Raw genomic sequence first — 55,683 nt, forward strand, 5'->3', positions numbered from 1 at the left:
CGGTCACGGCGGCGGCGGCGCCGAGACGGCGCGTGCGGGTGGCACGATGCTTCATGAAAGTCAGAACCTCATGGGGTCGAGAACAAGGGGGACAAGGGCCGCGGGCTCCCCCGCGACCTCTTCTACCGTGCGGCAGAAGTCTGGACGTCGCAATCACGCGACGGTCAGGCTCCGGTCAGGAAGGCTGCCAGCAGCGCGCTGACCAGCAGCGTCGCGCCCAGACGTGAGAAGCGTCACGCCGGGACGCACGTGGCCGGTGTGGTTGCTGGGCTTCCGGACCGCCCGGTGACGACGCGGACTAGCATCGTCGGACGGCCCCGATCTCGATCGATCAGCAGGAGACAGCGATGGCACAGGTACTGCTCTACCACCACATCCAGGGCCTGACCCCCGGTGTCCAGGCCTTCGCCGACGAGCTGCGGGCGGACGGGCATACCGTACACACGCCCGACCTCTTCGAGGGGCACACGTTCGGCAGCATCGAGGAGGGCTTCGCCTTCGCCCGGGAGACCGGCTTCGACGTCCTCCGCGAGCGCGGCGTGGCCGTCGCGAGCGAGCTGGAGGGAGGGCTGGTGTATGCCGGTCTGTCCTTCGGCGTCACCATCGCCCAGGCGCTCGCGCAGACGGAGCCCTCGGCGCAGGGCGCGCTGCTGCTCCACTCCTGCCTGCCGCTCTCGGAGTTCGGGTCGGCGTGGCCGGAGGGTGTCCCGGTGCAGATCCACGGCATGGAGGGCGACGAGTTCTTCGACGAGGACCTCCCCGCGGCCCGCGAGCTGGCCGAGTCCACGCCGGCCGCCGAGCTCTTCGTCTACCCGGGCGACCAGCACCTCTTCACGGACAGCTCGCTGCCGGCCTACGACGCCGAGGCCACCGCGCTGCTCCTGGACCGGGTGAGGGAGTTCCTCGCCGCCCGCTGAGGACTACCTGCTGACGAGCGGCAGGTGCCGCCACGTGCCCTCCGAGACCACCGTGGTCTCGCCGTCGACCACCGCGATGGCGCTCTGGTCGTCCAGGGCATACGCCTCGACGCCGAGCGGTGCCGCCCAGCGGTCCGCCCCCTCCATCGGGTTCATCCCGACGTGGGGGTAGATCGAGAAGTCGACGACCCCGAGCGTCTCGTCGCTCCAGCCCTCGGGGCGCCAGCTGACAAAGGGCTCGCCGATGCGCGGCGTCATGACCATGCTGCCGGCGCTGAGCCCGACCCACACGGTGTCCGTCAGGCCCGGCAGCAGGTCGGCGAGACCGGACTCGCGCATCCAGTGCGCCAGGTAGGTCGCGTCCCCGCCGTCGACCAGCAGGGCGTCGGCCTGCTCCACCCAGGGCACCCAGCGCTCCCGGTCCATGCTCGGCAGCGCGGTGAGCTCGAGGACACCGATGGAGGCCCACCCCAGGTCGCACATCGGGGCCGGGGACTCACCGGCGAGGAAGCGCCAGGCGTTTCCGGGGTCGCACATCTGGTGGCCGTAGGTCGCGGTCGGGATCGCCAGCGCGCTCGACTCCGCGACCGGCTTGCCCAGCATCTCGACCAGCGCGGCCTCGATGCTGGCGTTGGTCACCCCGCCCGAGGTGAGCAGCAGCTTCATCGGCGTCCTCCTGTCCACGTCGAGCACATGGTATGCCTCCGCGTCCGCCCTGGAGCGCACCTCGTCCCGGCGCCACGCCCGCCGAGAACGGCTGCAGCGTTCACGTGAACGCTGGGGCCGGTCCAGAGCGGCGTGTCGACGGCACGGCTGCCGATGCTCAGGTGTGCTCGCGCAGGTAGCGCCCGAAGTGCGGCACCGTGAAGGCGATCCGGCCCCGCTCGCCGGAGTAGATGAGGCCCTTCTTGAGCAGCGCGTCGCGCGCCGGCGACAGGGACTGCGGCTTGCGGCCCAGGTGCGTCGCGATGTCGGAGGTCGCGACCGACTCGATCTCGTCGACCTCCTCGCCCGTCTCCGCGCGCTCGGCGGCGAGGTCGGCCATGGCCCGGAGGTACTCCCGCTCCCCCGGCGTGGCCCGCTCGTAGCGGCTCCCGAAGAAGCCGACGGCGAGCTCGGCCTCCGCCTCGGGCCCGGCGACCCGCACGTCCTCGGGGCTGATCGGCGACTCCGGCGCGAGGTCCCAGACCTCCTTGCCGTAGGCCTGGAGGAAGTAGGGGTAGCCGCCGGTCGCGGCATACATCGCTTCCAGCGCGTCCGGCGACCAGGCGGCGTCCTCGTCCTCCGCCGGTAGCTGCAGCGCCCGCTCCGCCTGCTCCCGGGAGAGCCGGTCGATCCGGGTGTAGCGGAAGAGGCGCTCGGAGTAGGACTTGCTCGCCGAGAGCACCGCCGGCAGGTGCGGCAGCCCGGCGCCGACGACGATGACCGGCAGCGCCGACTGGCTCAGCTCGTGGCAGGCCGCGCAGATCGCCGAGACGTCGTCGGGCTGCAGGTCCTGCATCTCGTCGATGAAGACCGCGACCCCCTTGCCGACGTCGGCCGCGAGGCCGCCCACGTCGGAGAGGAGCTCGACCAGGTCGATCTCGATGTCGCCGGAGTCGGCCCGCCCCGTGACCGCCGCGACCTCGATGCCCGGGTTCCACCGGTCGCGCAGCTTGGCGCCGGGCTGGTCCTTCTGTGCGAAGGCCTTGATGACGCCGAGCACGTGGTCGACCTCGTCACCCTGCGGGTGCCCCAGCTCGCGCACCGCGACGTGCAGCGCGGCGGCCATGGGTCGACGCATCCCTTGCTCGGGCCGCGCCTCGTACTTCCCCGTCCCCCAGCGGCTGCGCACCGCCGTGCCCCGCAGCGCGTTGAGCAGCACCGTCTTGCCGACCCCGCGCAGGCCGGTGAGCACCATCGAGCGCTCCGGCCGTCCGCGAGCGATGCGCTCCAGCACGACCCGGAAGCGCTCCAGCTGCTCGTCGCGGCCGGCGAGCTCGGGCGGGCGCTGGCCGGCGCCGGGGGCGTACGGGTTTCTGATCGGATCCACGATGGCACCGTATGCGCTTCTCTAGCGGATCCGGCAGAGACACGCAGACGGGGGCATCGGGCAGGACCCCGCACCGACCCGGACACGACGAGGGGCCGGGGAGCGCGATGCGCTCCCCGGCCCCTCGGTGCGGATGGCTCAGATGCGGTCCGACTCGCCGGTGGCGGCGGCCAGGTTGTTGTGCTGCATCTTGATGTCTTCCTTGGCCTCGTTCATCGCCTCGACCAGCTTCGGCGTCAGCGTCGGCTTGAAGGTCTGCCAGGCGTCGCGGAACTTCTCCGCGTTGGTGCCGGTCCACACCGTGCTCTGGACCGACTTGTCGACGTCGCCGGAGACCTTCTCGATCTCCTGGGCGGACGTGTCGAGCGTCTTGTGCAGGTCTCGCAGGGTCGCGAGTTCACCACCAACGGCCATGATTTTTCTCCCCTTCGTCCGGGTTCGTGTGACTGGTCACGATCGCCCCCCATGATCACCCTCGGGTGTGCGATCTGACGTCACACTAGGCAGAGCGACGACGTGGTGTCCACCCTCAGGGCGTCCACTTCCAGCCAAACGGCCAGATCGGCACCTACCTGCCAGCGGCCGCTCACCCCTCCCAGATCACCTGGACCCGCTCGGGCTGACCGGCCACGAGCAGGTAGCCCCCGCCCGGGGGCAGCGACTGCCCGAAGGCGGAGCGGTTGAGGCGCGCCCCGAACAGGTCGGCGTCGGCGCTGGACTGCGGGTTGAGCAGGATGCCGTTGCCGGACTTCTTGAGCACCGCCGAGGGACCCCGGTAGTGGCTCTGCATGTCGCCGGCCGTGCCGGCCCCGACGAGCATCTTGCCCGAGTCCCGCATCTTCTCCATGGCCGCGACCAGGGCCTCGGCCAGCCACCCGTCGGAGCCCACGAGCTCGGTGTCGTCGACGAGGATCACCAGGGGCTCCTCCCCCTCGACGAGCGCGGTCAGCTGCTCGGTCACCTCGTCCTTGTCGCTGGTGAGGTCCCAAGGACCATGCACACCGGTGGCACCCTCGAGGTCCCGCAGCGGGCTCTTGCGCGGGGTGACGACCGCCACCTGCCAGCTGCGGCGCAGCGCCTCGGCGGCGATCTGCCGCAGCACGCTGGAGCGGCCGCTGCGCCTCGGGCCGGTCACGAGCACCGCGGGGCCGTGGTCGACGGCGTCCAGGTGCCGCAGCCCCAGGGTGTCGCCGCCGACGGCCACCGCGAGCGAGGTCTCGGGGACGGTGATGCCCTGCGACTCCTCCTGGGTCCGCAGCTCGGCCGCCTGCTCGGCGGTGAACCGCACCGGCAGGACGTCGACGTGGAACGGTCGGCGCGAGCGCGGCAGCTCGGCATACCGCTGCGTCGCCGCCTTGCCGAGCTCCTGCAGCGCCCGCACCTGCGCCGTGCCGGCGGGGTCGTCCGCGAGCAGCGCGAACTGGACCTCGCGCAGCCCCTCGGCCCGGAAGCCGCGCCCCTCGACCATGGTCTCGGGGACCTTCTTGGTCTGCATGCCGATGTTGGAGAAGTCGCTCTTGTCGGTCATGCGCAGCATGATCTTGTCGTCCAGCAGGGTGCCCATGCGCCCCGAGACCAGGGTGCGGTCGCCGGTCACGACCATCCGCACCCCGACGGCGGCGCCCTCCTGCAGGATCTGCTGGAAGGCGGTGACGAGCTTGCCGCCGTCCAGGGCGTCGTAGGCCTGGAAGAAGCCCTCCCACCGGTCGAAGAGGATGAGGACGTAGGGCAGCCGCTCCCCCGGCGCGGCCCCGGCCCGCTGCTCGGCGACGTCGGCGAAGCCGGCCTGCGCGAGCTGCTGCTGCCGGTCGCTGATGAGCGCCCGCAGCCGGGTGACCAGGCGGTCCATGCGGTCGGTCTGGTCACGGGCGACGACCGCACCGACGTGCGGGAGCGCCATGAGCGGGAGCAGCGCGTTGTTGCCGCAGTCGACGCCGAAGATGTGGACGTCCTCCGGCGAGAGGTCACGCGCCACGGCGCCCGCGACGGCCCGCAGCGCGGTGGAGCGCCCGGTGCGCGCCGCGCCGACGATCGCCAGGTGGGCACCGGTGTCCAGGTCGTATGCCGCCACGTCGCGCCGCTGCTCGGCCGGGAGGTCCACCAGCCCCAGCGGCAGCCGGAGGCGGTCGACGTCCGGCGTCGCCGAGGGGAACTGCTCGAGCACCTGCTCCAGGGTGACGACGTCACCGAGGGCGGGCAGCCACGGGCTCGGCGGGGCACTGATCCCGGACTCGCTGCTGGCCTGCTGGCACGCCTCCACGAGCGCGGCCAGGTCGGTGGGGATGGTGACGTCCTCCTCGGCCACCTCCGGGCGCGGCGGGGCCACGCCGAGCTCGGCGAAGGGCATACCCCGCAGCTCGATGTCGGCCGCCCTGCCCTCGGGGCGGGGCCGACCCCCCACCCGGGAGGACTGGAACGGGATGAGGCTGGAGTGCCCGAGCCGGGCGTAGCCACGCCCGGGGGTGGCCTTGGAGATCTGGGCCGCCTCCCGCGCCTCGATGACGTCCTGGCTGTCGTTGGTGTCGGTGACGCGCAGCGCGATCCGCAGGTTGGTGTTGGACTTGATCTCGGCGCTCACCACGCCGGCGGGCCGCTGCGTCGCGAGGATGAGGTGCACGCCCAGCGACCGCCCCCGGCGGGCGATGTCGACCAGCCCGGTGACGAAGTCCGGCAGCTCGGCCACGAGCGCCGCGAACTCGTCGATGACGATGAGCAGCCGCGGCATGGGCTCGTCCTCCGGCCCCTTGGTCGCGAGGTAGTCCTCGATGTCCTTGGCGTCGGCGCCGGCGAGCTGGTGCTCGCGGCGGCGCAGCTCGGCACCCAGCGACTCCAGGGCGCGCCCCGTGAGGTGACCGTCCAGGTCGGTGACCATGCCGACCGTGTGCGGCAACCGGTTGCAGTCCTTGAAGGCGGCACCGCCCTTGTAGTCCACGAGGACGAAGGTCATCTCGTCCGGCCGGTTGTGCACCGCCAGGGAGGCGATGATCGTCTGCAGCAGCTCGGACTTGCCCGAGCCGGTGGTGCCCGCGACCAGCCCGTGCGGGCCGTCCTTGACCATGTCGATGGCGAAAGCGCCCTCGGTGCCCTCGCCGATGACCGCCTGCGTGGTGCGCCCGACCGAGACCCAGCGCTCCTGCACCGCCGGGCTCGTCGGGGGGTCCAGTCGCAGCACGTCGAGCAGCCGGCTGGAGGTCGGGATCGTCGCCGCGGCGTCCTCGGCGGAGACATCCCGCACCGGGGCGACGGCGCGCGCGACCCGCTCGGCCCAGGCCGCGCTGACCAGGTCGGGCCGGACCCCCTCGGTCACCCACTTCTCGCTCACCGTGACCCGCATGAGCGGCTCGTCCGCCTGCACCACGGCGTGGCACTCCTCGGGCAGCAGCCGCTCGTCCTCATCGAGGCAGAGGAAGGTGATGCCCACCGACGGGCCCCGCTGCAGCAGGGGGACCATGCCGGGGAGCAGCCGGAGCCGGCGGGAGCCGTCCAGGACGACGAGCAGCGGGGGGAAGGTCACGCCCTTGCTGGCGAAGGAGCCCTGGTCGGTCATGTCGATGCGCCGCTCGAGCTCGGTGACGAGCTCGCCGATCCGCCGCGCCGTGGTCTGCTCGTCCACCCCCACCTGGGCCAGCTCCGGGTCGCCCTCGTCGGAGCGCAGGTGGGGCAGCCAGCGGGCCCAGTGCCAGTCGGCCTCGCCCTCGGACGAGGTGAGCAGCGTCATGTCCAGGTCGACCGGCGAGTGCAGCACCGCGAGCTGGGCGAGGACCCACCGGCCCACGTCCCGGCGCCGGGGCCCGGCCAGCCCCGTGACCCCGGCCTCCAGCAGGCTCACGGTCACCGGGACGTCCGGCGCGGTCCAGGCGAGGTCGCCCTCGTGCTCCTCGCGGGCGTTGGACTTCACCGTCACCGAGGACACCTGGTCGGCCGTGCCGAACCGGGCGAGCAGCCAGTCCGGGTCGCTGCGTCGCCGCTCCCAGAGCCGGCGTCGCGGACCGATCGCCGTCATGAGGATCTCACCGGGGTCGGCGAAGTCCCGTCGACGGGCGGAGCGCTCGTCGGCCAGGCCCGCCAGCGCGCTCTGCTGGACCTTGCGCGTCCGCGTCGTGAACTCCGCGAAGTCGCTGCGGTAGCGCTTGCGCTCCTGGGTGCGGCCGGTGACCCAGTTGGACAGCGCCATGAGCGGGGTGAGGGCGATGAAGATGAGGGTGTAGAGCCGGCCGGTGATGAGGTACATCGCCAGTCCGGCGACGGCGGGCAGGAAGATGAAGGCCCACGGGATCTGCTGGCCGAGGGGCCGCTTCGGCTCGTGGGGCAGGGTGAACTCGGTCTGCCGCGGCGCCGGCAGGAGCCGCGGGGGGCGGTTGTAGTCCAGCGTGGAGCCCTGCGGGCTGAGCGAGAGCGAGGCGTCCGGCGCCGAGGGGATCGTCAGCTCGAGCAGGCACGGACCGACGACGAGGGCCTGACCGGGCTCCCACACCTGACCGGGCTCGACCTCCTCGCGGTCCACGTGGAGCAGCGGGGTGGGGGCGTCCGAGCTGATCACCCGGGTGCCGGGCGGCAGCTCGCTGTAGGTGCTCTCGCCCGCCTCCCGCTGCTGGATCTCGGCGTCGGCGTCCAGCACGATCGGCCCGGGCAGCGGGCGACGGCGCCAGATCGGCTGCTGCAGCACGCCGGTCAGCTCCGGCTCCGGGTCGAGCTGCACCGAGCCGTCCGGCAGCACGCGCAGCGTGAGGCAGACCTCGGGCAGGCCGACGGGCGGCAGCGCGACGGAGGCGTGCGGCGAGGTCCCCACGACGTGGTCCCCGGTGCTGAGCCGGGCCACCGTCCCCGCGCCCGGGCCCGAGGAGATGCGGACCTCGACGCTGCCCAGGGGCTCGGCCAGCAGGTCACCGACCGGCTGTCCCACCCCGACGACGGAGCCGTGCCGGACGGGGCTGTCGGCCAGCGGCATACCCGGGTCCAGGCGCCGGTCACCGACGTAGAGCGGGGGTGCCTGCGCGGGATCCGCGGGCTCGACCTCGAGCTGCCCGGCCCCGGCCTCCCCCTCGGGCCGGACCACCCGCAGCTGGGGTGCGGCGGTCTCGCCCCCGCTGCCGGCGGCGGCCCCGACCGCGGCCAGCGGGGCGGTGCGCTGCTGCGCGGCGAGCCGACGGCCGAGGGCCACGGCCAGGTCGCCGACCGTGGCGTCGTCCTCGGTGTCGACGACCAGGTCGTGCGGGGTGGCGCTGCCGCCCGCCCGCGCGACCTCCCCGGCCGCGATCGCCGTGATCAGCAGCCGCACGTGCTCACCCCAGCTCGCGCAGGTCCGGGCTCAGGTGCGAAGCGAGGGCGGCCGTCTCCGGCTCCAGCGGCTCCTCGCCGAGGACCGTGCGCATCTCGCCGACGAGGCGGGCGGCCTGGTCCGGGTCCGAGCCGCCGAGCAGGCGCAGCAGGTCGCGCCACAGCGACTGGGCCCGCGGGACCAGGGTCAGGCCGTCGCGCAGCACCCGCTGGGCGGCCGCGGCGTCGCCGGCCGAGGCGAGCGCCCCGGCGCAGTGGCGGGCCACGGCGGTGACGACGACGCGGGCGTCCCGGGCGGCCTGGTGGAAGGCCAGCCAGCTGTAGCGCGTGCTCGGGGTCGCCGAGAAGGCCTCGCCGCGGGCCTGCGCGAGCACGCCGGCCAGCCGCTGCGGCTCCTGCCCGCGCCGTCCCGCGAGGGAGGCGAGCTCCAGCCAGTCGACGTGCACCTCGGGTCCGAGCCGCCAGCGGCCGCCGGCGTCCCGGTCGAGCAGCGGCTCGCCGTCGCTCCCGGTGCCCAGCCACTGCGTGGCCGAGGCCAGCGTCGCCTCGACGACGTCGTCCTCGACGCCGCGCGGCCACAGCGAGATCCGGAGCACCGCGTCGTGGACGCCCTCCGGGTGCAGGGCCACCAGGGTCACCAGCTCGGTGAGCAGCTCCTCGCGGGCCGGGTTGACCTCACCCGGCGCGTGGACGACGACCGGACCGAGCAGACCCACATGCGCCAGCGCCTCCTGGCGCTCGGGCATGGACGTGGCGGCCTCGACGTGGGCCCGGCCCTCGCGGGGCAGGGTCGAGACGGCGTCGACCGGTCCGAGCGCGGCGGCCCGGGAGGCGGCCTGGGCGCCGTCCTCGGCGCTCTGCCGCACCCAGCCGGCCACCCGGTCGAGGTCGCCGTGGCGCAGCCGGCGCGCCGTGCCGTTCATGCCGAGCACCCCCAGGTCGAGCTGACCGGAGGCGTCGACGGCGAAGCGCCAGCGGGCGGCCACGGTCTGGCCCACGCACAGCACGGAGACGCCGGTGCGGCCGGAGGAGAGCAGCTCGGTGAGCTGGTGGGCCTCCTGGGGGCCGGGCGTGCCGGACAGCACGACGAGGTGCGGCCGCAGGTCGCTGCCCGCGCCGGCCGAGCGACCGGCGAGGACGCCGTCGACCCCCAGCCCGCGCAGCAGGGAGCGGTGCGCGTCGGTGTCGCGACGGCCGAGCGCGATGGCCTCCTCGATGGAGCGCACCTGCTCGATCCGGCCCGGGGCGAGGTCGGCGAGCGCCGACGTCGCGCTGTCGGCGAAGCCGACGAGGGTGACCCGGGCACCGTCGGACCAGGGGTGGGTCACGAGGTCGACCACCGTGGACAGCGCCACCTCGCGGGCCACCTCCGGATCGCCGCCGATGCTCACCAGACCGGGCGCGTACTCGAGGTCGACGAGCAGGTCGAAGCCGTGCGAGGACGCGACGTTGACCAGGGCCGGCCACGGCGCCGGGCCGTCGACGGGGTAGCCGTCGAGGTCCGCCGACCGCAGCACCCACACGCCGCCCTCCTCGGTCACCTGCCAGGGTGCCGGCGGGGCCGGGTGGTCCGCGCCCTGCCCGGCGAGGTGGACGATGACCTGGTCGTCGCCGACGTAGACGGCGGCGGCGTCCGGCAGCGCCAGACCCTGCTGCCGTCGGCCCGCGGCGAGCAGCCGCAGCCCGCGGTCGAGCAGGTCGGCCCGGCCACCGTTGGCGGCCAGCCGCAGCGCCTGCTCCGGCGCCGCCGGGTCGCCGTAGGGGCCACGCCGGCTCGACAGGGCCAGCGCGAGACCGGCCAGCACCATGCCGCCGCCCAGGGCCAGGTCGCCGAGGGGGACCCGCTCCGCCTCGGGGGCCTCGGTCACTCCCTCGGCAGCCGCGCCGGCGGCTCCGTCCACGCCCGAGGTCTGCAGGTCCGCGGCGCCCGCGACCGCCCCGGCGGCACCGGACCCGGCCGCCGACGCGGCCTCCCCGGCCGTGTCACCGGTGCGCTGCGCGACGTCGTCGAGCTGGGCCTGCGCCTGAGCGGCGCTGGCCGTCGGGGTCTGGGTCGCCGGCACGTGCGCCCGCACCGAGGTGATGTCCCGGCCGGACGCGTCCGCCGGCATGACCAGCTGCCAGCCGGACTGGATGAGGTCGGCGTCCTGCAGCTTGCGGCCGTCCGGCTGCACCCGGTCCTTGTTGAGCTGGTAGATCTCCTTGTAGCGGAAGGGGTCGCCCATCGTCCGGTCGGCGATGTCCCAGAGGGTGTCGTGGTTGCGCCCCGCGGGCGGCTTCACCTCGTAGAACTTCGTCACCTTGACGCTCGCCCCCGCCTCGGCGTCGACCCGGTCCTGCTCGTCGGCGCCCGTGCCCGGGCTCTGGTCCCCGGTGCCCTCCGAGCCCAGCGCCAGGCCACCCTGCGAGCCCTGCTGCGCCGAGTCGCCGGCCGGCGCGGTGCTCACCACGGAGGCCACCGGCGCACCGGACTGCCCCGGGGCCTGGCCGGTCATGGTCGCGGTGCCCGCCAGGAGCAGCACCCCGGCGATCAGACGCCGCGCCACCAGCTGCGAGCCGCCACCGGCCGGCACCATGCCGGGGAGCCGGCCCGCGCGCACCGCGCGCCACTCGGCGAGGAGGCAGACCACGAAGTGCGCCCACACCAGCCAGACGAGGACGGCCACGATGTCGATGAGTGCCTGCGCCGTCACCGGGGCGGTCAGCCACTCCATGGTCGGGGCCGAGGTCGGCAGCGGGTTGCCCACCCACAGGACCAGACCCACCGGCACGCCCACGACGAGGACGAGCAGGCCCAGCAGCGCCGCGACCCCCTTGCCGACCGAGCGCTCGGTGCGCTCGGGCCGGGGCAGGTGGTCGGCGGCGGTCCGTGGACGGAAACCGGACTGGCGCTGCGACGCTCCGCCCGGTCGCTTGGGTGTGGTCGTGCTCATCGTGCTGCTCCCCTCCTGGTGGGGCCCTCGGTCACGGACGGACCAGGGCCTGCACCTCGTTGACCTGGATGACCCCTTCGGAGCTCTTGACGAAGGAGTGGAACGGCTGCCACTCGCCGTTGATGCGGGCGTCGATCTGCCACTGCGCGTGGATCTCGCCCTCGTAGGCGTCGTCCGGCTGGGTGTGGCTGGACTGCTCGAAGGCGTGCCAGCACGCGTCGGGCACGGTCTTCGGGGTGTCCTTCGTCGTGACCTCCTTGCCGGACCCGGGGCACTTGACCGCGGGGCCGTCGCGACCCTCGGGGTAGACGAGCAGCTCGGTGACCCGGCCGCGCATCTCGACGCCCGGGATGGACAGGTCGACGTGGATCTCGTCGTCACCGGCGTTGTAGAAGGCGACGTCGTCGTTGACCCAGGGCACCGGGCTCGGCGAGGACAGCATGAGCGGCACCGGGACGTTGCCGTTGCGGACGAAGCGGTTGATGAACTCCCGCTGGTTGGGCGTCAGCTCCACGAGCTCGGGGTCGTCCGGCTCGTAGATCCAGATGCCAACCGCGAAGAAGAGGCCCTCGGGCTCGATCTCGTAGGTCTTGCGGTCGATCCCGCGCAGGCAGCGGTGCCAGTAGTAGTGGGTGCCGTCGGTGAGCGGGTCCAGCCCGATGTTCTCCAGCTCGTCGGCGTCCAGCCGCTGGTGCCAGCAGTCCGGCAGGTCGTCGCCCTTGAGCACCTCACGGATCGTCGGTCCGTCGAAGGCCCGCGCCGACAGGCATACCCCGCCCACGGAGTTGGGCGAGGCGATGAGCGAGCACGCCGAGCCGCCGCCGGTCTGGTAGGTCTTGATCCGGGTGCGGTTCTCCGAGGGCCACTGGATCGGCTGCCCCGGGCGCGGCGGCACGTCGATGGCCTGCGCCGACTGCACCGGCGCGAGGGTCAGCGTCAGCCCCACCGTCAGCAGGGCGGCAAGGATCGCGCGCACGCGCCCGGTCATCGTCCTGGCCATGAGTCCGTCTCCACCTCGGTCGTCGAGCAGTTGAGCAGTCCGGCATAGAGGGCCTGGACGAGGTATGCCCCCTCGTCACCCGGGTCCTCGATCAGCTCGTACTCGACCGAGGACACCTCCAGACCGGTCACGCCGTCCCCGGAGCCGGCGGATTCCACGGAGAACCCGTCCGTCACCATACAGCCCTGGACCGACCAGGTTCCATCCTCGAGCTCGGAGACGGACAACGGGGTGTAGGGCAGCGGGCCCGGGTAGGAGCGCCCGAACTCCTCGCCGAGGATCTCCATGATCCCGTCGTAGCCGCCCTCGTCCATCGTGGCGAGCCACTCCTCGTCCTGCGGCGCGTCCGCGCTCGCGGCCCGGGCGAAGGTCTCGTTGAACCGCCGCAGCGCCTCCACGCGGGGGTCGCCCTCCAGCTCCTCGGTGTCGACGTCGACCGGCGGCGGCTCGGCGGTGAACGTCGCCCAGGTGTCGGGCTGGTCGGTGGATCCCTCGGTCCCGGCGTCGGCGTCCTCGTCGTCGTCCTCGGAGGCCGCGGTCTCCTCCGGCTCCTCCCCCGTGGGTTCCGGCTCCTGCGTGGTCGGCGCCGCGGTCGCCTGAGGCCCGTCGTCGGAGGCCATCGCGGTCGGCGAGCTCTCCGGGAGGTCGTCGGAGCCGCCGCACGCGGCCAGGGCCAGCGGCAGGGCGGCCACCAGCAGCGCGGGGCGCCAGCGGGACAGGACGGTGGTCTGGGTCATCTCACGGCTCCGGGATCGGCCCGGGCTCCGGGTCGGGGTCGGGGTCAGGTTCGGGCCCGGGGTCAGGTCCCGGGTCGGGGTCGGGACCAGGGTCCTCGCCGGGGTCCGGCTCTGGTGCTGGCTCAAGCAACTCTCCTGCCACGGGTTCGGCGCGCCCCACCCCGGAGGCGCTCAGGCTGCGCAGCCCCACCATCCCGAGCAGCGTGGTCGGGATCTCGGTGTCGACCCGCACCACCATGGTGTAGGGCCGCGGGCTGTCGTCGGCGGGCTCGATGTCTGAGACGCCGCAGCTGGTCACGGCGTTCCGCTGCAGGACGCGGGCGCAGTAGTCGGCGACGTTCTGCCGCGCCTGGCGCTCGTCCAGGGTGGCCGGCGGTTCCGGCTCGACCGCCTGGGCGCCGGCGCGGGCCGCCTCCTCGGCGTAGGCCACCGCCTGGCTGCGCGCGTTGAGCTGCCGCGAGGCGTCGATGACCAGGCCGGCGATCATGAGCAGCGCCAGGGCGAGCACCGGGATGAGCGGCAGGATCGACCCGCGCTCGGCGTCGGTGCGCAGCCGCTGCACGAGGCGGTTCACGGGGTCAGCCCCCGGTGCTGGTCCACCACGGAGGCGAAGGAGGAGGAGGGCGAGACGCGCCCGGGTGCGCCGGGCATACCGATGTCGGACAGGGAGTAGCTGCACGAGGCCTGGACGGTCAGCGTGGAGCCCGGCTCGAAGTCGCCGGAGATCTGGACGGCCAGGCTGGCGGGGCACCCCTGCACGGCCTGGGTGTTCTCCCGCAGCACCGCGAGGGCGCTGCTCTGCGCCTCCTGCATGGACCGCGCCTGGGTGGCGACGCGGGCGGCGTCGCGGGTGCCCGCCTCGAGGTGACCGTTGGCCCAGGCGACGCGGCCGAAGGTCCAGGCCAGGGCGAGCAGGAGCAGCACGACGGGCGCGGCGAAGGCGAACTCGAGCGCGATCGAGCCACGCTCGCGCTGCACGCGGGTCCGCGGCATCGGCTGCTCCTCCTCTCGGTATGTCGGTGGTCGGGCGCTCAGGGCGCCGGCTCGGGCTCGAGGAACCGCTCGACGGTCCCGGAGGCGTCGGCGGTGGCGGTGAGGTTCAGCCCCGGCACGAGCGTGATCACCCGTCCGCTGACGGTGACCGTCACCCGGGCGGTGCCGTCGCCCTCCTCGACGTAGGTGCTCGTCGCCTCCGCGTCGGTCAGCCCGGGGCCGCCGACGTTGGAGGCGAAGCGGGTCGTCCGCGCCATCGCGTCGGGACGCAGGGCGGCGTACTGCTGCTGGTCCTCGGCCAGGCGGAGCAGCGAGACACCCTCGCGGGCGGCGTGCGTGGCGGCGGCACGGCCGTAGAAGAAGAAGGCGGCCTGCAGGCTGAAGAAGATCAGCGACAGCAGGACGGGGGCGACGATCGCGAGCTCCAGGGCCGAGGTCCCGGCATCGCGGGCCGGCCGGTGGACCCGCCGCTGGCCGCGGCGGGACGCGGGCATCAGCAGGTGCCGCCGGGTCCCACGTTGCCGCACTGCTCGACCTGGGCGGCCCGGGTCTGGATGACGTTGTAGACCGCGGCGCCGATGAGCGCTGCGGCGACGACGACGACAGCCGCGATCAGGGCCCACTCGAGCGCGGAGGCTCCGCGATCCTTGTGGGCGAGCAGGTCGCGCCGCACACGCAGCGCATAGGCTCTCATCGACTTCATGGGCACCCCTTGGTCATGGTGAACGGTCTGGGCGGCCCCAGACACGCATCGTGCGTATGTTTGCACACCGGGACAGACGATGCCAGTCCACGACCGGTTCCCGGTAAGCGCTTCCGCGACGCTCAGATCGCCTGCTCGGTCATGAGCGCGGTGAGTGCGGGGTAGGCGAGGTAGACGAGGAAGGCCACGACGAGCAGCATCTGCGCGATGAGCATGGACTGCGAGCGCTCTCCCTCGTCGCCCTCGGCCTCGGAGAGCGCCTTGCGGCGCATCGTCGTGGCCCGGGCCGCCAGGGACTGGCGGATCTTGGCGCCGTCGTCGGCGGCGAGCACGAGCGCGCCGGACAGACTCTCCAGCTCCTCCAGGCCGATCTCCTTGCCCAGCTGACCGAGGGCCTCCCACGGGGTGGTCCCGAAGAGCCGGGCGTTGGCAAGGGTCTGCCGGATCCGGACCACGGACCAGTGGTCGCTCACCGAGGACGCGGCGAGCAGCGCCTCCGGGAGGCCGCGGCCACCGGCGAGGTTCATCGACACCAGGTCCAGGAAGATGCCGACCGTGCGGCGGAACTCGCGGCGGCGCTGGTCCGCCTCGGCGCGCAGCGAGAGGTCGGGCAGGAAGAAGCCGAGCAGCCCCAGGAGGAGGCCCAGCCCCAGCGGCATCGCGGGTCCCAGCTCGAGGCCGCCGAGGCGCAGGGCACCCCAGACCAGGGGCCCCACCAGCAGCATGATGGTGCCGCTCACCACCTTGAGCGCGAGCATGGCCCCGACGCTGCGGTTGAGGATGGTGAGGTCGGCCCGGTGCCGGCTCATCTGCCAGCCCCGCTGCGCCGCGAGCACCTCGAAGCGGTCCGCCAGCGCGGTCATCACGGTGCGCCCGCGACGGCTCATGTCGGCGAAGGAGGAGTCGTACTCCGACAGGGTGTGCGTCTTCATCGACCGCGAGCCGGCGTCGATGCGGGCCACCAGCGCGGCGACGCCTGGGCGGGGGCGCAGCAGCATCCGGACGAAGACGTAGACGCCGAGGCCCACGAGGCCTCCGGTGAGCATCGGCCAGACCATCGCGCTCATCGTCGGCCTCCCCGCCGGCCGCCGGTGCGGGCACCCTCGCGCACGTCGTCGAGCATCTCCTCCATGTCGCGGGCCCGGGCCTCGCGGTTGACGACGAGGAAGCGGCTGAGCTTCTGCGGCTCGGACAGGCGGCGCATCCACAGCAGCCCGCCGGCGAAGAGCGCGGCGACGACGAGCAGCACGGCCTGGCCGCCGAGGGTCTCGTAGGGCTCGACGTACTGCCGGTTGAAGACCGCCAGGCCCCCCATGACCGACAGGACGATGATGACGATGATCTTCACCGACCGGCGGATGGAGCGACGCCCCGCCGAGATGCGGCGGCGCATGTCGAGCTCCTCACGGGTGGAGACCGCCAGCGCCCCGAGGACGTCGCGCAGGCCGGGGCCGCGCAGCCGCGCGTTGAGCACCAGCGCGGAGCAGATGACGTCGGCCGAGGGGTCGTCGAGGTCCTCGGCGAAGTGGATGAGCGCCTCGGACAGCGGCTCCCGGATCCGCAGCCGGTCCACGAGCAGGTTGAGCGAGGAGCGGATGGCCGGTCCGGCGTTGACGGCGGTCGCCGGGATCGCCTGCTCCAGGCCGACCGCGCCGGCGATGGTGTCGCGCAGCGACTCGGTCCACGTCGCCAGCGCCTCCAGCTTGTTGATGCCGGCCGTCTCGGCCCGGGCGTCACCGGTGAGCTGGTCCCACAGTCCGGCGAGGAGGCCGACGCCGATCGCGGCCACGACCCAGCGGGTGAGGAGCAGGACGAGGACACCGACCGCGACACCCACGACGAGCCGTCGGCTGACGCCGGCGAGGCTGACGTTGGAGAAGCGACGGGGGGTCGAGGGGTCGCGCTCGGGCAGGCCCACGACGGCCAGCACCGCGACGTAGAGCCCGAGACCGACGACCGCTCCCGCGGCCATCGGCATGAGCAGGGTGTAGAGCTGGCCCATCAGTCCCACCGGGTGACCGGCGTCGGCGTGTAGCCGTAGGGCACGAGCTCGTCGATGCACTCGATCGGGGCCTTGGCGCGCGCGACCCCGTCCGGCCCGGCCGCGAAGACCTCCGAGGAGAGGACCCGGCCGTCCACGCCGGTGACCTCGCGGATGGACTGCACCCCGCGCAGCAGCCCACCACCGGTGGCGTGCTCGTTCTTCTTGCGCATGAAGACGACGAAGTTGATCGACCCCGCGATGAGCATGTGCGTGGCTTCGACCGGGAGGTTCTCCTCGGCCTGCAGGGCATACGTCGCGATGCGGTTGAAGACCTCCATCGAGGAGTTCGCGTGGATGGTCGAGAGCGAGCCGTCGTTGCCCTGGCTCATGGCGTTGAGCATCGTGACGATCTCGTCACCCAGGACCTCACCGACGATGACCCGCGAGGGGTTCATGCGCAGGCTGCGCCGCACCAGCTCGGCCATGGTCACCTGGCCGACGCCCTCGGAGTTGGGCAGCCGCTCCTCGAAGGCCACGACGTTGGGGTGCTGGTCCTCGAACTTGTCCAGCCCCAGCTCCAGGGCGCGCTCCACGGTGATGAGCCGCTCGTCCGCCGGGATCTCGGCGGCCATCGCCCGGAGCATCGTCGTCTTCCCCGAGTTGGTCGCCCCGGCGATCATGATGTTCTTGCGCGCCGCGACCGCCGCCTTGAGGAAGTTCATGACGTCCTCGCTGAAGGTGTTGGTCGCCATGAGGTCCTCCAGCGCGACCTGACCCAGCCGTGCGCGCCGGATCGACAGCGACGGACGCTGGCAGACGCCCATGACCGCCGAGAGGCGCGACCCGTCCGGCAGCCGGAGGTCCAGCTGCGGGTTGGCCGAGTCGAACGGGCGCGAGGTGAGGCCGACGTTGGCGGCGAGGATCTGGATGAGCTCGATCAGCTCCTCGTCGCTGTCCGCCACCGGGGGCGCGGTCTCCTCCCGGCCGTCGGCATACCCGACGAAGACGCGGTCGCAGCCGTTGATGTCGATGTTCTCGACGTCGCGGTCCTCCAGGAGCGGCTGCAGGCGACCCACGCCGAAGAGCGCCGCGTGGATCGCGGAGGCGACCCGCTCCTCCTCCTCGGCGGTGGGCGGCACCCGGCCCTCGGTGATCATGAGGGTGGCGTGGTCCTCGAGCACCTGCACGATGAGGGAGCGGGCGAAGTGCCGCTCGTCCTCGCTGCTCATCGGGGATCGGCCGGCCACCTCGTCGCGGCGGCGCTGCTGGTTGAGCCGGTCGGCCACCTGCGAGCGCAGCGTCCGGACCAGCTGGTTCAGCTCGGCCTGCTGCTCCGGCGTCGCGCCGGAGAGCAGGCTCGTCGTGGTGGTCATCGCCGACCCCACCTCCTCTTCCTGGGCCGTTCCCGCAGCGCGGGGGTCTCACCGGCGTCCGGGGTCTCCTGCTCGGCGCCCTCGGGGGCCGGCGGCTGCGCGTCCTGGCCCTCGGCGGCGGCCTCGTCCTGCTCCTCGCCCGGCTGCGGGGGCTGATCCGGCGGCGCGGACGTCGCGATGCTCGGGCCGACCGCGGCGACGAGCCGCTCGACGAGCGAGCGGCCGGAGCGCACGAGCATGGTCCGCTCGGGCCGCGCGACCGGCTCGCCGTGGAACATCCGCTCCGGGCGCGGGTCGAGCGCCACCTGGCCGAGGTCGAGGACGTCGGGCAGCTCGGTGCGCACCGTGGCGATCGCCGAGGACGCCTCGTCCTGCTGCTGGACCCCGGTGAGCGCGACGAGCCCGAGCCGGGGGGCGTCCGCGCCCAGGCCGGCGAAGGTCTGCTGCAGCACCGTCATCCGCTCCCGCATGTGCATGACGCTGGCCGGGTGGGCGCGGACCACGCCGACGACGAGGTCGCTGCGCTGCACCAGGGAGAGCTGGCCGGAGCGGGCGCCGAGCTGACCGGCGTCGACGACGACGTCGGTGCCCGGCACCTCGTGGAAGGCGCGGGCCAGGGTGGGCCACAGCGCGGAGGAGGCCTCGGCCTGCTCAGGGGTCTCCAGTCCCACCAGCACGCGCTGACCGCCCTGGGCCACCTGGGAGTGGTCCAGGACCACGCCGGATGACAGGCCGTGCCGCGCCAGCGGCAGCAGGGTCAGCAGACCGGGGTGCTGCGTCAGGGCCAGCCCGGAGTCCGAGGGCAGCCGCATGATGAGGTCGCCGCCGTTGCCGTCGCCGTCGACGAGGAGCGTGGGACGGGGCCACAGGGCCGCGACGAGCATGGACGTGCTCGTGACGCCCGGGGCACCCTTGGCGCTGAAGAAGGAGATCAGGGCCATCGGCTGCTCACTTCGTGCGCCAGTCGACCACCGGCGCGGTGTCGGCCGGCAGCAGGGCGATCGCCGCGGTGCCCGTGGCGCTGGCCGTGACCACGGCGGGCGCGACGCCGTCCGGCACGAGCAGCGTGACGTGGACGGTGTCGCTGGTGTCGCTCTGCGGTCCCACGGAGACGACCTTGGCGGCGGCGACGAGCTCCTCGGCGTCCTCGGCCTCGGCGACGGCCGACTCGGCGGCGGTGGCGAAGACCCGCACGATGTCCCCCGCCCGCGGGGTGTCCGCCGGGCGGCCGGTCGAGGCGACGACGACACCCACCTGCTGGGCGCCGGCCGGCGCGAGCTGCGAGGCGGTGAACATCTGGCCGGAGACGAGGCTGCCCGCCGGGATCGAGCTCACCGCCTGGGAGCCGACGAACTGGTCGAGCGACGAGGCGCTCACCACCTCGGTGCCCTCCTCGAAGGCGATCTCGGCGGTGGTGAAGTCCTCCGCGGTCACCTGCTGCCCCTGACGGATCGTGTCCTGCGCCACGAGCACCTGCACCCGGTTACCGGTGCGGTAGACGAGGAGCGCGCTGCCCAGCGCGCCGACGAGCACGAGGAGCAGCGCGAGCAGGGCCAGGGCGGGGCGCTTGTCCCGGCTGCGGGCGGGTAGGCGCGACGGGCTGGCACCCGTGGAGGCGGTGGTCATGCGGTGATGTCCCCTTCCGGCACAGACCGGAGCATTCGATGGTTGGGCGGCGATCACCCGCGACGGTGCTCAGCCGCCGACCACTGTAACCTGCGGCGCCTACCTGGCCCTAGCGACGGGCATACCTCGTCGGTGCCATAGTGAGGGGTATGAGCGACATCCCCAGCATCGCCGTGACCGACCTGCCCGACGACGCCGTCCTCGTCGACGTCCGTGAGCCGGACGAGTGGGCCGCGGGCCACGCGCCCGGCGCCGTCCACCTACCCCTGGGCGACCTCCCGGCCCGGATCGACGAGCTGCCCGAGACGCAGACCTCGCTGCCCGTGGTCTGCCGCAGCGGCGGCCGGTCCGGCCGCGCCGTGCAGTGGCTGGTCCAGCAGGGCTTCGACGTGGTCAACGTCGACGGCGGCATGCAGGCGTGGAACCGCGCCGGGAAGAGCATGGTCGGCGGCCCGGAGGGCCAGGACCCCACCGTCGCCTGAGCGTGGCCGACCGCGACGATCGCGCCGGCCGCCCCACGGACCGGCTGACCCTCGGCTCCCGGGTCGTCGTCCGCCACCTGATCGAGGGCGGCGAGCGGGCCACGGACACCCTCGGGGTGCTGGTCCGGCTCGACCCGCAGACCCTCGTCGTGCGCTCCGACCGCGGTCAGGTGAGCATCGCCGCTGACGCGGTCGTCGCCGCCAAGCCGGTGCCGGAGCGGCCCTGGCGCCTCGCGTCCTTCCTGCGCCGGGCACGCGTCGCCGTCCTCGACCTCGACGGCGTGCTCCGCGACTTCGACGCGACCGGCGAGCGCGCCCGTAGCGAGCGCGAGCTGGGGCTGCCCGAGGCCGGGCTCCCCGACCTCGCCTACGCGCTGCCACAGGCGCGGGCCATGGTCGTCGGCGAGGGGACGTATGCCGAGTGGGTCAGCGCGCTCCGGGAGCACCTGCTCGGGCTCGGCCACCCCGAGCCGCTCGTCGCGCAGGTGGTGCAGCGGTGGGAGCAGGACCGGGGCACGCCCGTGGCGGCGACCGTCGAGCTCCTCGACGAGGTGGTGGCCGACGGCATACCGGTCTTCGTCCTCACCAACGGCAGCGACCGCGTGCCCGAGGAGCTCGAGCGGATCGGGCTGGGCCGCCTCGTCCCTCGGCTGCTCAACTCCCACGGCCTGGGGGTCGCCAAGCCCGACCCCGCGGCGTATGCCGCCGCGCACGCCGAGATCGCCCGCCGCCTGGGACGGGAGGTCCCGCCCGACGAGGTGCGCTTCACCGACGACCGGCCGGACAACGTGGACGCGGCGCGGGCGTTCGGCTGGCAGGCCCAGGTCTTCCGGCCCCGACCGCAGGCCGGCTAGCCGGACAGAAGGGGTGTCCGGTCACCAGATGACGCGGACGGAAGGGGTGTCCGGTCGCGGGAGGCGCGGACGGAAGGGGTGTCCGGTCGGGTCAGCGCAGGAGGCGGGACATGCGCCGGTCGGCGAGCGGCTTGCCGCCGGTCTGGCAGGTGGGGCAGTACTGCAGCGAGGAGTCGGCGAAGGACACCTCGCGCACCGTGTCGCCGCACACCCGGCAGGGCTCGCCGGTGCGGCCGTGGACGTTCATGCCGGCCCGCTTGGCCTCCTTCAGCTGGGCCGCGGGCTTGCCCTCGGCCGCCAGCACCGCGGCCTCCAGCGTGGTGCGCAGCGCGGTGTAGAGACCGCTCACCTGCTCGGGGGTCAGGGCGGACGCGAGCGCGAAGGGCGAGAGCCGGGCGGCGTGCAGGATCTCGTCGGAGTAGGCGTTGCCCACCCCCGCGAGGACCGACTGGTCCCGCAGCAACCCCTTGATCTGGGTCCGTCGTCCCCCGAGCAGGGCGGTGAAGGCGGCCTCGTCGAAGCCGTCCGCCAGGGGGTCCGGCCCCAGCGAGGCCACCCCCGGCACGTCCCCGGGGTCCTTGACGACGTAGGCGGCCAGGCCCTTCTTCGTGCCCGCCTCGGTGAGGTCGAAGCCGGCCCCGTCGTCGAGGCGCAACCGCAGCGCGATCGGGCTGCGGCCGGGGCGCACCTGGGTGCGCGGCATCTCGTCGTACCACCGCAGCCAGCCGGCGCGGGCCAGGTGGAAGACGAGGTGGGTCCCGTCGACGTCGACGTCCACGAACTTCCCGTGCCGCGCCACGGCGTCGACCGGCGCCCCCACGAGCGCGGTCGGCGGCGGGTCGAAGGTCTTGAGCACCGCGATGGAGCCCAGCTCGACGTCGGTGACGACCCGCCCGGTGAGCCGGTCGGCGAGGAAGTCCGTGAGGGCCTGGACCTCGGGCAGCTCGGGCATCAGCCCTGCCTCCGCGCCCGGGCACCGACGAGCAGCTGGTGCAGGCCGAAGCCGTTGGCGGCCTTGAGCATCGGCACCTGGACCCGCTTGCCGAGCAGCTCGTCGGTCGCCACCGGCAGACCGCTGGAGAGCACCTGCTCGGCCGGGGTCAGCTCGCGCAGGCAGATCGCCTCGACCGCCTCCGGGTGCTCCTGCGCGAACTGGCCGTAGATGACCGGGTCGTGCTGGCCATCGTCGCCGACGAGGATCCAGCGCAGCCCCGGGAACTCCTCCCGGAGCCGGCGCAGCTCGAGCTCCTTGTGCTCCTGCCCGGAGCGGAACCAACCCGTGTTGGTCGGCCCCCAGTCGGTGAGCAGCATGGGACCGACGGGGTACTCGTGCCGCCGCAGGAACCTCGTCAGCGCCGGGGCGGTGTTCCAGGCGCCGGTCGAGAGGTAGAAGACCGGCATGCCCGGGGTCTCGGCGCACAGCGCGCGGTACATCGAGCTCATGCCCGGCACCGCCTCCCGCACCTGCTCGGAGCGGACGAAGGTGTTCCAGCCGGCGATGAGGATACGGGGCAGGTGGGTGACCATGACCGTGTCGTCGATGTCGCTGACCAGCCCCACGCCGACGTCGGGGTTCACGACGAACACCGAGACGGTGAGCGAGTCGCCGTTGCCGATCTCGAGGTATGCCTCCTGCCACCCCGGACCCAGGCCGTGCCCGGCGAGCTCGACGTCGACATACCCGCCGCGGTCGGTGCGGGTGACGACCTCGGCCTCCCCGAGGCGCACCCGCACGGGGACGTCCATGGCCGGTGCGGTGAGGAAGAGCCGCCAGCCCCGCTGGGCGATGTCGAGCAGCGAGTCCTGGGCGTGCGTGAGGGCGGTGCGGGCCTCCTCCGGCTCGTGCCGCGACAGCAGCACCCGGGCGAAGAGGCGGGCACCGGTGGGGCTGCCGTAGCCCGTGTAGCCGAAGACCCGCTCGTGCCAGCCGCGTCGGCGCAGCCCGGCGTCCAGACGACGTCGGACCGAGTCCTCGATGAGGGCGGCGATGTGGGGACGCGCCATGCGGCACACCCTATCCGGCGAGGCGAGCCCACGCCGCGCCCAGCAGCAGCACCGCGGCGAGCACGCTCCCGGCGCGCTCCAGGACCCGGGAGTGCCGCGCCAGGAAGTCCTGCCAGCCGGGTGCCCCCAGCCCGATCCAGACGAGGACCGCCCAGGAGCGGGAGAAGCCGAAGGCCGCGCCGAGGACCACCGCGGCCCACCAGGGCGGCACGACGAGCAGCACGAAGACGGCGGCCAGCCAGGACGCGGCGGAGGGGACCAGGGTGCGCCAGCCGCAGCCGTACTCCAGGCCGAAGCGGAAGCCGCCCCGGGCGATCCCGCGGGCGAAGACCTCCTGCGGGATGAGGGCCGAGCGCTGCGGCAGCGGCAGCGCGGGCGTGAGCAGGTCGAGCAGGGTCAGCGCCACCACGGCGAGGACCAGCAGGACCATCCGCACGGGTGCGGGGATCGGGCTGACCAGGCCGGCCAGCACCCCGAGTGCGGCACCGGTGGCGGCACCCCCGAGGGTGGTCCCCACGGCGAAGGCTCCCCAGAGGAGCAGTTGGACATGTCGGCCCCGGACCGAGGCCACCAGCGCCCACGCGCTGTTGACGCCTCAGGTGCTGCCGGACAGGGCCATCCCGGCCACGACCACGGCGAAGAGCGCCGGGACCAGCCAGAGCGCCCCCGCTCCCGGGAGGAGGGTGGCGGACACGGCGAGGCCGACGGCCCCGGTGAGGAGCAGCAGCGGCAGCGGGTCGGCCACCCACCGACGCCAGACCGGTATGCCGGTGGCCGCGTCCGCGACGACCGGCAGGTCGGGGTCCTCTAGATCGCCCACGGGCAGATCGTCGCCATGCAGGAGCCGGAGCCGGAGCAGGTCCAGCCGTCCGAGCAGCGCCAGGTGCGGCCGTCGCTGAACTTCCAGTTCCACGAGTCGTAGACGCCGCCCCAGCAGTCGTCCGGGCGGTGCGTGTAGTAGCGGTCGATCCCCGGGGCGTTCTTGTGCCAGGCCACGACGTTGCCGGCGCCGGAGCGGTACCTCCAGCAGCAGGCCTGGTCGGTGCACATCGGCGAGGGACCGCACTGGATGCCGTTCTCGGTGTGATCGCGGGCATACGTCGCGCAGGGGCCGGTGCTGGTGTCGGTGTAGTCGAGGAAGTAGGCGGCCTCGGCCTTGACCTTGGTGCCGCCCCGGTTGACCAGCGCGAGCGAGCCCACGCCCACGGCCGTCCCGGCACCCAGCACCCGCGCCAGGAAGCCGCGCCGGCTGGGGCGCTCGCGCAGCCGGTCCCGCAGCCGGCCGGTGTCGGCCTCCGGCAGGTCCTCGAACCGCATCATGAGCTGCGCTCCTCCCTCATCGGCAGCGGGGTGGCGGCCTGACGGAGCCAGGCGCCCAGGTCGGTGTCCTCGTCCGGCAGCAGCGCCGCACGCAGCGTGCCCCCGTCGTCGAGCAGGGCGAGGTAGGGCGTCGCCGGCACCGCGAGCCGGTCCATGAGCCCGCGGCCCTGCGGCCGGCAGGTCAACCGGGCGGCGCCGTGGGCGTCGGCGAGCGCCGGCTCGCAGGAACCCGCCGAGACCACGCCGAGCGCGAGGGCGCCGTCGCGCACCGCCGGGTCCGCGGCCAGGGCCCGCAGGGTCAGCGAGCACGAGCTGCACCCCGGGGAGACGAAGGCGAGGACGGTATGCCCGGCGCCCGGGTCGAGCACCTGCGCGGCGAGGTCCTCGGGCAGCCGGAAACCGACGAGCTCGCGCGTCGTCCGCGCCGCACCGGTGCCGGTGCCCGGGGACCCGGCGCCCGGCCCGCCCTCCAGCTGCCGGGTGAGCAGGGTCACCTGGCGCAGCAGGCCGGCCAGGCCGAGCGCCAGCAGGGCGATCGCGACGAAGGCGAGGACCAGCGCCGAGGTGGTGAAGCTCATCGCGGCACCCGCGCCAGCGTGGTGAGCTGCTCGGGGACGGCCCGGGCGGCCGGGAGGGCGGCCGTCGCGACGGCGAGGGCGCCACCGGCCAGGACCGCGACGGCGAGCTGGGCGCCGGCGGGGGCCCCGGGCGCGTCCTGCCAGCCGGTCACCGGGGCCAGGACCGCCAGCAGGGCGAGCGCGGCGAGCACACCGGCGCGCGCCACGGCCCAGGGGCCGACCGGGGTGGTGCCCAGGCCGCAGCCGCAGGGCACCGGCGCACCGGCCACGCGCCGCTGCACGACCCACAGGTAGGCCGCGAAGGCCAGGCACAGCGCGGTGCCGGCGAGCGCGAGCAGCCGGGCGGGGCCGGGCGGCAGCAGACCGGTCGCGGCGACCAGCAGACCCAGCCCCAGGCATACCTCCAGCGGACCGAGCGTGCGCGCGACCGGCCCGACGGAGCCCCCGGGCAGAACCCCGTGGGCCCGCAGCGCGCGCGCCGTGTCCCGCGGTCCGCGCAGGTGCCCGACCCCGGCGGCGAGCAGGACGAGGCCGACCGCGAGCGCGCCGGCGCCGCCGAGCAGGCTCACGGGACCAGCTCCACGACGACCTCGGACAACGAGGAGACGACGGCGTCGACGATCTCCTCGGTGCCCGGCATGCCGTAGCTGACGAAGTCGCTGCTCTCGAGGACGGCATAGGGGTGCCGCTCGGTGTCCGAGGAGCGCGAGAGCCGGCCGCCGCGCACGGCGGCCCCGCCGGAGCGACCGTCCTGCAGCTGCCCGGTGCGGGCCCGCCGCACGTCGAGCAGGTAGCCCGCCCCGCCGAGGCCGTCGCCGGCGCCCGACAGCTCGACCACCTGGGCGACGGTCTGGGTGCGGTAGGGCGACCAGCCGGTGCGGCCGGAGGGGCTGAGCACCGGGCCGAGCGCGTCCTCCTGGACGTCCACGTCGGCGAGGAAGCCGGTGAGCGTCTCGAGGTCCATCGTGGGGACGGTGAAGCCGTAGACCTGGTGCTCCCCGACCGCGACCGCCCAGCCCAGCCCCTGCTGCGGGTCGCCGCCGAACCGGCCGTGGCGCAGGACCCGGCCGTCGCGCAGGCTCACCTCCCGGTCCAGGGTCGTGCCGGTGACCTCGAGGTAGAACGCCAGGTCGGCGTCCCGGCCGGAGGTCACCTCCAGCTGGCCCTGGCCCTCCAGGGCGAGCACGCCCAGCGCGGTCCCACCCGGCAGCGCGACCGCGTCCGGCACCTCGATCCGGACCGCCTCCCCGGACAGCAGTCGGTGCGTCGTCTCCATGCTGGCTCCCTCCCTCACCCGACGTGCGCGCCGACCTGGTCCATGACCACCGAGCTCAGCGCGACCTGGCCGCCGAGCAGCACCCCGCGCAGGGGGTCCAGCGCCTGCAGCGCCGCGCGCCCGTCGGAGACCAGCTGGTCCTGGCGGGTCAGCACGACGGGCACGCCCTGGCTGCCGGCCCGCGCCGCGCCCACGAGGGCGTCCGGGAAGGCGGTCCCCGTCGCGACGTAGGCGCGCGCCGGGCGCCGGTCGAACTCCTGCGCGATCGCCGAGGCCACGGCATACCGGTTGCTGCCGGAGATGCGCGCCACGGTGCCCGAGGTATGCCGGCGCAGCTGGGTGAGGACGGTGTCCGAGACCGCGCCCGAGCCACCGACGACGACGATGCGGCCGGGGTCGAGCCGCGCCACCTGCTCCTCGACCGCCGGGTGCAGGCCGGCCTTCGGGGTGAGCAGCACGGGCGCGCCCTGGTGGCCGGCCAGCGCGCCGATCGAGAGCGCGTCGGGGAAGTCGTCGCCGCTGGCGACGTAGAGCACCGGGCCACCGGGCGAGTAGCCGCGCGCCACCCCGGCCGAGACGTCGTAGCGGGTGCGGCCGGTGATCCGGGTCGTGGAGTCGGCGTAGGCGCCCGCCTGGCGGGCCACGGTGTCGCTGACCGCCCCGGTGCCGCCCAGCACGACGAGCCGCTCGGGCGAGAGGCGTCGCAGCTGGGCCGCGGTGTCCGAGGGCAGCTGACCGGTGCGGGTGAGCAGGACCGGGGCGTCCTGGCGGCCGGCCAGCGCCGAAGCACCGATGGCGTCGGGGAAGTTCTCCCCGGTGGCGAGGTAGGCCACCTCCACCCCGGCCGGGTAGGTGGCGGCGATCCGGGCCGCCGAGGCATACCGGTCCGCGCCGGAGATCCGGGAGACCGGGGCGTCGCGGCAGGTGTAGATCTGCACGTTGTCGAGGTCCCACCGGGTGCTCGCGCCGTTCCGGCTGCGGTGCTCGAACCACGTGCCGAGGTGGCCGTTCTCGTCGTCGGTCGCCGCGGTGACGTCGTAGACCCGGCCGCCCCACGACTGCCCGGCGTAGACGCGCAGGTCCACCGAGTTGACCTGCGCCCGGGTGTAGGCGGAGTTGCCCTGGGTGCTCCTCGTGGAGAGGCCCAGCATCGTGCGGCGGTCGACCGAGACCTTGACGTAGGGCAGGAAGAGGTGGTCGCTGGCGTCCGAGGAGGACACCGTGGCGCGGGCGGCGGAGCCGTCGCGCGAGGAGACCAGCCCCCACCCGTCGTTGAAGCGCGGCTGCGGCACGGAGGAGTCCATGCTGTGGCTGTCGACGCTCACCCGGCGGGTCATGCCCTCCGGACAGGGCGCCTGCCCCAGACCGCTCCAGTCCACCGCGGTCGACGTGGCCGCCTGGGTCTCCCCGAGGTCCGGGTCCTGCGGGCTCGCCACCGAGGCGGTGCCCAGGCCTAGGGCCGCGAGCGTCGCGAGCGCGAGGCCGGCCGCCCCCGCCTGTCGGATCCGCCTCATCGCTGCACCCCTCGACTCGTTCGCTGCGCCGACCCTACGACGCGACGCCGCGTGGGCGACGTCGCCCCACCGGACCGCACGGGACCGGCGACTCGGGCGACCTCGCGCCCCGTCGTCAGCGGCCGGCGTCGGCGACGGCGGCCTCGTGCCGTTCCTTCGCCGCCTGCGCCTCGGCGTCGGCCTTGGCCTTGGCCTCCTTGGCCGCCTGCTCCTTCTTCTCCTGCTCCTTCTCCTCGCGCTCGCGGGCCTTCGCCTCGCGGGCGCGCTGCGCCTCCAGCCCGGGCGGGCCGGCGACCCGCTCCTCGTCGATGGCGACCTCCTCGACCGCCACCCAGGTGGGTCCGTCGACGGCACCGGTGGGCTCCAGCCCGGCCGCCTCCTGCACCTCGGCGACCGCCTTCGCGGTGATCGGGCCGTAGCTGCCGTCGGCCTCCACGCCCACGAGCTCCTGCAGCACCGCGACCGCCCCACCGGCGTAGGGGCTGTCGGCCCGGCCCGAGGTCGCGGCCTCGGCGGCGAGCTCGCCCTCGGGGTCGCCCTCGACGTCCCGGCTGCCCTCGGCCAGCTCGAGGTCGCGCAGCGCCATCGTCGGGTGCACGGCACGCTCCAGGAAGACCCAGGTCAGCGGCGTGATCGCGGCGGGCTCGTCACCGCGCCGGCGGGCCTGCTCGGCCAGCACCGGGATGCTCTCCTCGAACTCGGCGAGCGCCTCCGCGGTCTTCGGGCCGAAGTCGCCGTCCGGCTCGGCCCCCAGCGCCTCCTGGACGGCGACGACGGCCTTGCCGGTGTCGCCCTGGGTGAGGGTGGTCCGCTTGTAGGGGGTGAAGACCGACACCTGCCAGTCCTCCGGGACGACCGCCTGGGCCGAGGCCGGCAGGTCCTCCACCTCGAGCCCCTGGGCGGCGGCATACGTCAGGGCGTCGGCGACGCCGGTCGCGGGGACGTCGTGCTCGGTCTGCCACTCGATGAGCGCCGCGCCCGTCGCGTCGTCCAGGACGCCGGTCGGGTCCAGCCCGAGCACGGTCTGCAGCATCGAGACGCCCGGGCCGGACCCGCCGGGACGCACGGCCGCGAGCTCGGAGGAGGGTGCGGCGACGGCCGGGTCGGAGCACGCCTCGAAACGCGGGAAGGTGTGGACGGCGGCGTACTGGTCGGAGACGACGGCGCACGGCCCGAGGTCGGGCTGGGTGACGGCCACCCCGGTCCACCACGAGGTCCGCATCGTCGCGCCGTCCCAGGTGAAGGTGAAGTGGACGTGGTCGGTGTGCGGGCTCTCACCGACGTAGTGCCGCCACTCGTTGTCGTCCTTCATGAAGACGAGACCGTTCCAGATGATGTACTCGATCCCGAAGCGGCGCATCATCTCGCCGTCGTTCTCGGTGAGCCAGGCCACGGCGGCGTCGCCGATGCGACGGTCCTGCGGGTCGTTGGCGTCGAGGTTCCAGTCCAGGGCGCGCCCGTCGTGGTGCTGGCTCATGTAGTCGATGCAGGCGCGGGCCCCGCTCCAGGCCTCCCGGCCGTAGTGCTCGGAGAGCAGCATGGCGAAGGCGGTGACGCCGGGGCGGTCGTGCGGATCGCAGGACAGCTGGTCCTGGTAGCCGGTGTCCTCGTCGACCTGCTCCGGGAGGTTCTTGTTCTCCAGCGGCTCGGGCACGGGGTATGCCGGGTCCGCCGGCAGCGGGGCGAAGGTCGCCGGTCCGGCGGGGGTGCCGCCGTGGCTGAAGCCGGTGCCGCCGGAGGAGGGGGTGGTGGCGTCGCCGGACCCGTCCGTGCCGGCGCCCTGTCCCTGGTCCACCGTGCCCTGGTCGCCCTGGCCGCCGTCCGCACCGCCCTGGTCGCCCGCAGGGTCGACCGGTTCGCTGGCGGCTCCCGTCGACCCGGTCGCCGGGTCGGTGCCCTGGTCCTCGCCGTCGGCCAGCGCGGCGAGCGGGCCGGAGAGCACCAGCCCGCCGGTCAGCATCGAGGCGACCAGGAGCCGTGCCCCACCTCTACGTCGTGCTCCCCCACTGCCTGCCGCCATGTGCCTGACAACCCCTTGTTCCACGACGCCGCTGCGTCTCGTCGACTGCCGACCCGCGAGCATCCGTCGTGGACGCCGCGCAGCGCCGAGCGACACCTCCATCAGGTCTCTCGACGCTGGTGAGAAGCGTACGTCCAGCACGGGCCGTGCGGTAGCCCCACCTGCGTTTTCTTGACCAAGCCGAAACCTGGGACGTCACAGAAGTCACACGGGTCACTCATTTCACACGGCGTCGACGGGCGGCCGTGCCCCGTCCACCCGGGGGTGGTCCGTTCGTCAGGTCCGGCCGCTGGGGTATGGGCTACGTTGCTGTCCTGGTGCTCACCGCCGAGCTCCGTCGAACCCCGTGAGGAGATCCGAACGCATGTCCCACCGAACCCCTCCCGCACGACGCCGCCTCGTGGCGGTCGGTGCCGCGGTCGCGCTGGTGAGCGGAGGTGCCGCGGTCGCCACCAGCTCCGCCGCGGCGCCCGGCTCTCCGTTGAAGGCCGCCCCCGAGATCGAGGACCCGAGCGAGGCGCTCCGGATCTCGGGCACCGACCGCTACGGCACCGCGGCGGAGATCGCCCGCGCCTTCCCGGCCGACGCCACCGACACCGTGGTCGTCGCCTCCGGGCAGGTCTTCCCGGACGCCCTGAGCGCGCAGCTGCCCGCCTCCTCCGCCGCCGTCGCGGCCGGGCTGGCCAGCCCGGACGTCGACGGCGCCGGCCTCCCGGTGCCGATGCTCCTCACCAAGCAGGACCAGCTCCCCCAGGCCACCGCCTCCGCCCTGGAGGACCTCGCCCCGAGCCAGATCGTCCTTGTCGGCGGCGACGTCGCCGTGTCCGACGACGTGGAGGAGGCCCTGGAGGGCTTCGGCGCCGAGGTCACCCGGGTCGCCGGCGCCAACCGCTACGACACCTCCGCGGAGGTGGCGAGCCTCTTCCCGACCGGCCTGCCGGTGCTCTACCTCGCGACCGGCACCGACTACCCGGACGCGCTGACCGGCGGCGCCCGCGCCGGCCGGGACGGCGCGCCGATGCTGCTCACCGACCCGGCGCAGCTGCGGCCGAGCACGCTCGAGGCGATCCAGACCCTCCAGCCGGAGTCGGTGGTCGTGCTCGGCGGCTCCGGTGCCGTTTCCGACGACGTGGTCGAGGCCGTGACCGAGCTCGTCCCGGACACCACGCGGGTCTTCGGGTCCGACCGCTACGGCACCGCCGTGGCCCTCGCCTCGACCTACGAGTACGACTCCGTGGCCTATCTCGCGAGCGGGCAGGACTACCCCGACGCGCTGACCGGTGGCGCCTTCGCCGCCTACCACGAGGGCCCGCTCCTGCTCGGCAAGGCCGACGGGGTGCCGACGGCCACCGCGACCGCCCTGGACCAGCTCTCGCCGCAGGGCCTGGTGCTCTTCGGCGGCGAGGGAGCGCTGGAGAAGGCGCCGGTGGAGGACGCGCTCAACGCGGTGCTGCCCGTCTGGGTCGACGAGCTCGTCGTCCAGATGCTCTCGTTCAACGACTACCACGGGCACATCGAGGAGGAGGACGGGACGCTCGACCCCGAGCAGGACCCCGACCAGAACCTCGTCGGGGGCGCCGTCAACCTCACCTCGACGCTCGAGGCGCTGCGCACCCGCTCCTTCGACGACCAGACCCTGACCGTCGCCGCGGGCGACCTCATCGGTGGCTCCACCTTCGTCTCCGGCCTCTTCCAGGACGAGCCGTCGGTCGAGACGCTCGAGGTCGCCGGGCTGGACGTCTCCAGCGTCGGCAACCACGAGTTCGACGAGGGGGTCGAGGAGCTGCTGCGCATGCAGGAGGGCGGATGCCACCCCGAGCGCGGCTGCTTCGAGGACGAGCCCTACGACGGCGCCGACTTCCAGTGGCTCGCCGCCAACGTCGTGGACAAGGAGTCCGGCGAGTCGATCCTGCCCGGCACCGAGGTGCGGACCGTCGACGGCGTCGACGTGGGCTTCATCGGCATGACGCTCGAGGACACCCCGACCCTGGTCAGCCCCGGTGGCGTGTCCACCGTCGACTTCCTGGACGAGGTCGAGACGGCCAACGCCCAGGCGGCCCAGCTGCGCGAGCAGGGCGTCGAGTCGATCGTCGTGCTGCTGCACGAGGGTGGCTACCAGACCGGTGGCTACGACGCCTGCGAGGGCATCTCCGGCCCGGTCGTGGAGATCGCGGAGAACCTCGACCCGGCCATCGACGCCGTGGTCACCGGGCACACCCACCAGCCCTACGTCTGCACCATCCCCGACCCGGACGGCGCCGACCGCCTCGTCACGAGCGCCAACCAGTACGGCCGCGTCGTGACCGAGACGGCACTGACGATCTCCCGGGAGAGCGGCGACGTGACCCGGGACCGGGCCTACGCCCACAACAACCTGGTGCTGCAGTCGATCGCCGACGACCCGGAGACCGCGAGCGTCGTGGACAAGTGGGTCGCCCGGGCCGAGGTGCTCGCCGGCGAGGTGGTCGGCACGGTGGCCGAGGACATCACCGGCGACGCCGGCGGTGACCGTGGCATCGAGACGCCGATGGCCGACCTCGTGGCCGACTCCATCCTCTGGGGCACCGACGGCGAGGACGAGGGCGGTGCGCAGATCTCGTTCATGAACGTCGGCGGCGTCCGCGCCAGCCTGCTGGTGGACCAGATCAGCAACGGCGAGGCGCCCGGCGAGGTCACCTACCAGGAGGCCTACAACGTCATGCCGTTCGGCAACCTCCTGGTGTCGATCGACATGACCGGCGAGCAGGTCAAGGCGGTGCTGGAGCAGCAGTACGTCCCGGACCGCGGGCGCCCCTACCTCGCGCTGGGTGTCTCCGAGGGCTTCACCTACACCTGGGACGACAGCCAGCCCGAGGGCAGCAAGGTCAGCGACATGCAGCTCGACGGTGTCCCGCTGGAGATGGACGAGACCTACCGGGTCTCGACCCTGAACTTCCTCCAGCAGGGTGGTGACAGCTTCACCGCGTTCACCGAGGGAACCAACCTGGTCGGCGGCCCCGAGGACCTGGCCAACCTCGTGGACTACCTCCGGGCCACCCCGGACCTCACCGCTCCCGAGGACCGCGTCGAGGGTCTCTGACCCCGGCACGACGAAGGGCCGCCACCCGCACGGGTGGCGGCCCTTCGTCATACCTGACCCCGGTGCGTCAGCCCTTCTCCGCGCCGGCATTGGCGCCCTGGGTGAAGTAGCGCTGGAAGAAGACGATCGCGGTCGGGATGGTCATGAGCAGGCCCGCCCTGAGTAACGGCACATTGCGGAGGCCGTCACCGGTTCAGAGATTACGCTGCTGCCCCAGTCTTCGCGTCCCTAACAGTCTTGCCCATGGCGCGGACAACTCAAACCAGATACCTTCTCTGTAAGACATCGCTACAGATCGGGGCCATATGGATTTCATCATTGAGCACGAGAGCGCCATCCGCACTCTCAGTATCGTCGTTGGCGCCCTTGCTGCGATTGCCACACTCATATTCAATGCAGTGTCACTGCGCAACCTGACGACGGAACAAAAGCAATCCAGCGACTTGTTGCGCAAAGAACACGCTTCACTTATTTCAGTGTGGGTCATAAGTGGACCGCCACACACACTCGTAATCTCAAACAAGTCCAATGTCCCAGCAGCCCATGTGGCCTGCCGAACATACACGCCGAGCGGAACGCAGAGCTTTTATACTTACACTCGGTCTCTTCCTCCTGGTGAACACCAAATGCCAATCCGGGCTCAGGAACCACACAGTGTAGATATCTCGTACACCGATCATCGGGGTCAACGCTGGCGCCGCAATAGACATCAAGATCTTGAATTTTTCAACAAATCATTCACACTGAGCAGTGGCGTGGACTTGGAGCCAGTTCTGAAGAAAGCCGCTAGGGAGTTCGAAGAAGACTTTGGAGTACGGGCGAGTTACAAGAGGCACGATGGAGGCCGTCCGCTAAGGAGCCAGTTCTTGGCTAGCCGGCTCGAACCCGAAGCAGCACTTGACGCCATAGTTGGCGCTGATGACTGGCTCGGAGAATTGAAGCAGCACGCCATGCTTAGACCCATATCGCCACCAAGGGCTATATCAGAAGGGGCACCGACCCACCGCTACTGGGAGCGTCTCGCTGCGGATGGCCTGTACTTCGGGGCACCGATTGCGCTAGACACGATGGTCGCCCATATCAATCGCGACATCGTCGGGGATGTTGAGCATCGGAGTTTGATCGACCTTTTCAATTGCGATCACGCAGCCACACGACATAATCAGCCCCGGCGTCTGATCATTGGGGCATATTCAAAGAAAGGAAATCCGGAGCCATTTGTCTTCTGGCCCCTTCTTCAGAGTTTCGGCATCTCACTTTTTGCGAGAGACGACGCTACTCGGTCCTGGGTCCCTGATGAGAGCGTCTTCGATTCTCTTGCTTTAGAACCTCAGAGGTTGGCACGCTTCCGCTCTTGGGTTGCACGTACTCCGGAATTGAGCTCTTACAAGTTTGATCAGGATGAGGCGCGCAAAAGGTTTAAGTTTGGTGAATACGCGATTCTCATAGATACTGTCTCTGCTCGCCGTCACTACACGCGCCTGCAGGACAACGTCGACATAATCCCGCTAAAGACTGGCTTTGGGGCCGAAACGGGGATCTTCATGTCTCATGTTTTTTACGCCTCAGAATTCGGTCCAAACAGAACCGTCGCTCAAGACTACTTGCCCCTGATGATGGATGACGAGACGATCTCCGACATGCTGGGTGACGAACTTCTCATGCCGGTTATTCGTGGAAATCAAGTTGTCATCACGAGTGACGTGGCGCGGGACGTGTGGAGCACGGCGGAGGCGGCTTCGGCCATGCCCAATGGTCCCTTTGCAGACAAGTTTTGGCAATGGGCGTCCCACTTTATTGCCAACATTATCCGCCAAGAAGAAGGGATTGAAGATGTCAGAAACAGTTCGAGAAGGGCCCTTGCCGCGTTGGTTCAAGCGGAAAAGGAGGCTTATTCAAAGTAGCGGAATGCAGCATGTGGATGAGAGGGCTTTCCAAGCGCGAGTAGCGGAATTCAACGCCTTGAGGGCTGAGATAACGCAGCGCTCGACCGCGCAGTTGACTTGCTTGACGGGAAGTTTGGCGACTGCCGCACTTGCATTTTCATCGCTGGGCGCTGGGTCTATCTCTACTGCATCTTTAATACCATCCATCATCAGCCCAGCATTCGGTCTGATGTGGGTCGATCATGCTGTGCAGATATCCAACATCGGGAAGTACATTCGCGAGGACTTGGGAGGGAAGGACGGACTCCCTCTGTCGTGGGAGAGCAGGTCCAATAGGTTTAGAGAGGTTCCAGGAAAAGTTCTCGAATACGGTCTTCCCGTTGCTTTCAGTTTCTTGCTACCGGCGATAGTATCCATCTTCCTGGGCGTTGGGCTAGTAGCGGAGGGAGGTGCTTGGTTTGATCGGATAATTGTGGGGCTTGGATTTGTTGCGTCTGGTTTATACACTTTTCTCATGGTAGGCGCAATCCGATCATTTCGAGGTGACACCTGATTGGTCGGCGTCAAGTAGGCTGGCCGATCTCCTCACTAGGAGGGCGGGAAGTGGCTCTCGGCCCTTCGAATGTCAGCCCTTCTCCGCGCCGGTGTTGGCGCCCTGGGTGAAGTAGCGCTGGAAGAAGACGAAGACGATCGCGGTCGGGATGGTCATGAGCAGGCCGGCCATCATCGTGATGGGGTACTGGTTGCCCGACCCGAGACCGCCGCTGGTGAGGCTGGCCAGCCCGCGGGTCAGGGTGTAGAGCGAGGAGTCGTTGGTCGCGATGATGAAGTGGCCCAGCTCGTTCCACGACCCCTGGAAGGACAGGATCGTCAGCGTGATGAGCGCCGGCCGCGCCATCGGGAGCACGACCGACCAGAACGTGCGGAACGGACCGGCGCCGTCGATCCGGGCGGCCTCCTCGATCGAGGGCGGGATCTGCTCGAAGAACTGCTTCATGATGAAGACGCCGGCCGCGTCCACCGCCAGCGGCAGGATGAGCGCCGGGTAGGAGTTGTAGATCCCCAGGTAGTTGATGACGAGGAACTTCGGGATGAGCAGCACGATCCCCGGCACCGCCATGAGCGCGAGCAGCACGGTGAAGACCGTGTCCCGGCCGAAGAACTTCAGCCGGGCCAGGGCATACCCCGCCATCGAGCAGAAGAGCACCCGCATCGCCGTGACGAAGAGGGTCACGACGACGGAGTTGGTGAACCACAGCGGGAACTGCGTCTCCAGCAACCGGTTCCAGGCGTCCAGGCTGAACGGGTCCGGGACGAGGGAGAGCGGGTTCTCCACCGCGTCGGAGTTGGTCTTGAAGGCGGTGACGAGCTGGATGACGAAGGGGTAGATGTAGATGATCGCGAAGGCGGCCAGCGCGGCATACACGAGCATCTTCTTCACCGAGGTGTCCCGCTCGCCGACGGCGCTCGTGCTCTCGGTCCTCGCCCTGGGCTCCTCCGTGGTCGTGCTCATGCGGACACCTCCGTCGTGGATCGGGTGCGCGTCGTCCTCTGCTCGCGGCGCTGACGCCGCTCCGCCCGGCGCTGGCGCGCCTCGTCACGGTCGCGCAGGACGAAGCGCTGCAGCTGGGTCAGCGCGAAGATGAGCAGGAACAGCAGGAAGGCGATCGCGGCACCGCTGGGGAGGTCCAGGTTGGTGAACGCGGTCTGGAAGCTGAGGTATGCCGGGGTCAGGGTCGTCTTCGACGGTCCGCCGTCGGTCATGACGTAGACCTGGTCGAAGACCTGCCAGGTGCCGATGATCCCGAGCGTGACGACGAGCAGGATCGTGGGCCGCAGGTGCGGGACGGTGACGTTCATGAACCGCTGCCAGGTGTTGGCGCCGTCGACCATGGCGGCCTCGTCGACCTCGGTCGGCAGGTCCTGCAGCGCGGCGAGGAACATGAGCATGAAGGTCCCGGCCGTGGTCCAGATGACCTGCAGCATGATCGCGCTCAGCGCCACCGAGGGCCCGGAGAGCCACTCCCACAGCGACAGGCTCAGCACGTCGGTGCCGGAGAGGAAGGCCGGTGGCGCGGACACGTCCCACACGCCCACCGCGTCACCGAGCACGTGCAGGACGCCGCGCGAGTCGGCGAACCAGTTGGGGCCGGAGATCCCGAAGAGACCGAGGAACTGGTTGACGGCGCCGGTGCCGGTGAAGAGGAAGAGGAAGACGAGCGAGATCGCCACCGAGCTGACCACGGACGGGAAGTAGAAGGCGGTGCGGAAGAAGGTGCGGCCGCGCAGGAACTTCTGGTTGACGATGACCGCCAGCGTCAGCGCCAGCACGGTCTGGGCGGGGACGACGCCGAGCACGTAGTAGAACGTGTTGCGCATCGAGGTCATGAAGTCCTGGCGCGACAGCCCGTCCTGCGCCAGCAGGTCCTGGTAGTTGCGCAGCCCGACGAAGTTGACCTCGGAGATGAAGGGGCTGCCGCGGCCGGTCCAGTCCGAGACCGAGACCCACAGCGCCATGACGATCGGCGCGGCGAGGAACAGCCCCAGGATGACGAGCATCGGGGTGATGAACAACCACCCCGCGACCGGCTGACGCTGTGGGTCCCGGGAGCTCACTCGCCGAGCACCGCCTCGGCGTTGGTGTCGAAGGACTGGACGACGGCCTCGAGGTCGGCGCTGCCGATGTCCTCCAGCTGGGAGTTGAGGTCCGCGACGACGTCGGCGATGCCCGGGACGTTGATCGGCCCGTGCCCGTAGTCGCCGCCGGCGATGAAGGCCGCATCCTCGGGGTAGGCCTCGGTGTAGTCCTCGGAGACCGACTGCCGGGAGGGCATGACGCCGAAGGCGTCGGCGAAGGCCATCTGCTGGTCGGCGCTGGTCAGGTGGTTGACCAGCTCGACCGCCTGGGCCTGGGCGTCGGACTGCGCCGCGACGCCCCAGCACTGGGTGAAGAGCAGCGTGCCCGGCCCGGCCGGCCCCTCGGGCAGCTCGGCGACGGTGTAGTCCACGTCGGGGTAGTCGTTGCTCATGGCGCCCTTGATCCAGTTGCCCTCGATCGTCATGGCCGCCCGGCCGGTGCCGAGGGCCTCGCCGCCCCAGCCGGTGTCGACCTGGCTGGACAGGGCCGCGGAGCCGGAGCTGATCATGTCCTGCACGACCTGGAGCCCGGCGATGACCTCCGGGGTGTCGGCGGTGGGCTCGGTGTTGTCCTCGTTCATCCACCAGCCGCCGCTGCCGACGACGAAGGCGCCGGCCCGGTCGATGCCGGGCGAGAGCACCAGGCCGGTGATGTCGTCGGTGGCGAGCGTCTCGGCGACCTGCGCCAGCTCGTCGTAGGTCTGCGGGATGTCGTCCTCGGTGAGCCCGGCCTCCTCCCACATGGTCTGGTTGATGACCAGGCCGAGGGTGGAGAAGTCCTTGGGCGCGCAGTACTGCTCGTCCTCGTAGGTGAAGGCCTCGCGCAGCGGCTCGTAGAAGTCGTCGTTGTCCTCCGCCTCGTAGGGGTAGAGGTTGCCGGCCTCGGCGTTGGTGGCGAAGGCGGCCGCGTCGAGGTAGAAGACGTCGGCCGGGGAGCCCCCGGCGAAGCCCTGGGCCAGCTCCTGGCCCATGTCGGAGGCCACGGTGACCTCGACCTCGTTGCCGCTCTCCTCCGCCCAGGCGGAGGCGGCCTCCTCGACGGCCTGGGTCTCGGCGTCGCCGGAGGAGGCGATGAGCATCTGCAGGGTCACCGGACCCTCGGCGGAGGCCGGGGCCTGCGCGTCCCCGCCCTCGCCGCCGCCGGTGTCCTCGAAGCCGCTGCCGCCGCAGGCGGACAGGGTGAGCGCCAGGGCGCCGCTCGTGGCGAACGCGACGGTACGGGTGGTGTGCTTCATGTGTCGTGACCTTCCTCGTGGGTCGCCGGGGGTCACCGGCGGGAGCTCTGCTCGGGTGCGGTGATGGGTATGCCCGTCGTCGCCGACCGGTCCGTCGAGGGACCGGGGGTCAACGTCGGTTCCAGCAGCTGACCGGAGGGTGTCAGGGCACCTCCGGTCAGCTGGTCGGTGATGCCCCCCAGGAGTGCGGCGGCGATGAGGGCCAGCGGCTGCTCGACGGTGGTCAGGCCGTGGCGCGAGGCGATGAGGGAGCCGTCGAAGCCGACGACCCCGAGGTCGGGGCCGACCCGCCACCCCCGGGCGTAGGCGGCATACACGACCCCCAGGGCCAGCAGGTCCGAGGCGCAGACGACGGCGTCCCCCGGCTCCAGCGGCTCCAGCAGCGCGTCCGCCGCCCGGGTCGCGTCGGTGAGATCCTGCTCGCAGGTGCCCTCCGGGCCGGCGGTCCCCCGCGCGGACGCGGCGGTGCTCCAGCCCTCCCAGCGGGCCTCGGCCACGGCCGAGGCGGGCCGGTCGTGCGGCCACCCCAGGTAGGCGACCCGGCGGTACCCCCGGGCGTGCAGGTGCTCGACGGCCTGCGCCGTGCCGGAGGCGCCGTCCACGTCCGCCCAGCAGGTGAGCTCGGGCTGGTCGTAGAGGCGCCCGAAGGCGGCGAAAGGGATCCGGGTCTGCAGCAGCCACTCGGGGCGGGGGTCGCCGACGTGGGTGTCGGACAGGACGAAGGCGTCCACCAGCCGGCGCCGCACCATGTCCTGGTAGCCCTCCACCGCCGGGAAGGTGCTCTCGTGGGCGAAGGGCACGAGGTGCACGTCGAAGCGGGGCGCCGCGACGGTGAGCTCGGTGAGGAAGAGCTGGGCGACGTCGGAGCCGGCGCGCTGCACGGCGTTGAGCTCGATCCCGACGGCCCCCGCCCGCTGGCTGCGCATCCCCTGGGCGGCCTGGCTCGGCCGGTAGCCGAGCCGGTCGACCTCCTGGCGCACCCGCTCCAGCGTCTCCGGACGCACGAGGTGCGGCTTGTTGAGGACGTTGGACACCGTCTGCCGCGAGACCGCTGCCGCGCGCGCCACGTCGTTGATCGTGGCGCGGCGGTGGGCGTCCTCTCGGCGCATCGAGCGTCTCCCTTGACGTCGGGCGTCCCGGCAGTGTTGGCTGGGCGCGTGATTTGAACGTTCAAACTTGCGTTTCCCCGAGCATGGACCCAAGACTCTCGGGTTGTCAAGGGTTCCCCCGACGTCAGGAGACACCGATGGCGCAGCAGCCCTGGCTGCACGAGCTGGAGATCGCGGTCGACGGGCCCTCCACCCTGCTGAGCGACCGGGCCGGGGTGGTCCGCGCCCCGGGGACCGGCTGGTTCCTCGACGACCAGCGGGTGCTCTCCCTGCTCGAGCTCCGCGTGGCCGGGGAGGGCCCGGTGCCGGTCGCCGCGTCCTCGGCAGGAGCGCGCACCGAGCTGCTCGGGGTCGCCCGGGCCCTGGCCGGGCCGACCCCCGACCCCCTGGTGCAGGTCCACCGGCGGCGCCTGCTGCGGGACGCCGAGCTCGTCGAGGAGATCGAGTTCGTCTCCCGCGCCGAGGACGAGCTGCACCTCGACGTCGAGCTGGACTGCGGTGGGGACGGGGCGGCCCTCGCGCGGGTCAAGGGCGGCCTGGCCGACGACGACCGGCTCCTCGTGGCCGAGCCGGACGGTCCCGGGGCGAGCTGGGCCGACGAGCGGCACCGGACCACGCTGTCGGCGCAGCCGACACCCACCGCGGTCGAGCCGGTGGACGGTGGTGGGGTCCGGCTGCGGTGGGGCCTGTCGCTGCCGGCCCAGGGACGTACGACCCTGCGCGTGCTTCTCGCGGCAGAGCGCCTCGCGCGGACGACCTTCGACAGCCGGCCCGGGCGCTGCGACCTCTCCGCGGTGCGCCTCGACGCCGGCCCCCGGTGGGAGCTGGCGACCGGCACCAACCTCGCCGACCTGCGTCACCTCGCGCAGATCGACCCCGAGCACCCGGAGGACAGCTTCATCGCGGCGGGCTCGCCGTGGTACCTCACGCTCTTCGGCCGGGACGCGGTCTGGGCCGCGCGCCTCCTGCTGCCCTTCGCCCCCGACCTGGCCCTGGGCACCGCCCGGACGCTGGCCCGGCGACAGGCGGTGGAGCACGACGCGAGCACCGGGGCCGAGCCGGGCAAGATCCTGCACGAGGTCCGGCGCGAGTCCTTCCAGGACCACGAGCTCGACCTGCCGCCCGTCTACTTCGGGTCGGTGGACGCGACCGCGCTGTGGGTCTGCCTCGTCCACGACCTCTGGCGGTGGGGCACGCCGCCGGAGGACCTCGCACCCCTGGTCCCCCACGTGCGCGCCGCACTCGGCTGGATGCAGCACGCGGTCGCCGCGTCGCCGGACGGCTTCCTGCGCTACCTCGACGCCGCCGGCACCGGGCTGGCCAACCAGGGCTGGAAGGACTCCGGGGACTCGATGCGGCGGGCCGACGGGTCGATCGCCCCCGCCCCCATCGCGCTCCTCGAGGCGCAGGGGTATGCCGTGGAGGCCGCCCGCGGGGCCGCCGACCTGCTCGAGGCGCTCGACGCCGGCGACGGGCAGCCGCTGCGCGACTGGGCCGACGCCCTCTCGGGCCGGGTCCGCGAGCGGTTCTGGGTCGGGAGCGGGGACGAGGCATACCTCGCCATGGCGCTGGACCGGGACGGCGCGCCGGTGGACGGTGTCGGCTCCAACATGGGCCACGTCCTCGAGACCGGGATGCTCACGCCGCAGGAGGCCGACCGGGTCGTGCGCCGGCTCCTGCGCCCGGACCTGCTCACGTCCTTCGGGATCGCCACGCTCTCCTCCGACAACCCGGCGTACAACCCGCTCGGCTACCACACGGGGTCGGTCTGGACCCATGACACGGCGATCGCGCTGCGTGGTCTCGTGGCCACCGGGCACCGGGAGGCGGCGGACCAGGTCGTCGAGGGGCTGCTCCGGCTGGCCGAGGCCACCGGCGGCCGCTTCCCCGAGCTGCTCTCCGGGGAGGCGGTGGGACGGGCCGCCGCGCCCTACCCCGCCGCCTGCCGCCCGCAGGCCTGGTCGGCCGCCACGGCGGCGGCGATGATGACCGCGGCCGTCGGGCTCGGCGTCGACGGACCGGCCAGCGCGCCGAGGCTGCGCACCGACCCCTCCCCCGCCCTGCCCACGGGGTGGGCGCTGCACGGAGTGGTCCTCGCCGGAGAGCGCCGGACGGTCACCGCCCCCGGCTGATCCTCGGTCACCGCCTCCCCCAGGCGCTAGGCTTCCTGTCCAAGGACCGTCCTACCTTTGTCCGAGAACGTCAGGAGGCACCCGGTGCAGGGGGTGCGCTACACCGTGAAGCAGGTCGCCGAGGCGACCGGCATCCCGTCCGCGACGCTGCGAGCCTGGGAACGGCGTTACGCCGTGGTGGAGCCGCAGCGTTCCTCCTCCCACTACCGGCTCTACGACCAGGAGGACGTCCGGCGGCTGACCCACATGGCCGAGCTGGTGAGGCAGGGCACCCCTGCCTCACTCGCGGCGTCCCAGGTGCGCGACTCGCTCACGGCACCGATCGCGGCGCCCCCGGGTGCGGGACCGGTGGGCCACGGCCCGCCGGTGGCCGAGCTCATCCAGGCGGCGCAGCGCTACGACGAGACCCAGCTCAGCCAGGTGCTGGACCGGGCCCTGGCAGGGGTGTCCTTCGAGCAGGCGCTCGAGGGGTGGCTCCTGCCGGCGCTCTCCGCGCTGGGGCGCGCCTGGGAGCGCGGCGAGGTCGACATCTCCGGTGAGCACTTCGTCTCCGCCGCGGTGCAGCGGCGGCTGTCCACGGCCTTCGACGCGGCCGGCCCCAACGCGGGCGCCCCCGTCGCCCTGGTCGGGCTGCCGCCCGGGGCGCTGCACCTGCTCGGCACGATGGGCTTCGCCGTGTGCCTGCGCCGACAGGGCATCGACGTGCGCTTCCTCGGGGCGGACGTGCCGCACGAGAGCTGGGAGCACTCGGTGGCCGCCCTGCAGCCCGCCGGGGTCGTCATCAGCGTGCCGATGCCCCGCGACGGGGCGCCGGCAGCCCGGCTGATCGAGTCGCTGCAGTCGGCGCACCCGCAGATGCCGCTCTGGGTGGGAGGGCACGGTGCCGACGAGGCGAAGCTCGCCGGCTCCCGGCACCTGCCCGTCTCGGTCGTCGAGGCCGCCCGCACGGTGTCCCGCCGGCTGCACGCCGGCTGAGGTCCGCTCAGAGGTTGGCGTCGACGAACTCGCGGGCGACGTCGGCCGGGTCCTCGCCCTCGGTCTGGACCTGCACCATCATCGAGGTGAGGTTCTCGGTGTCGAGCGCGGCGGAGACCTCGTTCAGGGTCTCCTCGATCGTCGGGTTGACGGCGTCGGCGCGGATGAGGGGCACGACGTTCTGCGCGGCGAAGAGCGACTCCGGGTCCTCCAGGACGACGAAGTCGTTCTCCTCGATCGCCGGGTTGGTGGTGAAGATGTTGGCGACGTCCACCTGCCCGTTGGCCAGCGACTGCACCGTGAGGTTGGCCCCGGCGGCCAGCGAGCGGAAGCCGGCGAACTCCAGGCCGTAGACCTCCGCCAGGCCGTCGACGCCGTTGGGCCGGCTCTCGAACTCCGGCGGACCGCCGAGGGTCATGTCGCCGGCGTGGTCGGCGAGGTCGGCGATGGAGGTCAGCCCGAGCTCGTCGGCCGTCTCCCGGGTCACGACGAGGGAGTCCTTGTCCTGGGCCTCGCTGATCTCCAGGACCTCGAGGTCCTCGGGGAGGTTGTCCTGGAGGTCGGCGAGCACGTCCTCGGGCGAGGTGGCCGTGATCTCCGGGTTGAAGAAGGTCGCCAGCCCGCCGGTGTACTCCGGCAGGGCGTCGATGGAGCCGTCCTGGATGCCGGCGATGTAGGCCTCGCGGCTGCCGATGTTGAGCTGCGTGTCCACGTCGACCCCGGCGTCGGACAGGGCCGCCGCGTAGATCTCCGCGAGCAGCTCGTTCTCGGGGAAGTTGGCGGACCCGACGGTGAGGCTGCCGGCCGACTCCGCCGACGCCTCGCCGCCCTCGGCCTCCTCACCTCCGCCGGTGTCCATGGGGTCGCCCCCGCCGCCGCAGGCGGCGAGGCCGAGGGTCGCGCTGAGGGCAAGGGTGATGAGGGTGCTACGTCGCACGGTGGGTCCTCCCGATCGGGTGCGCTCTCTGGTCAGGTCGAACATCTCGCCCGCGACGGGTATGCCGCCCGCGGGTCACGATCTGGTCACGGTCCGCATCGGGCCGGTTCATGTGGCGCTCGCCTCGACGAGCCCACGGGACACGACGAGGCGCTGGACCCCCGCCATCACCACGTCCACGAGGAGCGCGAGGGCGGCCACCACGATGGCGCCACCGGCCATGACCTCGTACTGCCGCGAGGCCTGCCCGTCGATGAGGTAGCGCCCGAGCCCGCCGATCCCCACGATGGCGGCGATGGTGGCGGTCGCGATGATCTGGAGCATCGCCGAGCGCAGCCCGGAGATGAGCAGCGGCAGCGCGGCCGGGAACTCCACCTGCCACAGGATCTGGGACTCGGTCATGCCCACGCCGCGGGCCGCGTCGCGCGCTGCGGGGTCGACCGCCTCGACCCCGGCATACGTGCCGGAGAGCACCGGCGGGACGGCGAGCAGCACCAGCACGAGCACGACCGGCAGCTCGAAGGCGAGGTTGCCGCTGAGCCGGGGCAGCAGGAGCAGGGTGGCGACGAAGAGCACTCCGAGGGAGGGGATGGCGCGGAAGGCCCCGGCGAGGTTGATGGCGAGCCACCGGCCCCGCCCGGTGTGCCCGATGTAGAGCCCCACGGGCACCGCGACGAGGGCGGCGAGGATCAGCGCGATGACCGAGATCCGCAGGTGGGTGACGCTCTGCGCGAGGATCCCGCCCGGCCCGGTCCAGGTCTGCGGGTCGGTGAGCCACTGCCAGGTGAGCGAGATCATCAGGCCGCCCCCGCCCGCAGCCAGGGGGTGAGCACCCGGGAGAGCAGCGCGATGCCCGCGTCGAGGACCAGCGCCAGCCCCACGCAGGCCCCGATGCCGACGAGGATCGGGCCCATGTCGTTGCGGTTGAAGCCCTCGGTGAACAGCTGCCCGAGCTGGCTCACCCCGATGAGGGCGGCCACCGAGACGATGGAGACGTTGCTCACCGCGGCGACCCGCAGGCCCGCGGTGATGACGGGCACGGCCAGCGGCAGGTCGACGACGAGGGTGCGCCGCAGCTCGCCGTAGCCCATCGCCGTCGCGGCCTGCCGGGTCGCGACCGGGACCGAGCCCAGGCCGTCGGCGACCGTGCGGGTGAGCAGGGCGATGGCATACAGCGTCATGGCGACGAGGACGTTGGCGTCGTCGAGCACCCGGGTGCCGAGCAGCAGCGGCAGCAGGATGAAGAGCGCGAGCGAGGGGATGGTGTAGAGCAGCCCGGTCCCGGCGATCATCGGCGGCGCCAGCCAGCGGTAGCGCGTGGCCAGCCAGCCCAGGGGCAGGCTGATGACGAGGCCTAGCAGCAGGGGCAGGCCGGCGAGGTAGAGGTGCCGCAGCAGGAGGTCACCGACGGTGGACCAGGCGACGCCCCCGATCACACCTGCTCCAGGGAGTCGACGACCTGCTGCGCCGAGACCGTGCCGACGACCCGGCCCTCGGAGACGACCACCCCGCGACGGGAGGGTGCGGAGAGCGCCGCGTCGAGGAAGACCCGGGCGCTGTCGCCGACCTCGGCGAGCGCGCCCATACGGTGCAGCTCGTCCCGCTCGACCGGCCCGCCGGAGGTATGCCGGTCCACCCAGCCGAGCGGCTCACCCCCCTCGCCGACGGCGAGCACCCAGCCCCGGCCCTCGGGGACGTCCTCACCGAGCGAGACCGTCTGCTCCGGGGAGGGCTCGAGGTGGGTGCCGGTGAACCCGAGCTTGCGGTAGCCGCGGTCCTTGCCGACGAAGCTGGCGACGAAGTCGTCGGCCGGCTCCCGCAGCAGCTCCCCCGGGCTCGCGAGCTGGGCGAGCTTGCCGCCCTGGCGCAGGACCGCGACGTGGTCACCCAGGACGATGGCCTCGTCGATGTCGTGGGTGACGAGGACGACGGTGATCCCGAGCTCGCGCTGCAGCCGCTTGACCTCCGCCTGCAGGTCCATCCGCACGAGCGGGTCGACCGCGCTGAAGGGCTCGTCCATGAGGACGACCTCGGGGTCGCTGGCCAGCGCCCGGGCGACGCCGACGCGCTGCTGCTGGCCGCCGGACAGCTGCGCCGGGTAGCGCTCGGCCTGGTTGGCGGTGAGCCCGACCTTCTCGATCGCCTCCATCGCCGCCGACCTGGCCCGTCCCGCGTCCCAGCCGATGAGCTTGGGGACGGTCATGACGTTCTTGAGCACCGTGCGGTGCGGGAACAGCCCGGCGTGCTGGATGACGTAGCCGATCGACCGGCGCAGCTGGGCCGGCTTGCGGTCCGCGACGTCCTGGTCGTTGATGAGGATCCGACCCTCGGTCGGCTCCACCATCCGGTTGATCATGCGCAGGCTGGTGGTCTTGCCGCAGCCGGACGGGCCGACGAAGACCGTGATCCCGCCCTTGGGGACCTCCAGGGTCAGGTCGTCGACCGCCGTCACGCCGTCGGCATACCTCTTGGTCACGCCCTCGAAGCGGATCATTCGTCCGACCCTACGGGCTGGCACCGACAGGGGCACCTTCAAGGGCCCGCTGGAGGCAGGTCTGTGAACGGCGAGCGACCCGAGCACGCCACCACCTCCTGCACCGGCCGGCGTGCACACCCACCACGTTCCTGCGGGTATGCCGCCCTCAGGCCCCGATCTGCACGCCGGCCCGCACGGCGCGGGGCGGGTGCCCCACCGGCCGGCCCTCGTCGCGCGCCTCCCGCCACGAGCGCAGCGCCCAGAGCACCCGCTCGGGCCGGAGCATGACGTCCTCCCAGGAGAAACGGAGCACGGTCCAGCCGTGGACGCCGAGGTCGGTGTAGCGCTGCAGGTCCTTGCGGAAGCCCCGGCGGTGCGCGTGGTGGGTGAAGCTCTCGGCCTCGATCACCAGCCGCCTGCCCTCGTCGGCGAGGTCGACCTGCGCGAAGAGGCTCGGCCCGGTGATCTGGACCTGGGGCTCGACGTCCAGGCCCGCGAGGAGCGCGAGCGCCCGGAGACACGACTCGAAGGGGTTCGCCGCCGTGGCCCGGGCACGCAGCGCCACCTCCCGCGCCTGCCGGCAGCCGGGCCCGCGCAGCGCCGCGGCCGCCTCGCGCAGGTCCTGCGGGCTCACGTCGGTGCGCCGCAGGGCCGAGTCGGCGACCGCCAGCGCCTCGGGCAGGCTGAGGTCACGCGCGCAGTCCACGACGGTCCGGATCAGCCCCGTGGTGCCGGCCCGCAGCTCGGCGGGCTCGACCGGGCGCCACCGCACCGCCGCCCGTGCCTGCTGCCCGGGGTCGAGACGTCGGTTGCGGCGCACGACCACCTCCGGCAGCTCCGGAGCCGTCCCCACCTGGAGGCCGTGGTGCAGCGCGGCGCTGCGGTGCGACAGCGCCGCGGTGAGCGAGACGGCCACGTCCAGCTGGTCGGACAGTGCGGCGAGCCGGTAGTGGCCACGGCGGGTCCGGACCACGGTGCCGTCGTGCAGGGCCCGCGCCAGGGCGCGGCGCGGGACCCCGAGGGCGCGCAGCTCACCGGCGGTCGCCCTCCCGCCGGTGCGCCGCAACGCCTCCTCGACCCCCATGCGCCCAGCCTGCACGCTGCGGCGAGGCTCCGGGAGACTTGTCCACAGGCATACCCGGGGGTCGGCGTGCCGACCGGCGTGCACATCGGGGTCGCTCCTGCGGGTATGCCGCCGCCGCCGGCCGTCGTGCACGCCGGTCGGTACGCGTGGGCTCAGGAGGGAGTGGCCCGAGCGGGAAGGGCCTGGGAGAGAGGCGCTAGGCCATGGCCTTGCGGACGGCGTCGCGGTAGGACGTCGCGCCGCCCGGCGGTCGCCCGACCATCTCGGCGAGGTCGTCCTCCCCGCAGACCACCTCGTGCACGAGCGAGCCGACCAGCGGCTTGGCGACGCCGGTGTCCACCGGGGTGACCAGCCCGACCCACTGACTGGCCAGCCACGGCGTGAGCACCGGCACGGTCACGACGAGGCGGTGGGAGAGCCCGGTCTCCTGCGCGAAGCCCTGCATCATCGCCTTGTAGGTGAGGACGTCCGGGCCACCGATGTCGAAGGTGCGGTTGACGTCGGGGGGCAGGTCGCCGGCGGCCACGAGGTAGTGCAGCACGTCGTCGATGCCGATGGGCTGGATCCGGTTCTTCAGCCACTTGGGGGCGACCATGACGGGCAGCCGCTTGGTGAGGTGGCGCAGCATCTCGAAGCTGGCCGACCCGGACCCGATGACGGTGGCCGCCTGGAGCACGGCGGTCGGGACGCCGCAGGCCATGAGGATCTCGCCCACCTCCACGCGGGAGGCCAGGTGCTTGGAGAGGTCCTCGTGGGGGATGTCGGGGTGAAGGCCGGAGAGGTAGACGATCCGGCCCACGCCCGCCTCGCGCGCGGCGCGCCCGAACTCGCGGGCGAGCCGGCGGTCCCGCATGACGAAGTCACCCGTGCCGTCCATCGAGTGGATGAAGTAGTAGGCGAGGTCCACCCCGTCCAGCGCCTGCTGCAGGTCGGAGCGCTCGCTGGCGTCGCCCTCGGTCACCTCGACCCGGTCCGCCCACTCCTGCGGCAGCTTGTCGGCGGAGCGGGTGAGCACGCGGACGGTATGCCCCTGCTCCAGCAGGAGGGGCACCATGAGACCACCGATGTAGCCGGTGGCCCCGGTCACCAGGGCGCGTCCACGCGCCCGGCCGGCGTCACGGGTGTCAGGGGTGCCGCGGTCGTCGTCGGTGCCGGGGTTGTCGGAGGGTTCTGTCATCGTTCAGCTCACGATCTGGAGGAGGGGAGGAAGGAGGAGGAGCATCCCGGCGGACCAGGTGATGTGCGTGATGGCGGGGCCGAGGATGCCCCCGGTGACCCGCCGCTGCAGGCCGCAGACGAGGCCGAGCAGGACGGCGGCGAGGACGAGGAGCGGCACCCCGGAGCCGACGGTGACGACGGCGTAGAGCGCCGTCGTCGCGAGGACGGTCCAGCGCTGCGGGATCGCGGCGTAGAGCGCGCCGCGGAAGAAGATCTCCTCGGCGATGCCGTTCATCACGGTGATGACGAGGACGATCGGGACCGAGGAGAAGCGGACGTGGTCGAGCAGCTCGTTCACCGGTCCCGCGAGCCACGGGATCTGGCCCACGAGCAGCCCACCGGCGAGGAAGACGACGAGCAGCAGCACGCCGAGCGCGAGCGACTGGACGACCGGGCGCGCATACGCCCCGGCCCGGGTATGCCCGCGGCCCAGGTAGAGCCGTCCGGAGAGGAAGGCACCGCCCACCCAGATGGCGGCCAGCGCCGTGGTCCAGGCGTAGAAGCGGGGATCACCGGGCGGGAGCCGCAGCGACCACCACAGCACCACCCCGCCGACGACCAGCGTGGCGGCGGACGCCAGGCGCCGCCGACGCAGCACGGCCGCGGCGTCTCGGTGGTCCCGGGGCACCGGGGTGACCAGCGCGGCGCGCAGGAAGGCACGCAGCTCGGACAGCGGGTTCATCCCCGCCACTGTGCGCCCTCCCGCTCCGTCGCGCCTCCTCAACCGGCGGCGACCGGACCGCGCGGCGGGCGGTTGAGCACGATCTGGCCGACATCGATGGCCCCGGCGGAGAAGCCGGCCTGGCAGTAGGCGAGGTAGAACTCCCAGATCCGCCGGAAGCGGTCGTCGAAGCCCAGGTCCTCGATGGTGGGCCAGGACTCGAGGAAGGCCGTGCGCCACCGGCGCAGGGTCTCGGCGTAGTGCTGGCCGAAGGCGTGCACCGAGCGGACCCGCAGGTCGGTGTGCGCCGTGCAGGTGCGCTCGATGGCGTCCACGCTCGGCAGCGCGCCGCCGGGGAAGATGTACTTCTGGATCCAGCCGTAGGTGTTGCGCGTGGACAGGTGGCGGTCGTGCGGCAGCGTGATCGCCTGGACCACGGCGGTCCCTCCCGGTGCCAGCCGGTCGTCGATCGTGCCGAAGTAGGTGGGCCAGAACTCCTCGCCCACGGCCTCGACCATCTCGATCGACACGACGGCGTCGAAGTCACCCTCCACCTCGCGGTAGTCCTGCAGCCGCACCTCGACCCGCTCGGCGACGCCCGCCTCGGCCAGCCGCTTCTCCGCGAGCTGCGCCTGCTCCCGGGACAGGGTGATCGTCACCACCTCCGCGCCGCGCTGGGCCGCACGGATGGCGAGCGTGCCCCACCCGGTGCCGATCTCGAGCACCCGGGTGCCCTCGCCGACGCCCGCCCGATCCAGGGCCGCGTCGGTCTTGCGCAGCTGGGCGTCCTCGAGGGTCTGCTCCTCCCACGGCCGGTTCTCGTCGAAGAGCGCGCAGGAGTAGGAGAGGGAGTCGTCGAGGAAGGCGGCGAACATCTCGTTGGACAGGTCGTAGTGCGCCTCGATGTTGGCCCGCGAGCCGGACAGGGTGTTGCGCGTCGAGCGGGGCAGCGCCTGGTCGGCGAGGCGGCGCAGCTTGCGCAGCGGGCTCGGCATCCCGTCGGACAGCCGGTCGGCGAAGGGGCGCAGCACCGCGGCCAGGTCCTGGCCGGGGGCCGGGCTCCAGTCACCCTCGGTGTAGCCCTCGCCCACGGCGACCTTGTGCCAGGCCCCGAGCCGGGCGTAGAAGCTCTCCGGGTCGTGCATGACGATCGCCGGGCGGTCGGGCCCGGGCGTCGGGGTATGCGCGTCCAGCACCTCGACGTCGACGCGGCGCAGGACGGTGTCCATGACGCGGCGGGCGGCGGCCGCGCGGGCGCGGCCCAGGGCGTCGGTGCGGACGGGGATCGGTGCCGGACCGTTCATCGCACGGCCTCCTTCGGGTGGGTGGGTCGGTCCTGGATCGGGAGCTTGCGCCACAGGCGGATGCCGTGCAGGCGGACGAGCAGGGTCACGAGCTGGGGCATGAGCGCGTGCCGCAGGGAGACCCGCCGCAGCGCGCGGGCGGTGGCCGGCTCCGGCACGCCGTCGGTGACGGCGGTGAGCACGCGCCCGCCGTCCCGGTCCAGGCCCACCCCGACGGAGACCCGGCCTGGCGTGAGGCGCAGGGAGACGGCATACCGCCCGCGGGTGTCGTTGAACGGCGAGACGTAGAACTCCTTGTCCATCGACCCCCGCCCGGTCCCATCCACGTCGAGCAGGTAGGCGTGCCGCTCGCCGTAGGTGTTGTGCACCTCGAAGACGACGGCGCGCAGCCGGTCCGAGGCGTCGAGGCACCAGAAGACGGTGAGCGGGTCGAAGACGTAGCCGAGCACCCGGGCGTTGGCCAGCATGAGCACCCGGTCGGAGGGTTGGAGCACGACCCCCCGGTGCGCCAGGAAGCGCTCCAGGTCGCCGCGGATGCCGTCGCCCAGGCGTCCCTCGTCGAGGTGGTCGGCCGCGTCGAAGCTGCTGAACCAGCGCAGCGGCCGCGGGTGCTGCGGCAGGTCGTCGATGTCGACGAGCCACTGGTAGGCGCGGTAGCGGAAGGAGTGGCGCACCGGACGGTGCCGGGTGTGGGCGACCGTCCCCACGACGAGCGAGGGCACCGGCGGCGGTTCCAGGGCGGCGCCGGTCGTGTCGGGGTCGGGCCTGCTCATGCCGCCCCGTCGAGCACGCGCCCGGAGGCGAGCCGCTCCACCGCCTGGAGCCCGGACCGCGCGCCGTCCTCGTGGAAGCCCCAGCCCAGGTGCGCGCCGGCGAAGGCCAGGCGGGGGCCGCCCGCCTCGCGCAGCCGTGCGGCCGCCTCGATCGCCTCGTGGCTGAAGATCGGGTGGGTGTACTCCCGCTCGGCCAGGACCTGGCCGGGGTCGACCCGGCCCACGTGGTTGAGGGTGACGACGTAGTCGGTGCCGTCGACGGCCTCGGCCGGAAGCCGGTGCAGGTTGTTCATCCAGTAGCTCACCAGCACGCGGTCGTCGCGCGCCCCGCACCCGGTGAGCCGGTAGTTCCAGGAGGCGCGGGCCCGGCGGGCGGTCGGCAGGACCGTGTCGTCGGTATGCAGCACGGTCGGGTTGGTCGAGTAGCGGATGGCCCCGAGGTCCTCCCGCTCGGCGTCGGTGGCGTCTCCCAGCAGCCGCAGCGCGACGTCGGCGTGCGTGGCGAGCACGACCTGGTCGACCGCCTCCACGCCCGGCCGCGCGCCGCCGACGGTGACGTCGACGCCGTCGGCGTGCCGCCGGACGTCGGTCACCGGTGCGCCGGTGCGCACCTGCGCCCCGGCGGCGGCCAGGGCGTCGCGGATCCGCTGCACGTAGACCCGGCTCCCGCCCACGACCGTGCGCCAGGTCGGCGAGCCGCCGATCGTCAGCAGCCCGTGGTGGTCGAGGAACTCGAAGAGGTGGTGCGCCGGGTAGGCCGCGGCGTCGTCGTGCCCCGAGGACCACACGCAGGAGATGAGCGGGATGGCGTAGTGCTGGACGAAGTAGGGGTCGAAGGACTCACGCTCGAGGAACCCGCCCCAGGTGATCGGCTCCGCCTCGCCGCGCCGCGCCGAGGCGAGCTCGGCGACGGCGGCGCGGTGGAAGCGCGGCACCTCGCGCAGCAGCCGCCGGTAGCGCCGGTCCAGGACCCGGGTGGGCTGGGCCAGCAGCCCGGACACACCCTTGGCCCCCGCGAAGGAGAGGCCGCACTCGTCGCAGGTGATCGACATCGACATCTCGGTCTCCTGCGTCGGGACGTCGAGCTCGGCGAAGATCTTCCGCAGCACCGGGTAGGTCCGGTCGTTGTGGACGATGAAGCCGGAGTCGATGCTCAGCTCGTCCCCGCCCGCGGTCCGCACGTCGTGGGTGTCGGCATGGCCGCCGAGGCGCTCGTCGGCCTCCAGCAGCAGCACCCGGTGGGTGCGCCACAGGTGGTATGCCGCGCTCAGGCCGGCGATGCCGGCACCGATGACGGCGGCGGTGGGACGCGGGTCGTGGTTCATGTTCCCTCTCGTGCGACGGGGCCTCGATGACAGATGTACCAGAGAACATTCGTGTGATGACCCACGTGCGGATTGCCTGTGTGTCCAGGACGCGCCCGTCGCCCGCGGGACGAGGCGGGCCGGACGACCCTACCGGGCCGGGGCGGGGACCCTGCGGCGAGCGACGGCGTGCACGCCGAGACCGGCGACGGCCACGGCCACGATGGCGGCGGCCACCCCGACGACGTCGGACCGCGGCTCGCCGGTGAGGCGACCGGCGGAGACCCAGGCGGTGCCCCAGACCACGGCCGCGGCCAGCCCGAGCTGGAAGGGCCGCTGGTCGGTGCGGGACAGCAGCCAGGCGGCGATGGCCGTCACGACGGCCAGCACCGCCACCGTGATCCAGGTGGACAGCGTGCTGTCCGAGTCCACCCCGAGCCCCACTAGCCAGGACGCGATGTTGGCGCAGGTGGCCACGCAGACCCAGCCGAGGTAGAGGCCGAAGGTCGCCGAGACCCAGACGTCGGCGCCCCACCCCTGCCGGGGCAGGCCGCTGGTGCTGCGCAGCACCAGGCCGAGGGAGAGCACGATGCTGAGGATGACGACCACCGAGAGCCACACCCAGCCGGCGAAGACCACGAGCAGCCACAGCCCGTTGAGGGCGATGGCCGCGGCGGCGGGCATCCGGGTGGCCCGGGCCCAGCGCGACTCCGCCACCTGCGGGAGCCACTGCCAGACGACATACCCCGCGAGGCCGACGTAGACGACCGACCAGATCGAGAAGGCCGGGCCCTTGGGCGCGATGAGCGTGGCGCTGTCCGAGAAGAGCCCGCCGCCCTGCGACGCGACACCGCCACCGGCGATCGCGCCGGTGCCGAGGAGCGTCCCGACGACCCAGAGGACGGCGGCGACGCTGACGAGGACCTGCTGGGCCCGGGTCGTCATCGACGTCCCCGGCGGCGGACCACCGCGGTCGCGACGGCCGCGGCCGCGGCGCTGGCCAGGCTGCCCCAGGCGAGGTCGAGCGGCACGACGTCGGCCGGGAAGCCGTCGATGACGGCCAGGCTGGTCAGGTCGTAGGCGGCATAGGCGACCAGCCCGAGCGCGGCGCCCTGGCCGGCCGCGCGCCCGATGCTGCCGGCGGCCACCGCGGGCGCGGTGGCGAAGTGGGTCAGGCCCACGGTGTAGATCCCGTAGAAGGCCGCCGCCGCCGGGACGTTGACCGGGTCGGCCATGAGCGAGCCGAAGCTGGAGGCGTACTTGTCCTTGGCGAGCACGCCCAGCCACAGCGCGTCGAGGGCGCCGAAAGCCACCCCCGTGGCGGCCAGCGACGCCAGCCACCGACCCGCGCCGAGGCGGGAGGGAGGACCGGCGTCGCTCACGGCAGCTCGACGACGGTGGGGCCCGCGTCCTTCTGGTCGCCCCGCCCGGTGACCGTCTTGAGCGTGTCGATGGCGGTGCCGACGAGCGACTCGCCACCCCAGTACATGACGGTGTCGCCGCTCACCTTGAGCACGACGTTGTCCTCGTTCTCCGGGCCGCCCTCCATGAAGGCGTCGGCGCCCGTGGTCCAGAGCGACTCGACCAGGTCGCGGTCCTCGACGACCTGCGCCGTGCCCGCCAGGGACACCCAGGCCTTCATCGAGGAGTAGGCGACGTTGACGTGCGGGTTGGCGCGCACGTCGTCCGCCACCGCGCTGCTGGAGCGCACGAGGAACAGGACGTCACCGTCCTCCTCGTGCACCTGGGTGGTCAGCGGCCGGCTGGTGAGCCGCCCCTCGCCCGAGCTGGAGTCGAGCGTGGTGAGCATGGCGATGTCCATGGTGGACATCACCTCGTGGGCCTTCGCGACCGCGTCCGGGTCGGAGGTGACGGTGGCGGGGTCGGAGGGGCTGGAGTCGTGCTGCTCGGTCATGAGCCGTCCTTTCGTGGAGGTCCTGGCGTCCAAGGTCGTGCACAATGTTTGTTCAGTCTAGGGAGGGGCTCCCGGCCTGTCCTGCGGAGGCCGGGCGCAGCTCCCCACGCACCACGCTCTCACCACCGTGCGTCGGATTCCCGTCCAGCTGTTCCCGCGAGATGTCGACGACGGGGTAGTCCGCCACGTCGACCCCGTCGGGCAGGGTGAACTCTCCCTCGCTGCCGGAGATGACGCCCAGGGTGACCATGCCGCTGACGTCGGGGCGCAGCAGCCAGACCTCGAGGTAGCCGTCCCCCGCGTCCGGCCGCTCGTCCAGCTGCACGCGGAGCCGCTGCACCCCGTCGACCGCGACGACCTCGGCGCCGCCCTCGACGGCACCGCCGGCGTCCGGGAGGTCCTCGAGGGTGGTGTCCGCCACGACCACCCGGTCGTCGTCGGCACCGTCGCCGCCCAGCACCGCCGTGCCCAGCCAGGCCACGAGGGCACCGACCGCCGCGGCGGCCAGCAGGGGCCAGCGGGCCGGTGCCGGGGTGTGTCGACGGCGAGAGGGCCACGGCGTGGCGCCGGGCGGGGGCTCCGCCTCCTCGACGTCGGCGCGGATCCGGTCCCACACGCCGGGCGAGGGCGTGCTCTCGACCGCGCCGGCGCGGCGCAGCAGCGCCTCCGCGCGGTCGTCGTCGGTATGCCGGGGGTCGCGCGGCCGGTCAGCGTTCATCCTGCACCTCCGAGAAGAGTTCGGAGCCGGGCCAGGGTCCGGTTGGTATGGGTCTTGACGGTGCCGAGCGGCAGCTCCAGCCGCTCGGCGATCTCCCGCTGGGTGAGGTCCTCCACGTAGGCGAGCAGGATGATCCGGCGCTGCGGGTCCCCGATGCGCTCCAGCTCCTCGTAGATCGTGAGCAGGTCGGCGGTGTCCGCCTGGGACCAGCCGGCCCCGTCGGCCCCGTCGTGCGGGAGCCCCGTGGGGACCGGCTGCCTTCGCCGCACCCGGAGGTGGTCGGCGATGCGTCGGCGGGTGATGCCGACGAGCCAGGCACCCAGGGAGCCGGCCTGCGGGTCGAAGGTGGTCCGGCCGCGCCAGGCCGACACGAAGACCGCCTGGGTGACGTCGTCCGCGTCGTCCGGGCCCACCGCACGTCGGGAGAGGCCGTGCACGAGGCCGGACCAGCGCCGGTAGGCCCGCTCGAGCGCGTCCTGCTCGCCCCGCACCCAGCCCGCGACGATCCCGTCGTCGTCACCGGCACCGGCACTCATGCCGCAACCCTAGGCGACCCCGCGCGCCCGGGCAGCCCCGTGTCGTTAGGGTCGGCGGCATGCCGACCCCCGTCGCCCCGC

The 55,683-nt window shown here is 72.7% G+C and carries 54 protein-coding genes (2 of these 54 running past the window's edge); 8 read left to right on the forward strand and 46 right to left on the reverse strand.

Annotation, left to right across the window (positions count from 1 at the left end):
* Window positions 1-55, reverse strand: partial view of a transglycosylase family protein gene (locus SGUI_RS18300; RefSeq protein WP_066638813.1) — the 5' end (the start) only. Its footprint begins 797 nt before the window's first position; the window shows 55 of its 852 coding nt (coding positions 1-55); it begins with the start codon at window positions 53-55; the stop codon falls past the left edge of the window.
* Between the two features lie 292 nt (window positions 56-347).
* Here SGUI_RS18300 and SGUI_RS08640 point away from each other — a divergent pair, with 292 nt between their 5' ends.
* Window positions 348-917: a dienelactone hydrolase family protein gene (locus SGUI_RS08640; RefSeq protein ID WP_066638815.1), complete on the forward strand. Its 570-nt coding sequence runs from the start codon at window positions 348-350 to the stop codon at window positions 915-917.
* A 3-nt stretch (window positions 918-920) separates the two neighbouring features.
* Here the strand turns inward: SGUI_RS08640 and SGUI_RS08645 are convergent, their stop codons facing one another.
* The 16 genes from SGUI_RS08645 to SGUI_RS08720 form a co-directional block, all read right to left on the reverse strand.
* Window positions 921-1,583 carry a Type 1 glutamine amidotransferase-like domain-containing protein gene (locus SGUI_RS08645; protein ID WP_066638819.1) on the reverse strand — a complete coding sequence of 221 codons (663 nt, stop codon included), beginning with the start codon at window positions 1,581-1,583 and terminating at the stop codon, window positions 921-923.
* Window positions 1,584-1,740: 157 nt separating this feature from the next.
* Window positions 1,741-2,949: an ATP-binding protein gene (locus SGUI_RS08650; RefSeq protein ID WP_066638821.1), complete on the reverse strand. Its 1,209-nt coding sequence runs from the start codon at window positions 2,947-2,949 to the stop codon at window positions 1,741-1,743.
* A gap of 138 nt (window positions 2,950-3,087) precedes the next feature.
* Window positions 3,088-3,363: a WXG100 family type VII secretion target gene (locus SGUI_RS08655; RefSeq protein ID WP_066638823.1), complete on the reverse strand. Its 276-nt coding sequence runs from the start codon at window positions 3,361-3,363 to the stop codon at window positions 3,088-3,090.
* 172 nt (window positions 3,364-3,535) lie between these two features.
* Window positions 3,536-8,227 (reverse strand): FtsK/SpoIIIE domain-containing protein, encoded by a 4,692-nt coding sequence (locus tag SGUI_RS08660; protein WP_066638830.1) that lies wholly within the window; start codon window positions 8,225-8,227, stop codon window positions 3,536-3,538.
* Window positions 8,228-8,231: 4 nt separating this feature from the next.
* Window positions 8,232-11,159, reverse strand: a complete 2,928-nt coding sequence (locus tag SGUI_RS08665; protein ID WP_066638833.1) for a LysM peptidoglycan-binding domain-containing protein — start codon at window positions 11,157-11,159, stop codon at window positions 8,232-8,234.
* A gap of 31 nt (window positions 11,160-11,190) precedes the next feature.
* Entirely contained in the window at window positions 11,191-12,159 is a 969-nt protein-coding gene (locus SGUI_RS08670) for a hypothetical protein (protein WP_157621788.1), read from the reverse strand.
* Window positions 12,144-12,896: a hypothetical protein gene (locus SGUI_RS08675; RefSeq protein ID WP_066638838.1), complete on the reverse strand. Its 753-nt coding sequence runs from the start codon at window positions 12,894-12,896 to the stop codon at window positions 12,144-12,146. Before SGUI_RS08675 ends, SGUI_RS08670 begins: the two co-directional genes overlap by 16 nt.
* A 1-nt stretch (window position 12,897) precedes the next feature.
* Entirely contained in the window at window positions 12,898-13,470 is a 573-nt protein-coding gene (locus SGUI_RS08680; RefSeq protein ID WP_066638841.1) for a TadE/TadG family type IV pilus assembly protein, read from the reverse strand.
* Window positions 13,467-13,889, reverse strand: coding sequence for a TadE/TadG family type IV pilus assembly protein (locus SGUI_RS08685; protein ID WP_066638844.1), 423 nt, complete (start codon window positions 13,887-13,889; stop codon window positions 13,467-13,469). Before SGUI_RS08685 ends, SGUI_RS08680 begins: the two co-directional genes overlap by 4 nt.
* A gap of 38 nt (window positions 13,890-13,927) precedes the next feature.
* Window positions 13,928-14,383 (reverse strand): TadE/TadG family type IV pilus assembly protein, encoded by a 456-nt coding sequence (locus tag SGUI_RS08690; RefSeq protein WP_066638847.1) that lies wholly within the window; start codon window positions 14,381-14,383, stop codon window positions 13,928-13,930.
* Entirely contained in the window at window positions 14,383-14,592 is a 210-nt protein-coding gene (locus tag SGUI_RS08695) for a hypothetical protein (protein ID WP_066638848.1), read from the reverse strand. The genes SGUI_RS08690 and SGUI_RS08695 overlap by 1 nt, the downstream gene beginning before the upstream one ends.
* A gap of 122 nt (window positions 14,593-14,714) precedes the next feature.
* Entirely contained in the window at window positions 14,715-15,659 is a 945-nt protein-coding gene (locus SGUI_RS08700; protein ID WP_237141310.1) for a type II secretion system F family protein, read from the reverse strand.
* A complete protein-coding gene (locus SGUI_RS08705) occupies window positions 15,656-16,594 on the reverse strand; it encodes a type II secretion system F family protein (RefSeq protein ID WP_066638850.1) in 939 nt (312 codons plus the stop codon). The genes SGUI_RS08700 and SGUI_RS08705 overlap by 4 nt, the downstream gene beginning before the upstream one ends.
* Window positions 16,594-17,949: a CpaF family protein gene (locus tag SGUI_RS08710; protein ID WP_191090887.1), complete on the reverse strand. Its 1,356-nt coding sequence runs from the start codon at window positions 17,947-17,949 to the stop codon at window positions 16,594-16,596. The genes SGUI_RS08705 and SGUI_RS08710 overlap by 1 nt, the downstream gene beginning before the upstream one ends.
* Window positions 17,946-18,890, reverse strand: a complete 945-nt coding sequence (locus SGUI_RS08715) for a CpaE/TadZ family protein (protein WP_066638852.1) — start codon at window positions 18,888-18,890, stop codon at window positions 17,946-17,948. The genes SGUI_RS08710 and SGUI_RS08715 overlap by 4 nt, the downstream gene beginning before the upstream one ends.
* A gap of 7 nt (window positions 18,891-18,897) precedes the next feature.
* Complete coding sequence (locus tag SGUI_RS08720) at window positions 18,898-19,575, reverse strand: flagella basal body P-ring formation protein FlgA (protein ID WP_066638856.1); 678 nt, start codon at window positions 19,573-19,575, stop codon at window positions 18,898-18,900.
* 149 nt (window positions 19,576-19,724) lie between these two features.
* On the opposite strand from SGUI_RS08720, the gene SGUI_RS08725 reads away from it, so the two are divergent.
* Together SGUI_RS08725 and SGUI_RS08730 are read left to right on the forward strand one after the other, a co-directional pair.
* Window positions 19,725-20,057 (forward strand): rhodanese-like domain-containing protein, encoded by a 333-nt coding sequence (locus tag SGUI_RS08725; RefSeq protein ID WP_066638859.1) that lies wholly within the window; start codon window positions 19,725-19,727, stop codon window positions 20,055-20,057.
* Between the two features lie 2 nt (window positions 20,058-20,059).
* The gene (locus tag SGUI_RS08730) at window positions 20,060-20,911 is read left to right on the forward strand and encodes an HAD family hydrolase (protein WP_083190584.1); all 852 of its coding nucleotides are present in this window, start codon (window positions 20,060-20,062) and stop codon (window positions 20,909-20,911) included.
* Between the two features lie 91 nt (window positions 20,912-21,002).
* On the opposite strand, the gene SGUI_RS08735 is transcribed toward SGUI_RS08730, so the two are convergent.
* The 10 genes from SGUI_RS08735 to SGUI_RS08780 all read right to left on the reverse strand — a co-directional run bounded on the left by SGUI_RS08735 (window position 21,003) and on the right by SGUI_RS08780 (window position 29,563).
* On the reverse strand, window positions 21,003-21,863 hold the full coding sequence (locus SGUI_RS08735) for an Fpg/Nei family DNA glycosylase (RefSeq protein ID WP_066638863.1): 861 nt from the start codon (window positions 21,861-21,863) through the stop codon (window positions 21,003-21,005).
* A complete protein-coding gene (locus tag SGUI_RS08740) occupies window positions 21,863-22,915 on the reverse strand; it encodes an App1 family protein (protein WP_066638869.1) in 1,053 nt (350 codons plus the stop codon). Before SGUI_RS08740 ends, SGUI_RS08735 begins: the two co-directional genes overlap by 1 nt.
* 10 nt (window positions 22,916-22,925) lie before the next feature.
* The gene (locus tag SGUI_RS08745) at window positions 22,926-23,432 is read right to left on the reverse strand and encodes a hypothetical protein (RefSeq protein ID WP_066638874.1); all 507 of its coding nucleotides are present in this window, start codon (window positions 23,430-23,432) and stop codon (window positions 22,926-22,928) included.
* A 78-nt stretch (window positions 23,433-23,510) separates the two neighbouring features.
* A complete protein-coding gene (locus SGUI_RS08750) occupies window positions 23,511-23,735 on the reverse strand; it encodes a hypothetical protein (RefSeq protein ID WP_066638876.1) in 225 nt (74 codons plus the stop codon).
* Window positions 23,723-24,235, reverse strand: a complete 513-nt coding sequence (locus SGUI_RS08755) for a hypothetical protein (protein ID WP_066638878.1) — start codon at window positions 24,233-24,235, stop codon at window positions 23,723-23,725. The genes SGUI_RS08750 and SGUI_RS08755 overlap by 13 nt, the downstream gene beginning before the upstream one ends.
* Window positions 24,232-24,813 carry a hypothetical protein gene (locus tag SGUI_RS08760; protein WP_066638880.1) on the reverse strand — a complete coding sequence of 194 codons (582 nt, stop codon included), beginning with the start codon at window positions 24,811-24,813 and terminating at the stop codon, window positions 24,232-24,234. The genes SGUI_RS08755 and SGUI_RS08760 overlap by 4 nt, the downstream gene beginning before the upstream one ends.
* Entirely contained in the window at window positions 24,810-25,382 is a 573-nt protein-coding gene (locus SGUI_RS08765) for a MauE/DoxX family redox-associated membrane protein (RefSeq protein WP_066638882.1), read from the reverse strand. The genes SGUI_RS08760 and SGUI_RS08765 overlap by 4 nt, the downstream gene beginning before the upstream one ends.
* Window positions 25,379-26,089: a hypothetical protein gene (locus SGUI_RS08770; RefSeq protein WP_066638887.1), complete on the reverse strand. Its 711-nt coding sequence runs from the start codon at window positions 26,087-26,089 to the stop codon at window positions 25,379-25,381. Before SGUI_RS08770 ends, SGUI_RS08765 begins: the two co-directional genes overlap by 4 nt.
* A gap of 14 nt (window positions 26,090-26,103) precedes the next feature.
* Window positions 26,104-27,603 carry a cell wall-binding repeat-containing protein gene (locus SGUI_RS08775; protein WP_066638895.1) on the reverse strand — a complete coding sequence of 500 codons (1,500 nt, stop codon included), beginning with the start codon at window positions 27,601-27,603 and terminating at the stop codon, window positions 26,104-26,106.
* 115 nt (window positions 27,604-27,718) lie between these two features.
* The gene (locus SGUI_RS08780; RefSeq protein WP_066638897.1) at window positions 27,719-29,563 is read right to left on the reverse strand and encodes a peptidoglycan-binding domain-containing protein; all 1,845 of its coding nucleotides are present in this window, start codon (window positions 29,561-29,563) and stop codon (window positions 27,719-27,721) included.
* A gap of 424 nt (window positions 29,564-29,987) precedes the next feature.
* Between SGUI_RS08780 and SGUI_RS08785 the strand changes: the two genes are divergently transcribed.
* Window positions 29,988-32,702 carry a cell wall-binding repeat-containing protein gene (locus SGUI_RS08785; RefSeq protein WP_083190585.1) on the forward strand — a complete coding sequence of 905 codons (2,715 nt, stop codon included), beginning with the start codon at window positions 29,988-29,990 and terminating at the stop codon, window positions 32,700-32,702.
* A 305-nt stretch (window positions 32,703-33,007) separates the two neighbouring features.
* Window positions 33,008-34,606 (forward strand): type 2 periplasmic-binding domain-containing protein, encoded by a 1,599-nt coding sequence (locus SGUI_RS17420; protein ID WP_157621789.1) that lies wholly within the window; start codon window positions 33,008-33,010, stop codon window positions 34,604-34,606.
* A 607-nt stretch (window positions 34,607-35,213) separates the two neighbouring features.
* Here the strand turns inward: SGUI_RS17420 and SGUI_RS08790 are convergent.
* From SGUI_RS08790 to SGUI_RS08805, 4 genes are read right to left on the reverse strand one after another with little or no spacing between them, the layout of a single operon-like run.
* Window positions 35,214-36,101 carry a carbohydrate ABC transporter permease gene (locus SGUI_RS08790; protein ID WP_083190586.1) on the reverse strand — a complete coding sequence of 296 codons (888 nt, stop codon included), beginning with the start codon at window positions 36,099-36,101 and terminating at the stop codon, window positions 35,214-35,216.
* Window positions 36,098-37,204: a carbohydrate ABC transporter permease gene (locus SGUI_RS08795; protein WP_237141311.1), complete on the reverse strand. Its 1,107-nt coding sequence runs from the start codon at window positions 37,202-37,204 to the stop codon at window positions 36,098-36,100. The genes SGUI_RS08790 and SGUI_RS08795 overlap by 4 nt, the downstream gene beginning before the upstream one ends.
* On the reverse strand, window positions 37,201-38,460 hold the full coding sequence (locus SGUI_RS08800) for an extracellular solute-binding protein (protein WP_066638905.1): 1,260 nt from the start codon (window positions 38,458-38,460) through the stop codon (window positions 37,201-37,203). The genes SGUI_RS08795 and SGUI_RS08800 overlap by 4 nt, the downstream gene beginning before the upstream one ends.
* Before the next feature lie 32 nt (window positions 38,461-38,492).
* Entirely contained in the window at window positions 38,493-39,569 is a 1,077-nt protein-coding gene (locus SGUI_RS08805) for a LacI family DNA-binding transcriptional regulator (RefSeq protein ID WP_066638907.1), read from the reverse strand.
* Between the two features lie 137 nt (window positions 39,570-39,706).
* Here SGUI_RS08805 and SGUI_RS08810 point away from each other — a divergent pair, with 137 nt between their 5' ends.
* Together SGUI_RS08810 and SGUI_RS08815 are read left to right on the forward strand one after the other, a co-directional pair.
* Window positions 39,707-41,701, forward strand: a complete 1,995-nt coding sequence (locus SGUI_RS08810) for a glycogen debranching N-terminal domain-containing protein (protein WP_066638910.1) — start codon at window positions 39,707-39,709, stop codon at window positions 41,699-41,701.
* 84 nt (window positions 41,702-41,785) lie between these two features.
* On the forward strand, window positions 41,786-42,676 hold the full coding sequence (locus SGUI_RS08815) for a MerR family transcriptional regulator (protein ID WP_066638912.1): 891 nt from the start codon (window positions 41,786-41,788) through the stop codon (window positions 42,674-42,676).
* Between the two features lie 7 nt (window positions 42,677-42,683).
* On the opposite strand, the gene SGUI_RS08820 is transcribed toward SGUI_RS08815, so the two are convergent.
* From SGUI_RS08820 to SGUI_RS08890, 15 genes are all read right to left on the reverse strand, one after another.
* Window positions 42,684-43,613, reverse strand: a complete 930-nt coding sequence (locus SGUI_RS08820) for an ABC transporter substrate-binding protein (RefSeq protein WP_202816566.1) — start codon at window positions 43,611-43,613, stop codon at window positions 42,684-42,686.
* A gap of 108 nt (window positions 43,614-43,721) precedes the next feature.
* Window positions 43,722-44,411, reverse strand: coding sequence for an ABC transporter permease (locus tag SGUI_RS08825; protein WP_066638914.1), 690 nt, complete (start codon window positions 44,409-44,411; stop codon window positions 43,722-43,724).
* Window positions 44,411-45,049, reverse strand: coding sequence for an ABC transporter permease (locus SGUI_RS08830; RefSeq protein WP_066638915.1), 639 nt, complete (start codon window positions 45,047-45,049; stop codon window positions 44,411-44,413). Before SGUI_RS08830 ends, SGUI_RS08825 begins: the two co-directional genes overlap by 1 nt.
* Window positions 45,046-46,107, reverse strand: coding sequence for an ABC transporter ATP-binding protein (locus tag SGUI_RS08835; protein WP_066638917.1), 1,062 nt, complete (start codon window positions 46,105-46,107; stop codon window positions 45,046-45,048). Before SGUI_RS08835 ends, SGUI_RS08830 begins: the two co-directional genes overlap by 4 nt.
* A gap of 148 nt (window positions 46,108-46,255) precedes the next feature.
* On the reverse strand, window positions 46,256-47,173 hold the full coding sequence (locus SGUI_RS08840) for a type IV toxin-antitoxin system AbiEi family antitoxin domain-containing protein (protein WP_066638921.1): 918 nt from the start codon (window positions 47,171-47,173) through the stop codon (window positions 46,256-46,258).
* A 196-nt stretch (window positions 47,174-47,369) separates the two neighbouring features.
* Entirely contained in the window at window positions 47,370-48,350 is a 981-nt protein-coding gene (locus SGUI_RS08845; protein WP_066638924.1) for an NAD(P)H-binding protein, read from the reverse strand.
* Window positions 48,351-48,353: 3 nt separating this feature from the next.
* Complete coding sequence (locus tag SGUI_RS08850) at window positions 48,354-49,073, reverse strand: CPBP family intramembrane glutamic endopeptidase (RefSeq protein WP_066638927.1); 720 nt, start codon at window positions 49,071-49,073, stop codon at window positions 48,354-48,356.
* A gap of 38 nt (window positions 49,074-49,111) precedes the next feature.
* Window positions 49,112-50,356 (reverse strand): SAM-dependent methyltransferase, encoded by a 1,245-nt coding sequence (locus tag SGUI_RS08855; RefSeq protein ID WP_066638930.1) that lies wholly within the window; start codon window positions 50,354-50,356, stop codon window positions 49,112-49,114.
* Window positions 50,353-51,129 (reverse strand): DUF1365 domain-containing protein, encoded by a 777-nt coding sequence (locus SGUI_RS08860; protein ID WP_066638940.1) that lies wholly within the window; start codon window positions 51,127-51,129, stop codon window positions 50,353-50,355. The genes SGUI_RS08855 and SGUI_RS08860 overlap by 4 nt, the downstream gene beginning before the upstream one ends.
* Complete coding sequence (locus SGUI_RS08865; protein WP_066638941.1) at window positions 51,126-52,454, reverse strand: NAD(P)/FAD-dependent oxidoreductase; 1,329 nt, start codon at window positions 52,452-52,454, stop codon at window positions 51,126-51,128. Before SGUI_RS08865 ends, SGUI_RS08860 begins: the two co-directional genes overlap by 4 nt.
* Before the next feature lie 129 nt (window positions 52,455-52,583).
* Entirely contained in the window at window positions 52,584-53,378 is a 795-nt protein-coding gene (locus SGUI_RS08870) for a TspO/MBR family protein (RefSeq protein WP_066638943.1), read from the reverse strand.
* Window positions 53,375-53,815 carry a DUF2177 family protein gene (locus tag SGUI_RS08875; RefSeq protein ID WP_202816567.1) on the reverse strand — a complete coding sequence of 147 codons (441 nt, stop codon included), beginning with the start codon at window positions 53,813-53,815 and terminating at the stop codon, window positions 53,375-53,377. The genes SGUI_RS08870 and SGUI_RS08875 overlap by 4 nt, the downstream gene beginning before the upstream one ends.
* Complete coding sequence (locus SGUI_RS08880; protein ID WP_066638945.1) at window positions 53,812-54,348, reverse strand: pyridoxamine 5'-phosphate oxidase family protein; 537 nt, start codon at window positions 54,346-54,348, stop codon at window positions 53,812-53,814. Before SGUI_RS08880 ends, SGUI_RS08875 begins: the two co-directional genes overlap by 4 nt.
* Before the next feature lie 52 nt (window positions 54,349-54,400).
* On the reverse strand, window positions 54,401-55,066 hold the full coding sequence (locus SGUI_RS08885; RefSeq protein WP_066638951.1) for an anti-sigma factor: 666 nt from the start codon (window positions 55,064-55,066) through the stop codon (window positions 54,401-54,403).
* Entirely contained in the window at window positions 55,063-55,602 is a 540-nt protein-coding gene (locus SGUI_RS08890) for an RNA polymerase sigma factor (protein ID WP_066638954.1), read from the reverse strand. Before SGUI_RS08890 ends, SGUI_RS08885 begins: the two co-directional genes overlap by 4 nt.
* Before the next feature lie 59 nt (window positions 55,603-55,661).
* On the opposite strand from SGUI_RS08890, the gene SGUI_RS08895 reads away from it, so the two are divergent.
* Window positions 55,662-55,683, forward strand: the 5' end (the start) of a protein-coding gene (locus SGUI_RS08895) for a class I SAM-dependent methyltransferase (protein ID WP_066638956.1). The gene runs 1,250 nt beyond the window's last position; only the first 22 of its 1,272 coding nucleotides appear in the window; its start codon is at window positions 55,662-55,664; its stop codon lies beyond the right edge, outside the window.

The sequence above is a fragment of the Serinicoccus hydrothermalis genome (assembly GCF_001685415.1).
Taxonomy (GTDB): Bacteria; Actinomycetota; Actinomycetes; order Actinomycetales; family Dermatophilaceae; genus Ornithinicoccus; species Ornithinicoccus hydrothermalis.

What these genes read in the sequence shown, in the direction of transcription:
- SGUI_RS08835 (WP_066638917.1), bottom strand. Translation starts at nt 46,107, where the DNA reads ATGATCCGCTTCGAGGGCGTGACCAAGAGGTATGCCGACGGCGTGACG.
- SGUI_RS08655 (WP_066638823.1), bottom strand. Translation starts at nt 3,363, where the DNA reads ATGGCCGTTGGTGGTGAACTCGCGACCCTGCGAGACCTGCACAAGACG.
- SGUI_RS08700 (WP_237141310.1), bottom strand. Translation starts at nt 15,659, where the DNA reads ATGAGCGCGATGGTCTGGCCGATGCTCACCGGAGGCCTCGTGGGCCTC.
- SGUI_RS08785 (WP_083190585.1), top strand. Translation starts at nt 29,988, where the DNA reads ATGTCCCACCGAACCCCTCCCGCACGACGCCGCCTCGTGGCGGTCGGT.
- SGUI_RS08770 (WP_066638887.1), bottom strand. Translation starts at nt 26,089, where the DNA reads ATGGAGACGACGCACCGACTGCTGTCCGGGGAGGCGGTCCGGATCGAG.
- SGUI_RS08690 (WP_066638847.1), bottom strand. Translation starts at nt 14,383, where the DNA reads ATGCCCGCGTCCCGCCGCGGCCAGCGGCGGGTCCACCGGCCGGCCCGC.
- SGUI_RS08810 (WP_066638910.1), top strand. Translation starts at nt 39,707, where the DNA reads ATGGCGCAGCAGCCCTGGCTGCACGAGCTGGAGATCGCGGTCGACGGG.
- SGUI_RS08880 (WP_066638945.1), bottom strand. Translation starts at nt 54,348, where the DNA reads ATGACCGAGCAGCACGACTCCAGCCCCTCCGACCCCGCCACCGTCACC.
- SGUI_RS08865 (WP_066638941.1), bottom strand. Translation starts at nt 52,454, where the DNA reads ATGAACCACGACCCGCGTCCCACCGCCGCCGTCATCGGTGCCGGCATC.
- SGUI_RS08685 (WP_066638844.1), bottom strand. Translation starts at nt 13,889, where the DNA reads ATGCCGCGGACCCGCGTGCAGCGCGAGCGTGGCTCGATCGCGCTCGAG.
- SGUI_RS08740 (WP_066638869.1), bottom strand. Translation starts at nt 22,915, where the DNA reads ATGGCGCGTCCCCACATCGCCGCCCTCATCGAGGACTCGGTCCGACGT.
- SGUI_RS17420 (WP_157621789.1), top strand. Translation starts at nt 33,008, where the DNA reads ATGGATTTCATCATTGAGCACGAGAGCGCCATCCGCACTCTCAGTATC.
- SGUI_RS08715 (WP_066638852.1), bottom strand. Translation starts at nt 18,890, where the DNA reads ATGGCCCTGATCTCCTTCTTCAGCGCCAAGGGTGCCCCGGGCGTCACG.
- SGUI_RS08695 (WP_066638848.1), bottom strand. Translation starts at nt 14,592, where the DNA reads ATGAAGTCGATGAGAGCCTATGCGCTGCGTGTGCGGCGCGACCTGCTC.
- SGUI_RS08870 (WP_066638943.1), bottom strand. Translation starts at nt 53,378, where the DNA reads ATGACGACCCGGGCCCAGCAGGTCCTCGTCAGCGTCGCCGCCGTCCTC.
- SGUI_RS08760 (WP_066638880.1), bottom strand. Translation starts at nt 24,813, where the DNA reads ATGAGCTTCACCACCTCGGCGCTGGTCCTCGCCTTCGTCGCGATCGCC.
- SGUI_RS08705 (WP_066638850.1), bottom strand. Translation starts at nt 16,594, where the DNA reads ATGGGCCAGCTCTACACCCTGCTCATGCCGATGGCCGCGGGAGCGGTC.
- SGUI_RS08840 (WP_066638921.1), bottom strand. Translation starts at nt 47,173, where the DNA reads ATGGGGGTCGAGGAGGCGTTGCGGCGCACCGGCGGGAGGGCGACCGCC.
- SGUI_RS08640 (WP_066638815.1), top strand. Translation starts at nt 348, where the DNA reads ATGGCACAGGTACTGCTCTACCACCACATCCAGGGCCTGACCCCCGGT.
- SGUI_RS08800 (WP_066638905.1), bottom strand. Translation starts at nt 38,460, where the DNA reads ATGAAGCACACCACCCGTACCGTCGCGTTCGCCACGAGCGGCGCCCTG.
- SGUI_RS08735 (WP_066638863.1), bottom strand. Translation starts at nt 21,863, where the DNA reads ATGCCCGAGCTGCCCGAGGTCCAGGCCCTCACGGACTTCCTCGCCGAC.
- SGUI_RS08725 (WP_066638859.1), top strand. Translation starts at nt 19,725, where the DNA reads ATGAGCGACATCCCCAGCATCGCCGTGACCGACCTGCCCGACGACGCC.
- SGUI_RS08775 (WP_066638895.1), bottom strand. Translation starts at nt 27,603, where the DNA reads ATGAGGCGGATCCGACAGGCGGGGGCGGCCGGCCTCGCGCTCGCGACG.
- SGUI_RS08805 (WP_066638907.1), bottom strand. Translation starts at nt 39,569, where the DNA reads ATGCGCCGAGAGGACGCCCACCGCCGCGCCACGATCAACGACGTGGCG.
- SGUI_RS08780 (WP_066638897.1), bottom strand. Translation starts at nt 29,563, where the DNA reads ATGCTGACCGGCGGGCTGGTGCTCTCCGGCCCGCTCGCCGCGCTGGCC.
- SGUI_RS08825 (WP_066638914.1), bottom strand. Translation starts at nt 44,411, where the DNA reads ATGATCTCGCTCACCTGGCAGTGGCTCACCGACCCGCAGACCTGGACC.
- SGUI_RS08855 (WP_066638930.1), bottom strand. Translation starts at nt 50,356, where the DNA reads ATGAACGGTCCGGCACCGATCCCCGTCCGCACCGACGCCCTGGGCCGC.
- SGUI_RS08860 (WP_066638940.1), bottom strand. Translation starts at nt 51,129, where the DNA reads ATGAGCAGGCCCGACCCCGACACGACCGGCGCCGCCCTGGAACCGCCG.
- SGUI_RS08845 (WP_066638924.1), bottom strand. Translation starts at nt 48,350, where the DNA reads ATGACAGAACCCTCCGACAACCCCGGCACCGACGACGACCGCGGCACC.
- SGUI_RS08885 (WP_066638951.1), bottom strand. Translation starts at nt 55,066, where the DNA reads ATGAACGCTGACCGGCCGCGCGACCCCCGGCATACCGACGACGACCGC.
- SGUI_RS08710 (WP_191090887.1), bottom strand. Translation starts at nt 17,949, where the DNA reads ATGACCACCACGACGAGCCTGCTCTCCGGCGCGACGCCGGAGCAGCAG.
- SGUI_RS08755 (WP_066638878.1), bottom strand. Translation starts at nt 24,235, where the DNA reads ATGATGCGGTTCGAGGACCTGCCGGAGGCCGACACCGGCCGGCTGCGG.
- SGUI_RS08665 (WP_066638833.1), bottom strand. Translation starts at nt 11,159, where the DNA reads ATGAGCACGACCACACCCAAGCGACCGGGCGGAGCGTCGCAGCGCCAG.
- SGUI_RS08675 (WP_066638838.1), bottom strand. Translation starts at nt 12,896, where the DNA reads ATGACCCAGACCACCGTCCTGTCCCGCTGGCGCCCCGCGCTGCTGGTG.
- SGUI_RS08645 (WP_066638819.1), bottom strand. Translation starts at nt 1,583, where the DNA reads ATGAAGCTGCTGCTCACCTCGGGCGGGGTGACCAACGCCAGCATCGAG.
- SGUI_RS08670 (WP_157621788.1), bottom strand. Translation starts at nt 12,159, where the DNA reads ATGGCCAGGACGATGACCGGGCGCGTGCGCGCGATCCTTGCCGCCCTG.
- SGUI_RS08790 (WP_083190586.1), bottom strand. Translation starts at nt 36,101, where the DNA reads ATGAGCACGACCACGGAGGAGCCCAGGGCGAGGACCGAGAGCACGAGC.
- SGUI_RS08850 (WP_066638927.1), bottom strand. Translation starts at nt 49,073, where the DNA reads ATGAACCCGCTGTCCGAGCTGCGTGCCTTCCTGCGCGCCGCGCTGGTC.
- SGUI_RS08720 (WP_066638856.1), bottom strand. Translation starts at nt 19,575, where the DNA reads ATGACCACCGCCTCCACGGGTGCCAGCCCGTCGCGCCTACCCGCCCGC.
- SGUI_RS08890 (WP_066638954.1), bottom strand. Translation starts at nt 55,602, where the DNA reads ATGAGTGCCGGTGCCGGTGACGACGACGGGATCGTCGCGGGCTGGGTG.